A 44,292-nucleotide genomic window follows, 5' to 3' on the forward strand; every position below is an offset into this window, starting at 1 on the left:
CGCCACTTCGATAACTCTCAGCGTTTATTTTTGTGATCAAAGCATCCAGGTCTTTTAGTTCGTTAATTTTAATATTATCGAATGTAAATTCAACGGATTCCCCATCAGTGCCATCAGCCCTGGTTCCCTGGAGTGTAAGTTTTCCATTAATTGTTACTGTTCCATCCACATTAATTTCATTTGTCCACGCCGAAGTAATATTTCTGGCCTCCCCCACCAGCCGGTAGCCGCTGGAGTTGACCACATAACCGTTCTGGTCGATGTAGAAGACTCCGTCGCGGGTGTAGTATTCCTTGCCGCTGCCCGGGTCAATTACCTTGAAAAAGCCGTCGCCGTTGATGGCCAGGTCCAGGGTGCGGCCGGTGGACTGCAGGCCGCCGGGGTTCATGTTGTTGCTGATGCCGGCCAGGGATACGCCCAGGCCCACCTGGGCCGGGTTGGTGGATGTGCCGGCGCTTTTCAGCGTCTGGTATAGCACGTCTTGAAAGTTGGCCCGGCCGCTTTTAAAGCCCACGGTGTTCACGTTGGATATATTGTTGGCGATGACGTCCATGCGGATCTGGTGGTTTTTCATGCCGGCCACGCCGGCAAAAAGGGACCGGATCATTGATTATCCCTCCATAATTATGGTTATAGGCGGGAAAAATGTTTACGCATAATGCCCCCGTGACTTTATGTTTGCTCCCGCTGAAATCCCAGGCCTTTTGGGGAAGGCACCCGTCTTCCCGCTTCAGGGACCCGGTGCCGGTTAACCCGGCGCGCTCCGGTTTAACGCTTCAGCTCAATGGTATCCCGCAGCACTTCGTCGGAAGTGGTGAAGGTCTTGGCGTTGGCTTCGTAGCCCCGCTGGGTGATGATCAGGTTGCCCAGCTCCGTGGCCAGGTCCACGTTGGAGCCCTCCAGGTAGCCGGACTCGATGGTGCCCATGCCGTTTTCCCCGGGCTTGCCGTCAATCCGCGTGCCCGCCGGGTTGTCCCCGCCGCCGGCCTGGGCCGCGTTGTTGTCGCTGTACAGGTTGCTGCCGATCCTGGTCAGCCCGTTGGGATTGGGGAAGTCATACAGGCCGATCCTGGGCTTGTCGGTGGAAGTGGTGCCGTCGCCGTAGGTGATGATCACTTCCCCCAGCTGGGAAACGTTGATGGAGTTGATGGGCTTGTCGCTTTCCGGCTGGAGCTGGATGGCGCTGCCGCTGTCGTCCACCAGCCTCATGCCGTTTGCATTCACCAGGTAACCATCCTTATCCATATAAAAGGAGCCTTCCCGGGTATAGTAAAGCACCTCCCCCGCGTCGGTTTCCTTCAACACTCCGAAGAAACCGCTGCCGTTGACGGCCAGGTCCAGGGGCCGCGTGGTATTCTGCAGGGGGCCCTGGCCGAAGTTGGTGATGACGCTGGCCAGGGTGACGCCCGTTCCCACCTGGGCGGGGTTGGTCTGGGGGGTGCTCCCCCGCATGGTCTGGTAAAGGGCGTCCTGGAAATTGGCCTGGGTGGCCTTGTATCCCGTGGTGTTGATGTTGGCTATGTTGTTGCTCAGCACGTCCATGCGCGTCCGGTGGCTGAGCATGCCGGAGAGGCTGGTATAGATGGACTGGATCATTGGTATTTCGCCCCCGTTTTTGGAAATCTGATTTACAATCCCAAAAGAAAATCTTATGCCTCATACATCAAGGATTTCATATATTTTCAGGATGCTTATGCATATGGTGCCGTTACCGGTGTCGTCGGTACAGGGCATTTACCTATTCTCGCTGCACGCAACCCGCTTCCCATCCCGCCGCCTCGGTCGTTCAGCGGCGGCACGGCCTCCTTAAGCGGTCCGGCCGTTATTTAATCACTACGGCGCCGTCGATGTTGGTGAAAACGCGCCCGGTACTGTCGGCGGCGTCCAGGGCGGTCACCACCGTACGGTTTTTTACACTGGCCACCAGGGTCAGGTCGCCGTAGATAATCAGCGAATCCTTCACCCCTTTGGCGGCGGCCTGGTGCAAAGCCCGGCCGATTTTCTGCATGTCGGCATCGTTCAGGGTGATCCGGCGCTCCTGCAGGCGTCTGGCGGCGTGGGCCGACAGTTTTACCGCCTCCCCCGCCATTTCCCGGCGCAGTGTTTCCTGGAATGATGCTCCGGGCGTGGCCTGTCCCCGGCCGGCGGCGCCGGGCGGGCGGGAGGATGTGAGGGGTACCGCTTCCGGGAGAAATCCGCTTATTTTAACGTTCATCTGCCCAGGATCTCCTTTACCCGGTCGTAATCGTAGGCAATGCCGTCAATCACCACTTTGATGCCCTTTTCGTCAATGCTGATCTTTTCCACCCTGCCGGTTACGTCCTGGCCTTCCCCGTTCACCACCGTCACCTGCTGGCCCACCAAGCTGGCGGAAAGGGACAGTTCCTGGGTGCGCAGGAGCAGTTCCATGTTTTTGCTCAGGTTGACCATCTGCTCCATGGTGGTCATCTGGGCCATCTGGGCCATGAACTGGTTGCCGTCCATGGGGCTCAAGGGGTTCTGGTAGCGCATCTGGGCCACCAGGATCTGCAAAAAAGCGTCCTTGTCCAGTTCCTGCTTTGGCGGCTGGTATTTTGCCTTCGGGTCGTAATAGATGCTGTTCGTGGCGTTGTCGGCCGCACTGACTGCCATAAGCATATCCCACCTTACACGAAAAGGTTGAGACCGTAAGACAGATACAGCGTAAGTTCATTTCATGGACCCCGACAACAGGAGCATCGGCCCCGTCTTACGGTGGCTGATAGAGGTGATAAATTTGCATGTTAATTTAAAGTTACGCTGTAGCACTAAACAAAATAGTTAATTCCCCTTTGCGCCGGCTGCCCACCCGCCTCCCCGGCGGGGGCGGCCTCTTCCTGCGGTATTATATAGTGATAGCCGCCATACTGGCCGTTGCCGGAGCCCTCCTGCCGGTAGTAGCCGCCGGGCGGCTGGCCGCCTTCATACCCCACGGACACGGAGGCGTTTTGCAGGTGCAGGTTCTGGCCGGCCAGGGTGTCCCGCAGCTGGGGCAGGGCGCTTTCGATGGCCTCCCTGGCCGGGGCGTTGCTGACCTGGAACCGGGCGATGACGTCACCCTGCAGGTAGATCAGGCGCACCGCCACGTGCCCCAGTTCCGGCGGATCCAGCTTGAACCACAGGTATGTGCGCCCCTGGCTGTGCCGGGCCACGGCCCGCTGCAGCACTTCCGCCACCTGGACGGGCAACTGGGCCACGGGTACGCTGCCCTGTTGATTTGCCGGCCCGGTCTGGTTAAAAGGCGGGGCTATTCCCGCGCCTGCCGGGACCGGCGGGTGATTGGCCGGCTGGACGGCCCCCGGTTCCGCAAGCAGGTGTCCCGGCTGGCCGGCTGTGGCCGCCGGGGCCGTTGACGCCTGATTCCGGCCCGTGAGGGCCGGGAACGCGTCCTGCAACGCCTGCCGGGCGAACAGGCCGCCGGCGGCTTCCGGCACGGGGACGTTTTCAGGGCCGGTTGAAAGGGCCGCTGTAGCCTCCCGGAGGCCCGTCCCCCCCTGCGCCGGCGATCCGGCGGTGTGCAAAGGGACGGCTGTTTTTAAAGCAGCCCCGTCCTCCGGGCGGGGTGGTCCGCCGGAACCGTCCTGTCTTACCCCGGTCAGCGCCTGGAGCAAAAGAGTCCTCAAGCGGTCCAGTACGGCCGCCGTGCCTCCCCCGGTGGCGTTTGCGGCAATCCCCTGTTCAGGGGAAAGATCTCCTGCCTGGTTTAACACAGCCGCCGTAATGCCGCCGGAGCCGCCCGGGGCGGACACCGGTGCCGCTGCCGGGACCGCCGGTTCTCCGGCCGGCAGTTGTCCTGATCCTGTGGGCAGTAATGGCCCGGCACTCCCCCGGCCGTTTGTTTCCGGCTGGATAAGCTGCAGCAGTGCCCGCAGTTGCTGGAGGTCAGGATCCTGCAGCCCGGGAAGGCCCGGCCCGGCCTGCATGGCTGTGCCGGGGGCGTTTTCCGGCACGCCGGCGGGGAAAAGGCCATTCAACTTTGCGGCCCGGGGTATTGAGACCCCGGCCGGATTACCCTGCCCGTTGAACAGCAGGGCGTAGAGCAGTTCTGCCGCCTGCCGGGCGGTTCCTGCCGGGAGGCCGGCGGGTATTCCCGTTCCGGCAACGCTGCCCGCGTCATTGCCGCCCGACTGGCCGGTCAGGAAAAGCTGGATATCACCGGCCGGGATGCCGGTGAGGGCGGTGATGGCCGCCAGCAGGGCCGTCCACCCCGCCGGGTCAACGGCAGCCCATTGTTCTTTTCCGGCGTTAATGCCAGCCGGCGGATCTCCTCCCGCCTCTTCCCCGGTCACTGCGCCCCCGTCCGCATGCAGGTACGGGAGCTGTGGGAAGAGCGGAGATAAGGAGCTCGCGCCGGCAAAGGGAGACATGTCGGGGGAGCTGCCGCCTGTGCCGGGACTGGAGTCCGCGGCCGGGGTGATGCCGTCGACGCCGGCATCGGAAACCGCGGCCGGAAAGCTGTCATTGTTGCCTCCGCTGCCGGCCGCTCCCAGCAATTTGGCCAGAAAGGACAAAAACGTGTCTTCTGCGGCGGGTGCGGCGCTGCCGGTTCCCGTGCGGGAAGGCGGTATTCCCCCGGATGGGGTTAGCAGATTGATTTCCACGTTTCATTTCACCTCCTTTCGCAAAACTGCTTGGAAACTATCCGGTTGCACCGGTGAGTGCCGGGTCCGCGTTCACACCAGTGCCACGGCTACTCCCGGTGGAACAGCACCGTCAGCAGCCCCATCTCGTCCGTTTCCCTTTGTTCCGCCCGGTTTTCCATCAGAGTGTGGGCGTGCAGTTGCCTTTCCCGCAGCTTTTGTAAAATCATCCTGTCACGGCGGGCGTGCAAGGCCTCCGCCCGGCATTCGTCCAGCTTTTGACCGGCCCGGTGCACCTCCTCCCGCCGGCGGTCCCGATCCTGAATGAGCAATTCCCTCCAGAGCAGCAGGTGCAGTTCCTCTTCCGGCTGGAGAGTTCCCATGCAGCATTGTTCGAAGCTTTTTTCCAGCAGGGAGCTGGTCCTGTTCAGTTCCTCCAGCCGGTTCAGGTATTCCTGCCGCGCCCTGGAATGGGCCAGCAGGGCCTGTTCCTCCCGCTGTTCCCGGAGCTGCAGCACGGGCTGCAGCCGGAAGTTGAACCTGCGCATATGAACACCCCTCGCAAAGTCCGGTTTATTGGAGGTATTGGGATAACAAATATGACGGTTGTTCATAAGGCTTATAAGGCATACCGGGTTGCGGTTTTGCTAAGCATCTGGCAAAAGCATGGTTTCCATATTTACCCAACTGGTGAGTGCCCCGGAAACGGCATGGCCGTCTTACGCATGGTCACTCTGTTTCCGGCAGTACCCGCATGGTTTCCTCAAAGCTGCTGTTTTCGTGCATATCCTGGCGCAGGAAGCGGATTATCTCCGGGTAGGCCTTTACCGCCGCGTCAATGCGGGGGTTGGACCCGGCCACATAGGCGCCTATGTTGATCAAATCCTCCGACTGGCGGTAGGTGGCCAGCAGGTCCCGCAGGCGGCCGGCCCGGGCAAAGTGTTCGCGGTCCACTATTTCCGGCATCACCCGGCTGACACTCTGCAGGATGTCGATGGCCGGGTAGTGGTTCCGGGCGGCCAGTTCCCGGGACAGGACGATGTGCCCGTCCAGGGTACCCCGCACCGCGTCGGTGATGGGCTCGTTCAGGTCGTCCCCTTCCACCAGCACGGTGTAAAAGGCGGTGATGGAGCCCACGGCCCCCATGCCGGAGCGTTCCAGCAGCTTCGGCAGGAGGGCGAAGACCGACGGGGTGTAGCCCCGGGTGGCCGGCGGCTCCCCGATGGCCAGGCCCACCTCCCGCTGGGCCATGGCAAAGCGGGTGACCGAATCCATCAAAAGGAGCACGTTCTTGCCCCGGTCCCGGAAGTATTCGGCGATGGCGCTGGCCACAAAGGCGGCCTTGATCCGCTCCAGGGCCGGCCGGTCCGAGGTGGCGGCCACCACCACCGACCGGGCCAGACCCTCTTTCCCCAGGTCCCCTTCGATGAAGTCCCGCACTTCCCGGCCCCGCTCCCCCACCAGGGCGATGACGTTCACGTCGGCGCTGCTGAAGCGGGCCACCATGCCCAGAAGCGTACTCTTGCCCACCCCGCTGCCGGAGAAAATGCCCAGGCGCTGCCCCCGGCCGCAGGTGAGGAAGGCGTCGATGGCCCTTACGCCCGTGGAAAGAATTTCCGTGATGCGCTGCCTGGCCAGCGGATTGGGGGGAGGGTTGTCCACCGGCACGAAACACTGGTCCGGGGCGGCAAGCTCCCGGCCGTCCATGGGCTGCCCCAGGCCGTCCAGCACCCGGCCCAGCAGGTGTTCCCCCACGGCCACCGTCAGGCCCCGCCCCCGGGGCACCACGCTGCAGCCGGGGGAGATGCCCCGCAGTTCCCCCAGGGGCATGAGCAGGGTGGCATTGTCCCGGAAGCCCAGCACTTCGGCCACCACCGGCGGTTCCCCGGGCACGTGGATGTGGCAGATCTCGCCGATGCGGGCGGTGATGCCCCGCACCTCCACGGTGAGGCCGATGACCCGCACCACCTGCCCGGTGGGGCGCAGCAGGCGGGCTTCCCGCACCCGGCGGCGCCAGGGCTCCAGATCAATTTGTGGTACCGGGTTGGGCATTGCTTCTACCTCCGGTCCGTCCCCTTTTTACTGCAGGGCTTCCTGCAGGGCCTGCCAGCGGGCCTTTAAACTGGCGTCCACCCTGCCGTCGGCCGTTTCCACCCGGCAGCCGCCCGGCTCAACGGCCGGGTCGCCGATGATCTGCAGCACGGTGCCCGGGGGCAGGGCCGGCTCCAGTTCCTGCCGTCTTTCTTCTACCATGGCCATTTGCTCCGGGTTTACATAAAGCACCGCCTGCTCCCGGGCCCGGGCCGTTTCCAGGGCCTCATGCACAATGTTCAACACCACCGCCGGGTCCAGGGTCAGCTGGGCGGCCACTATTTTTTCCGCCATCTCCCGGGCCAGGACCACCACTTCCCCTTCCAGTCCCGCCAGGGTGGCCCGGCGGATTTCCTCCGCCTGCCGCAGTACCTGCCGGGCTTCCTCCCGCAGGGCCCCGGCCTCGGCGGCCGCCTCTTCCAGGGCCTTCCGGTAGCCCTCCCGGTAGCCTTCCTCCCGCCCGGCCGCCAGCCCTTCCTCCCGGCCCCGGGCGGCCGCTTCCCCGGCCAGCCTGCCGGCTTCCTCCCGGGCCTTTTCCAAAATGGCGGCGGCTTCCCGGCGGGCGGCGGCCAGAATTTCCTCCGCCCTGGCCCCGGCCTCTTCCAGCGGGCCCGGCTGCGCCCGACCATTTCCTCCACTGCCGGTCGCCCTATCTTCAAATCCGTGGCTGCCGGCACGGCCGGCACCGTTCCCGTGTCCGTTTCCGCCGGCATATTCCTCCCGGGGGTCATCCCCGGAAAGGGGCAATGGCGGGAATTCGTAGCGCAGGGCCAGAAAAACGGGCTCTTCCGCCGAGGTGTCACAATCCAGGATAATTTTAGATGACAATAGCATCTTCCCCACCCCGGGCGATGATAATTTCGCCGGTTTCGTCCAGCCGGCGGATGATCTGCACTATGCGCTGCTGCGCCTCTTCCACGTCCCGCAGGCGCACCGGGCCCATGTACTGGATTTCCTCCCGCAGCATATCGCCGGCCCGGCGGGACATGTTCTTGAAGATACGCTCGTTCACTTCTTCGTTGGCGCCCCGCATGGCCTTGGCCAGGTCCTTGGTGTCCACTTCCCGCAGCACCCGCTGGATGGCCGAGTCGTGCAGCTTGATGATATCTTCAAAGACAAACATCATCTTGCGCACTTCGTCGGCCAGGTCGGGGTCGGAAACCTCCAGTTCTTCCAGGATGGTTTTTTCCGTGCTGCGGTCCACCCGGTTCAAAATGTTGACCAGGGTTTTGATGCCGCCCACGGCCTGGTCCTGCTGCACCACCATGGACATTTTGCGCTCCAGCACCCGTTCCACCTCTTTGACCACCTCCGGGGAAATGCGGTCGATGACCGCCACCCGCCGGGCGATGTCGGCCTGCTTCTCCGGGGGCAGGGCGGACAGGATCAACGCCGCCTGCTCGGGAACCAGGTGGGTGATGATCAGGGCGATGGTCTGGGGATGCTCGTCCCGGATGAAATTGAGCAGGTGCCGGGCATCGGTGCGGCGCAGGCCGCTGAAGGGCACGTTCTGGATGGCCACCGACACCTTGTTTAAAATTTCTTCCGCCCGCTGGGGCCCCACGGCCTTTTCCAGCACCTCCCGGGCGTACTTGTAGCCGCCATGGAGCAGGTAGTCCCGGGCCTGGGACAGTTCCAGGAACTCTTCCAGCACGGACTGCTGCACCTCTTTGGGTACGCTTTCCAGCATGGAAATATGCTGGGTGAGCATTTCTATCTCATCTTCGGGAAAATGCTTCAACACTTTGGCCGATAAATCGGCTCCCAGGGCGATGAGAACGATGGCCGCCTTTTGCACGCCGGTTAACTTGCCAGCCATGGTGAAATTACTCCTTCATCCATAGTTTTAAAATTTCGGCCACCTGGGAAGGTTTCTCCCGGGCCATTTCCCGGACCTGCTGCCTGGCGCCGGGCGGCTGCGGAGCGCCTTCCGGCAGGGGCTGCAGGCCCGTCACTTCCGCGGGCGGGGCCTCCTCTTCCGCTTCCAGTGCGGCCATCCGGCGGCGGCGACGGATGAAGAAGAAGAGCAACAGGAGCAATCCCAGCAGTAAAACTGCCGCCCCGACCGCCACCGGCCAGTATTTTTTCAGGTCGGCCAGGGTCAGGCCCGGCCTGGCCATCTCCTGCTGCACCTGGTCCAGGTAACTGGTATCAAAGGGCATGGCCGTTACGTTGATCTGGTCCCCCCGGTTCTGCTGGAAACCCACCGCCGCCATAACCATGTCCTGGACCTGCTGGACCTGCGGGGCGCCGTAATTGCCGTTTAACACCACGGCCACCGAAAGCCGGCGCAGGTTTCCCGGGGCGGGCACCAGGGTCTGCTGCTGGCTGCCCAGCTGGTAGTTGGTGGTGGTCTGCTGCTTCTGGTACTGGGAGTTTCCCCCCGTCAGGGCCGGTACCGTTTGCCCGGGCAGGCCGGTGGGCGTTCCCGGCGCACCGCCGATCCCCGTGCCCGAGCCGCTTTCCGTCACCGTCTGCTGGCTTAAGGTCTGCCCCGGCTGGACGGTGGTGGTGGTGGTCTGGCGCTGGTCGAAATCCAGGTCCGCCGTGACCATGGCCACCGCCTTGTTCGGCCCCAGGATGCGGGCCAGCATCTGCTGGATGCGGGTCTCCAGTTCCTTTTCATACTGCCGGCGGACCTGGTATTGATCCATGGAGAGCTTCATTAACCTGGCCCGCTCGTCCGCCAGGGCCAGGTTGTCGCTGAGGACGTTGCCCTCCGTGTCTATGATATGTACGTTTTCCGGCTTCATCCCCTGGACGCTGCCCACCACCAGGTCCATGATGCCCTTTACCTGTTCGGGTTTGAGATCGCTTTTCAGCTTCAGAAGTATGGACGCCGAGGGTTCCACCCGGTTATCCAGAAAGAGGCTTTCCTTTGGCAGCACCAGGTGCACCCGGGCCTGTTCCACTTCACTCAGGCCGGCTATGGTACGGCCCAGTTCCCCCTCCAGTGCCCGCTGGTAGTTTACCTGCTGCTCAAAGTCGGTGACGCCGAATTTCTGCTGGTCGAAAAGTTCAAAACCGGTGCCGGAGTTTGCCAGCACCCCCTTGCTGGCCAGCTGGATTCTGGTGCTGTACACCTGTTTTTCCGGAACGGTGATGGTTTTGCCCTGATCTTCCAGCCGGTAGGGCACCTTCATGTTTTTCAGCTCTTCGGCAATCTTTCCCGCCTCTTTGGGCTGCAGGCCCGTAAACAGGGGGGCATAGCGGGGTTGGGCGATAACCAGCCCCAGGTACACCACCGTGGCCAGCAGCCCCGCCGCAGCAGCGGTAAAGAGGATTTGCCGGGACCGGGGAAGAGCCTGCCACCGCTCTTTAAAAGCGGTCAGCATCTGTTTAGGGTTCATCTATGGCGACAGCTCCTTAAACCTGCATGCGCGATATTTCCTGATAGGCTTCCACCATTTTGTTACGCACCTCCACGGCCAGGGTCATCATGATGCGCGCCTCTTCCATGGCAATGGTCACCTGGTGCAGGTCCTGCACCCGGCCGGTGAGGAACTGCAGGCCCACCCGGTCGGCCTGCGCCTGGGCGTTGTTCACCTCTTCCAGGGCCTGCTTGAGCATCTGGCTGAAGCCGGTAGAGGCCGGGACATTGTCCTTTGCCGCGGGAGATTCCGCGGGAATTATGCTTAAAGGGGAAACAGGAAGGATTGGCAAGGGAAGTACCCCCTTTCCGGTAGATGTTCAATAAATCCGTTTTGGTGCGGCGTTGTCCAAACTCATTCTGCACGTCCCTATTTTCCCCCAAAGGGGTCTGGCCACCTGACATTATTTCCCGGAAACTCCCGGCGGTGCGCTTATTGCTTTCCGACTTCTTTACGCACCGGGGGCCGGGGGAAGCCATTAACCCCTGCCGATCTCCAGCGCCCTCAAGGCCATGTCCTTGGCCGCGTTCAACGCCGTGACGTTGGCCTCGTAGGCCCGGCTGGCGGAGATCATATTAACCATCTCATTGGCGATGTTGATGTTGGGATAGGCCACATAACCCGTAGCGGGGTCGGCCAGGGGATGGGATGGTTCATAGGCCATACGGGGCGGGGACGGGTCGTCCACCACCGCCGCCACGCTCACCCCGGCGGCATTGAAGGAGGGCTGGCCGGGCAGGGCGTCCATGGCCTGCTGCAGCCTTTCGGCAAAAACCGGAACCTTGCGGCGGTATGGCTGGTTCAACGGGTCGTTGGGCCGGCCGGCGGTGTGCAGGTTGGCAATATTGTTGGCCGTAATATCCAACCAAAGTCTCTGGGCCGTTAAGCCCGAAGCACTAATGCCGAATACATTAAGTAGAGGCATCGTCTGTTACCTCCCGCGAATGACATAGGCCAGTAGTGACAGGCGATCGCCCAGTGCCCGGGCGGCAGCCTGGTAAACCAGCGTGTTGGCGGCCAGGTTTACCATCTCCTGATCAATGTCCACGTTATTGCCGTTGTAACCCATGGTGGTGCCCTCCTCCTTCACCACCGTGGGTTCCACCCGGGCCAGAGGGACCGGAGCCCCAATGTGCCGCGGGTTGCTGGTGGCCAGCGGCAGGTCGCCCTCCCCCAGCGCCCGCCGCAATTCCTCCGTAAAGCTGACGGAGGACTTTTTAAAACCCGGCGTATTCACATTGGCCACGTTGTTGGCGATCACCCGCTGGGTGAGCGCCGATGCATCCAGCTGCTTCTGCAGCGCCACCAGTATGGGGCTGGCGAAAAGATCCATGGTACCACTCCCGATATGAATGCTTATGAACGGCTAAGTAAAAATAATTTCGTCCTTTCCCTTTTTTCATGTTGAACAAAAAACCGACCCAACGGTCGGGGGAAACATTGTCGCAACCCGGCTGCCATAGCGGGGAACCGCTGTAGGCCCGTGGCTTTGCGCCCCTCCCTTTCGGTGAAGTTTGCCCCTGGACAATGGTGCATGATCTTCCTTATGAATAATTTTACAGTCCCTGCGCCGACAGTGGGTTTTTGGTTGGAATTTGCCGCTTTTCGCCTCACCCCCGTAACGGGCTGCCCGCCCCGCCCTGAAATATTCCCTTTTTACCCGGCTTGGATGAACCGGCTTACTCCTTTTGAATGACTTTACTCATAAGAATAATTTGCCGGTGTTGCTAAAATTCCTCCTGCATCGCCATAAAAAAACAAAAAATTAACCTGAATTTTATAAAGGTACCTATAAAAAGAAGATGTCCGTTACGTATTAAGATTCGGTTGAGGGGATCACAGGGAGATGGAAGAGAGGGTTTGCCGTCATCATGGTCCCAGGACATAATTCCCGGCGAAGGGGTCTATCGCCCTGCAGCAAGGCGGGCCGGTACTGAGCGGCAGATTCCAGGGGGCGCTGTTGCCGGGCATTATGTCCCATAATGCCGGGAAAATGGTTGCCTGGAGGATAAGCAGCGCCTGCGGATCAGCCGGAAGAAGAAGCAGCTCCGGAGAAGGACTTATAACTCCTCCAGGGGGGGACCCCCTCTGGGGGGCAGACACCTTTTGGCACTTAGTGTCTGTTTTTCCCTGTTATATATTCAGTCAAACCGGTGCAGGCACGGCGTTGTCCCCGCTCACTCCCTGGCTTTCGCGCCGACAGCACCACAGCTCGCCGGGTGCTGTTACCGGCGCTTCGCAATGTCTTATCGCTTAAGGACAACGCCGCGCCTTTGTATTAACCACCGATTTCAGTGAACACTTACATCCCCCGAATACCAGAGAATCACCTTTTTTACCGCCGCAATCACATCCCGCACGTCCCGGTCGGTCATGGCCGGAAAAAGGGGCAGGGTGATGATGCGCTGGTACAGGTCCTCGGCGTTGGGGCAGTAAAATCCCGACAGGCTGCAGCTGTCCGGGTCGCCCAGCCAGCGGTAGTAGGGGTGGCGGTAAACGGGGATGTAGTGCACGTTCACCCCGATATTCTCCGCCCGCAGGGCTTCGAAGATGCGGCGGCGGCTGGCTTTCAGCCGGTCCGGGTTCAACGCCAGCACGTACAGGTGCCAGGCCGACCGGGCATGGGGCGCCTGGTAGGGAATGGTCACTTCGGGGAGATGGGCAAAGGCTTCGTTATACATTTGGGCGATTTCCCGCCGCCGCTCCAGGAAACGGTCCAGCCTGGCCAGCTGGCTTAAACCCAGAGCGGCCTGGATGTCCGTCAGGCGGTAATTGTAGCCCAGATCCTGCATTTCGTAATACCATGGCCCCTGGTCGTCCACCAGCAGGTCGGGGTCCCGGACGATGCCGTGGTTGCGGAAAAGGAGCAGCCACTGGCGATACTCTTCCGAATTGGTGGTGACCATGCCCCCCTCCCCGGTGGTGATGTGTTTTACCGGGTGGAAGCTGAAAATGGTCATGTCGCTTAAACCCCCGATGGGGCGGCCCCTGTATTCCGCTCCCAGGGCGTGGGCGGCGTCTTCGATGACGGTCAGGTTGTGTTTGGCGGCCAGGGCGTGGATGGGGTCCAGGTCGCAGGGCTGGCCGGTGAAATGAACGGGAAGGATCACCCTGGTGGCGGGGGTGATCTTTTTTTCTATTTCAGCCGGGTCTATGTTGTATGTATGGGGGTCTATGTCGGCGAACACCGGTTTCGCCCCCAGGTACAGGGCGCAGTTGGCGCTGGCGGCAAAGGTGATGGGGCTGGTGATCACCTCGTCCCCCCGCCCCACCCCGGCGGCAAAGCAGGCCCCGTGCAGGGCGGCGGTGCCGCTGGAAAAGGCTACGGCGTAGCGCGCCCCCACCCGGGCGGCGAACTGCCGCTCGAACTCGGCCAGGGTGGGCCCGGTGGTCAGCCAGTCGCTACGCAGCACCCGGGTGACCGCCCGGATGTCGTCCTCCTCGATCCACTGCCGGGCGTAGGGAAGATACGTCTCCCGCACCGGCCGGCCGCCGGCAATGGCTGGAAGGTGGCGGCCGGGACCATTATGGCGCCCCTTTTGCCGGTACTGATCATCCATTAATTTTTCGCATCCCCTTTCTAACTGGCACACTATATCCATTATAGGCAAATGGGTGGGCTGTGGCAACGGCGGGATAGTCACCGGCTTATCCCGGGGTATATTGCCAGGTGCCGGCAGGCGGGGTATGTGATTTTTAAGGGGTTTTCTAAAATCGGTTCAGGAAGAGGAGCTGAAAAATGCCAAAAGAAAAGCGCCTTCTGACGGACGCTCAAAAGAGGAAAATTAAAAGCATATTGAGGCGGGAATTATCCCGTCGCCGGGAAATTGTTTTTGCCTACCTGCACGGCTCCTTGTTAATGCTTCCATATTTTCATCGCTTTGGAGATTTCTTTGTTTTTATGTCAATTAATTGGATGAATAGCGAATGAGTTTATTATATAAGCTATATGCTTCCAGGTCAAACCAATAATAGGCAATTAGCTTTCAATTTGCGCATTTATCCGCGTTTTGCTTGTGCTATTTTAACGTATCTTTTATTTGCTGATTGTTTCCTGCGCAACCGGCCGGATATACTAAAAAAGAACCTGCACAATGCCTGTTCACAAAGAGGGATATTTATGAAATGGCCGGAAAGGTTGCGCCAGGTGCGTCTGCAAAGAAGTTTGAAGCAAAGGGAACTGGCCGAAATGGTTCATGTGTCATCGCAGACCATTTATGACATAGAAACGGGGCGCCGGCGCGCCCACGCGGAACTGGTGGCCCAGCTGGCACAGGCTTTACATGTTTCCGCGGATTACCTGCTGGGCCTCAGTGATGATCCCAACCCCCATGGATTGGAGGACGAACCGGCCGGGCTAAAAAAAGTCTTCTGGGGTTTAAAGGCTGATCACCTGCTGACGGCGCTGGTGGCACGATGCCTGGACCTGCCCCGGGAGGCCCGGCTTTCCGTTTTAGAGCACTGGGAGATGGATTTATTCATCGAGGAAAAGAAGGTATCCGGCGGGTCCGGTAATAAACCGGGGGAATTTCTTTTTCCGGCAGCCGTACATGAAGCAGCAAATGTTTTTGGCACAAATGATAAAAGCACCCTCCAGGGTGCGGCCGCCCCTGAAAAGGGGCAGCGGGAGGATACCGGCTCCGGTGTTTTCCCCCCCGGCCCCGGCCGGGCGGAATCGCAGGGTGGATCCGGGCCGCAAGAACTTCCGGAACCGGAAGGGCAGGATTCCCGCGAAAACCGGGATGGAAAAGCGGGAGTTAACCACCAGGAGCAGTGAACCGTAAAACCGTTTTCGGCCGCCAACGGTTTTCAACCATAAACCATCTGCATGAATCCGGGATATAAGTTTGACTGTTCTTGCTGTAATGTTGGGCAAGGAAGATTGACCGGGCCATTGCCAGAACCTGGTGATCCGGCGTATAATTCAAGCATCGTGGATATCCCGGTTTCAAGGGACGTGGGACTATGAATTACCGGAATTAAAAGAGATCGTCAGAGAACTGGGTCGATCTGATTTTCGTTCATCGGCCAGCTCCTTTGTTTCTTTTGAATAATAGTTTACCTGATGGAGGGGACAGTTTCAAGAGATTTACAGCTCCACCCGGTCCCGGCGGCAGAATCACATGGGGACTGTTCTTGATGTGAATTCACATCAAGAACAGTCCCTGATGTTTCCCTGATTTTCCCTCTGCCCGGGCTCAGGTTTCCTTTATGATGGACCTTGCTTCCTGCAAGCTGGCTGCCTTGAAAATGCGGTTAATGATCCGGTTTAAAACTTCCAGGCTGTCTATGTGGCGCACTGCCTGCTGCAAATCCCGAGCATCATTTCCGAAGCGGACCTCTAAAAATTGACAAATGGCATCTTGAGCCATCGCTATTTTCCCTTCTGCTCTTCCTTCTGCTCTTCCTTCTGCTCTTCCTTCTGCTCTGCCCTCCGCCCTGGCCCCGGCCAGCATGGAAATCTCGTCCCGTGCCGCCTTCTCCCGCAGTTCGTACAGGCGGCGCTCAAGGCGGTTTTTATAAAACATCTCCTCTATGGTCATGGCTTTGCGTATGCCGGGATTTTTCATGGCTATCGCCTCCATCTCTTCCCCCTGCAGGTTATTAAGGTACATCAGCCATTCTTCCAGTGTGTTCTGCGGGCGCCTCTTCAGCCGCTTGGCTTTCTCCAGTTCCAGGAAATGTATTTCCAGGTCGTCCGTTAGTTTTTCGCCGCTCCGGTCTTCGCGAATGTGGAAAGTGTGGTGGTAGCGCTCGTCTTCTCTAAACCAGTCGAAGCCCAGGATGTTGATGGCGATGGTTTTGTGCAGCTGGCTGAATTCCTGCCCGCTTTGCAGCTGGCCGTGATAAAGTCCGGCCCAGTAAAACAGTGTGCGCTTGTCGATGTTGTACTTATTGGCTATCTGCACTTCAATATTGATGATGGTACCGTCCTGTGTACGGGCCAATATGTCCAGGCGGGCCGCTCTGTCCAGAAGGTATTTGGGGTCGAGTTCCCGGTCCAGTAGTTCTACTTCGGCAAGCAATTTTTCGGGTGGTGGGTCCAGCACGGCGTTGAGCAGCCCCAGCAGGGCTTCCTTGCCTTCTTCCGAGCCGAATATGCGCTTGAATGCGTAGTCGTTGGTACGGTTGATGGGCGGTTTGGTTACCAAAAACTCACCTCCTGCGGGCAGGTGCTTGTTTTTATTATACCAGGCTATTCCCTATGATATCCAGAGCCTCTTCCATTGTATTGGCAGCAAACAACTGCTCCAATATCCTGTCCAGTATTTCCAGGTCGGTCAACTGCTGTATTCTTTCCTGTATATCGGCGGAATCCAAACCAAATCTCCGGGCCAGGTATTTGCGTATGATTTCCTGTGACCGTTCTACTTTGCCTTCTGTACGTCCTTCCGCCCGTCCTTCCGCTCGTCCTTCCGCCCGTCCTTCCGCCCGTCCTTCTGCCCTAACACGCTCGCCCCACTCACGTGAGGCAGGGTACCTGGTCAAGAGTTCATAAATTTTTTTCTTTTCTTCGGCAGTCATTTTCAAGGTCATGCGCATCACCTCTTCCAGATCCTCTATTTGAACCAGTTCATTCTCAAACACAAAATCCACCAGCTGCGCCACTTCCCCGTCGGAGCGGTCTTTCACATACTTTTCCACCAGTATTGCCGATGATTCCGCCTTTAATCTTCCCCGCCGGGTAAAAAAGGCTGCAAACATATAGTTTGTCTGCGGGTCTCCCAGTTCGTTTAAAACGACCACCTGGATGGGAAAGGCCCACCCTTCTACCGCATAAATGCCCGGTGCCGGGGTATTTTTCTTAACCTCGAAACCCCTTTTCTTCAGCATGCCCAGCATGGCCCTGGGACGGCCGCTGCTGACAAAGCTGAGGGTAAAGTTGTCCAGGGTGAGCAATTCCGGGTGTTTTAACGCTTTGTAAAGAAAGGCGATGGCCATACCTTTATCAAAATCGTTGGCTGAGAGGTGGTCAGGCGGGGATTTATATTCAAACAAATTGTATCTGCTGAAAAATTTAGCTATGGGGTGCAATAGCCCGGCCTCGCCAAACTTCTTGATCACCAGTATATCCACATCCAGGGGCCTGGAGGAAAGGGCCACTTCCGCCTCGACTTCTATCTGGCCCGGTGGTGCTCCTTTTAAAGCCTCCTTAATAGCCGCTACGAAGGCCGGGTGCCATTGTTTTCTGGGCAAGGCATCACATCCTTTACGACTGCCATGGCAATATTATACCATTCCCTGATTCGGAGGGGAAAACAATGCGTGTCACCCACATGCTGGTTGCCCGGCGCACCCAGAACTACATCCAGGATGCCATGGATAGGCTGGCCCGTACCCAGGAGCAAATGTCCACCGGCCGCAAGGTTTTGCGCTTGAGCGACGACCCACCGGCCCTGAGCCAGCTCCTCAACGTGCGAACGGCGGTGGAGCGGAACAAGCAGTACACGCGCAACATCACCGACGGCCTGAGCTACCTGGACGGGGCCGACACCGCCCTGGGCACGGCGAGCGAACTGTTGCAAAAGGCCATCGAATACGCCATCCAGGGCGCCAACGGCACTCTAGAGCCGGATGACATGGCCGCCATCGGCGAGCAGATCGATTACCTTTGCCGGCAAAAGGCAGGTATGTTGCATCGTGGATATCCCGATTTCAAGAGACGTGGGACGATAAACAATTACCGGAAATACATGATTACCTGATGTTACTCACCAACGCCGTCATTGATGATGGTCCGGGCTTCCTCCAGGGTATTGGCGGCGAATAATTCTTCCAGGACATAGTCCAGTAATTCCAGATTGGATATATGCTGAACTTTTTGCTGAAGATCTTTCGTTTTTTCACCAAACCTGCGGTCCAGATATTTACAGATGACTTCCCGGGCTTTTTCCACCTTACCCTTTATTTCCCCTTCCGCCCGGCCTTCCGCCCGGCCCTCTGCCCGTCCTTTCTCATGCCAGCTGGTGGTTATTTGCATGATCACCTCGACCTCCTTACGATCTAGTTTTCCCAGTTCCCGGTAATATTGTTCTTCTTCCTCCTGGTTCAGTTTCAAGTAAGTCTCGAAAAAACCGGCCAGCAATTCCATCCGGGCCGGGTCCAGCTTCATTCTGACCAGCTGGGGACGGTTCTTAATGTGAATTCACATCAAGAACCGTCCCTGATGTTTCCCTGATTTTCCCTCTGTACGGGCTCAGGTTTCTTTTATGATAGACCTTGCTTCCTGCAAGCTGGCTGCCTTGAAAATGCGGTTAATGATCCGGTTTAAAACTTCCAGGCTGTCTATGTGGCGCACTGCCTGCTGCAAATCCCGAGCATCATGTCCGAAGCGGACCTCTAAAAATTGACAAATGGCATCTTGAGCCATCGCTATTTTCCCTTCTGCTCTGCCCTCCGCCCTGGCCCCGGCCAGCATGGAAATCTCGTCCCGTGCCGCCTTCTCCCGCAGTTCGTACAGGCGGCGCTCAAGGCGGTTTTTATAAAACATCTCCTCTATGGTCATGGCTTTGCGTATGCCGGGATTTTTCATGGCTATCGCCTCCATCTCTTCCCCCTGCAGGTTATTAAGGTACATCAGCCATTCTTCCAGTGTGTTCTGCGGGCGCCTCTTCAGCCGCTTGGCTTTCTCCAGTTCCAGGAAATGTATTTCCAGGTCGTCCGTTAGTTTTTCGCCGCTCCGGTCTTCGCGAATGTGGAAAGTGTGGTGGTAGCGCTCGTCTTCTCTAAACCAGTCGAAGCCCAGGATGTTGATGGCGATGGTTTTGTGCAGCTGGCTGAATTCCTGCCCGCTTTGCAGCTGGCCGTGATAAAGTCCGGCCCAGTAAAACAGTGTGCGCTTGTCGATGTTGTACTTATTGGCTATCTGCACTTCAATGTTGATGATGGTACCGTCCTGTGTACGGGCCAATATGTCCAGGCGGGCCGCTCTGTCCAGAAGGTATTTGGGGTCGAGTTCCCGGTCCAGTAGTTCTACTTCGGCAAGCAATTTTTCGGGTGGTGGGTCCAGCACGGCGTTGAGCAGCCCCAGCAGGGCTTCCTTGCCTTCTTCCGAGCCGAATATGCGCTTGAATGCGTAGTCGTTGGTACGGTTGATGGGCGGTTTGGTTACCAAAAACTCACCTCCTGCGGGCAGGTGCTTGTTTTTATTATACCAGGCTGTTCCCTATGATATCCAGAGCCTCTTCCATTGTATTGGCAGCAAACAACTGCTCCAATATCCTGTCCAGTATTTCCAGATCGGTCAACTGCTGTATTCTTTCCTGTATATCGGCGGAATCCAAACCAAATCTTCGGGCCAGGTATTTACGTATGATTTCCTGTGACCGTTCTACTTTGCCTTCTGTACGTCCTTCCGCCCGTCCTTCCGCTCGTCCTTCCGCCCGTCCTTCCGCCCTAACACGCTCGCCCCACTCACGTGAGGCAGGGTACCTGGTCAAGAGTTCATAAATTTTTTTCTTTTCTTCGGCAGTCATTTTCAAGGTCATGCGCATCACCTCTTCCAGATCCTCTATTTGAACCAGTTCATTCTCAAACACAAAATCCACCAGCTGCGCCACTTCCCCGTCGGAGCGGTCTTTCACATACTTTTCCACCAGTATTGCCGATGATTCCGCCTTTAATCTTCCCCGTAGGGTAAAAAAGGCTGCAAACATATAGTTTGTCTGCGGGTCTCCCAGTTCGTTTATTATACCGTATCCGTCTGCTCCGGGGATAGCACTGCTTGTCGCCGGGGGGGTGACGAGAAGGGAGACACAAAGGGACGGTTCGTGCGCCAAGCAAAGCAAAGCAAAGTCACAAAGGGACGGTTCTGGTGTGAGTGTTAGAACACAAAAATCCATCCGGCAGATTTTCGTCTAACGTTAAAATTTAATACAAGTGTTCGATGCCCGTTGACCCTTCACAGCAATCTCCGCAGTTCCTCCACCCCCAGCCACTGCTCGTTCTTGTCGCTGGCGTATTCCCAACCCTCCGGCACCGGCCGGCCCGTGCTCCAGCTGCCGGTGGTCCAATAGGGAAAGGCGGGTTTGATTACGTAGAATTTCCCCACATCCAGGGTATTACGGGCTTCGTCCCTGGAAATAAGCACCTCGTGGATCTTTTCCCCCGGCCTGATGCCTATGTATTTAATCTCACACGTGGGACAAATGGCCCGGGCCAGGTCGATGATCCGCATGCTGGGGATTTTGGGGACGAACACTTCCCCCCCGTGCATGTTTTCCAGGCAATGCAGGACCAGGCTTACTCCCTGCTCCAGGGTGATCCAGAAGCGGGTCATGCGCTCATCGGTGATGGTGAGCACACCCGTTTCTTTTTGCTTTAAAAACAGGGGAATGACACTGCCCCGACTGCCCACCACGTTGCCGTAGCGGACCACGCTGAACAGGGTGCGCCCGCCGGCATAGGCGTTGCCCGCCACCACCAGTTTCTCCAGGCAGAGCTTGGTGGCGCCGTAGAGGTTCACCGGGCTTACGGCCTTGTCCGTGCTCAGGGCAATTACCCGTTGCACACCGCTGTCGATGGCGGCGTCAATGACATTCTGGGTGCCGATGATGTTGGTCTTGACCGCCTCAAAGGGGTTGTATTCCGCTGCCGGCACCTGCTTGAGGGCGGCGGCGTGCACTACATAATCCACTCCATAAAAGGCCCGGTAAAGGCGCTCCTTGTCCCGCACGTCGCCGATGAAATACCTTAAGCAGGGATATTTATCCTGGCTGAAGGTTTGCTGCATCTCAAATTGTTTCAGTTCGTCGCGGCTGAAAATGATCAACCTTTTGGGTTTAAAATGATTAAGGACAATTTCCACAAACTTTCTGCCGAAAGAACCGGTTCCCCCGGTAACCAGAATGGTTTTTCCATCGAGCATTGGTTTACCTTCCTTCCAAATGACTGGTATTGTAGTCTAGTTAACTGATCGTAAAGCAAGGCACTTTACTTAACCTCTCCCGACCCAAGTAATTCCTGGATAGCATCGGCACAGCGCACAGGTCCATAACCGTCAAATAGGGCACGGCCGGTTTCACTCATCGTGGTGCGCCGCTCCACATCCCGGGCCAGGGCAAGGATTTCTGCGGCCATAGCTTCCACAGGCGTTGCCCCACCCCAGCCCAAATTTACGGCAATACCCTGCCTGTCCATTTCTTTCGCATTGGGCTGCTGGTTTTCGGCCAGGATGAGAATGAGGGCGGGCGTGCCGGTGGCGGCGGCTTCAATGGCTGTAACCCCCCCGGCGCAGATGACCAGGTCGCTTTCCGCCAACAGCGGCAGGAGCGTGCCGGGTGCATAGTGAAAGTTAACCCGCCGGTCGCTGGCTGCCAGGTCCTTGAGAATCTCTCTTTTGGCAAAGCCGGGTCCCGCCACCACGTTCCATACCGTGCCAACCCAGGACAGTTGCAGTGCCTTTACTACCTTCAGGGTCAGGCCGGGTGGATCGCTGCCCCCCAGGGAGACGAGAATATTTTTCACCTCAGGTCGGATTTCCTTTTTGCGGGCAGTGCGGATAGCAGCGGGCAAAAGGGCATACCGGGGGCCGAGCAGGAGTTTCGTTTCCGGAAACACCGGCCGGTAGGCCAGATGGGGGGCAAAAATATTGTGGTTGATCAGGATATCTGCCGCCGGTGGGGCGACATTCAGGTCGTCGATCATGACCACCAGGGGAAAAAGTTCCCGGGCCTCAAGGTGATAATCGGCAGGAAGGGTATAGCAATCTGTAACCAGAACCCGGGCTCCGGTGACTTCGGCTGCCTTATGTAATAATGCCAGTTCCCGGGGTGGTTCAAGTGTTGTATCGTATTCTTCAGGCCAGTTCCTTAATATCTCTCCCCCTGCTGTTGCAATGCGGGTTCTGGCGTTATGGTCAAAGCTTCCGGCAAAGTAAGCGGCCCAACCACGGTTCATGCATTCTTCAGCCAGATTCAAGCAGCGGGAAAGGTGACCCAGACCCGTTTTCCGGTTGGCATCCAGACGGAAAAGAACAGCAACCTTTTTTTTATCGCCAGGGATTTTTATTTTCCGACCCATAAATAACTCATACCACTTTCTGCCGGACGTGGGCGTTAATCTGGAGCAACCGGGGCTCATTTTCCAGCAAATGGACCACGTCACGGAAATCTATCGGTGAACCGGGACGGTACAGCCTGTTATATATTTCCTCAATCAAACGAAAGTCGTCTTCCTCATCCACACACAGCCGCCAGTCCGGGTGGCGCAACTCCGGCGGGGCCGGGTAGCTGGCCAGGCGGAAGATTTCCGGATGCCGGTGTAGGTACAGGGTGACGTGCTCCCGGGAAGGCGCATCTTCCGCCAAGCGGTGTGCCTTCATCAGAGCCTCCCGGGTGCAGACTTCGGTGTCCAGGCCGCGGTGGAAACCGCTGCCCACCCAGGCGGCCACATAATCGTAATCATGGGCTAAAAAGTACCGCACCACGTTATCAACTGTGACCGGGTCAATCAACGGGCAGTCGCTGGTAATCCGGACCACCACACCTGCCCCGACCATTTCCGCCGCACCGGCGTAGCGGGCCAGCACATCCTCCTGGGGGCCCCGGTACCAGGCCACCCCGTGCTGTTCTGCCAGGTCAACAATAGGATCGTCCTGGGGCAAATACGTAGTGCCAATGACTATGGTGTCCAGCGTAACAGCCTCTTTCAGCCGTTCTATCAGGTGGGAGAGCATGGGCCGACCCGCCAGTGGCTTTAACACCTTCCCCGGCAGGCGAGTGGAGCCGGTGCGGGCCTGGACGATGCAGGCAATTGTAACCAATGTTGATTTGACCTCCATGTCTATTTACAATTAAGGAAATTTAAAGGCACATAAATTATTCCAGCAGATCCCAGGTGGCAGGTGTGCCTTTTGGCACGTCCCTTTTCACTTTTTTACCCAGTAAAATATCGTAATACTTTGGTGGAAGGCCAAACCCAGGTCTGATGGCCCTTAGATTTTTCTTTGTAAAAACTTCTCCTGACTGCATATCCTTTACAACATAAAGTGACCGCCTGAACTGTAGAGATTTTTTCTCAGCTTGGGTTGGTCCATAGGCAATCTTGCCAAGGGCCTGCCACGCCCGGGTACATTCTTCCACCAACTGCCTCATTTCATCCGGCTCCAGGGAAAAAGCGGCATCAACCCCTCCCTCGGATCGGCTAAGGGTAAAATGTTTCTCGATTACCGTTGCCCCCAATGCTACACCTGCTACAGCTACACCTATTCCGGGCGTATGATCGGAAAGGCCAACCTGGCAGTCGAAAAGCTTTCTCATATGAGGAATAGTTAAAAGATTGGAGTCCACCGGGTCGGCCGGATACGTGCTGGTGCATTTAAGCAATATAAGATCCTTGCAGCCGGCATCACGTGCTGCGCGAATGGTTTCGTCCAGTTCGGCCAGGGTTGCCATGCCGGTGGATATGATCATAGGCTTGCCGGTAGTGGCAACTCTACGTATAAGTGGAAGGTCGATATTCTCAAACGAAGCAATTTTATAACAAGGAACATCCAGGCTTTCCAGAAAATCAACTGCAGTTTCATCAAAAGGAGTGCTGAAGCCTACTAGCCCAAGCTCTTTACAGCGTTTAAAGATTGGCTCATGCCATTCCCAAGGGGTATAAGCTTCTTGATAAAGCTTATACAAGGACTTGCCTTTCCACAGACTTTCAGAATCATTAACTGTAAATTCGTCATGATCTACATCTAAAGTCATGGTGTTTGCCGTATACGTTTGTAGCTTTATAGCATGAACGCCGGCTTTGGCTGCTGCATCAACAATCTGAAGAGCCTGATCTAGGGAATGGTTATGATTCCCAGACATTTCAGCGATGATAAATGGAGGAAATTTAACTCCAATAAAATTTTTTGAAATACTAATGCTTCTGTGATCCATATTACAACCTCTAACTATTTCTAGATATGTTTATATTTTATCTCTCTGTCATTCTGATTAATATATAAACTTTAATAAAATCCATTAATATATTATCACTTAGCTATCAACTTTAGCATTCTACCCCGATGAATATTTAGCCAATCCTCTTTTAACATTGCAAGCCTAATTACATCGAAGTACTTGTTATCCCTGAAAATATGTTTTTTAAAATATCCCTCTTCCTCAAAGCCAAATTTTTTGTGTAAATTTAATGCTACTTCATTAAAACTAAGAACCTCACAATTAAGCTTATTTAGATCCATTACTAAAAAAACATGATCAAGGATTGTAAATTCAACTCTTGAACCGATACCTTTACCTTTTGTTTGCAAATCGCCTACATAAAAACCCCAAAATGCCGATTTGTTTTTAGCGTCTATATTATATAAGCATACTAACCCATTTTTCATTTTTCCATCATTGGAGAAAATCCAATACTTTACTGATGGATCATTAGATATTTTTTCATACCATTTTCTATGCTCTTCCGGTGAGATGATATGATTGGTATACATGAAATTTCTGATTTCATCCTGATTGCGCCACTTGCGTATAAGCTCTAGATCGTTTTCAGTAATTGTTTGGAGTCTGACAAGGCTTAGGGGCTTATTATTGTTATTATTCACAATGTCATTCATTGTTTCTTTCTCCTTTATTTCATATTCCGGCAGGAATAAGTCAAAATAACCATAATTAAATAATTTAATAAGTTAAGTACCTGGCATCCGGATTACACTTTCCATTCCTGAAGGGCAAATTCCACCAGGCGGTCGGTGCGGGCACTGATGAATTTTTCCGCGTCGTCAAGCATCCACCGGGTTCGGTAAGTGCCAAATGAAGTGTAGGTGGCAAGTTTTTGGAAACCTTCATCATTGGCCAGTTCTCTGGCCATGGCCAGGTTCGAGCCAATTTTTTCGCGATTTAAATATTCGTTCCTCTTCTGGAAAGGCAGACGGTTGGAAAGGGAAGCGTTCCACGATTGGTCAAGCAGGATCAAATTACCCAGCAGGTCCACAATTTTAGTGTGCTTCTCCTTAAGCTCGGGGCGCCAGTTCCCGTAATCGCTGTCCGGCGGAATCTGCGGCCAGACGTGTTCAATTTGCATATCTCTTGCCTGTTCCCAGCTTAAAAGGGAACTCTGCCCGCTTTGCTGCGCCAGATGCAGTTCCCACCTATATAAGAAATAACGTCTTTCCGGACCGGAAAGGGTGTTCCGCTGCAGGTTGTCTTTAAAAATGTTATCGCCGCCGTAGTATTCAATCAACTGTTTGAGACTGGCGGTAACCTCCTCGAGCCCGACCTGGCCGTGCCAGAGCCGGTAGGCCAGGGAAGAAAGGGTGCCGATGCCCGCATCGCTGCGCCGGTTGCACACCCGGTAGGCCCGCCAGGAAAACAGGTAGCAAAGCCGGAGAACTTCGCAAACATCCCCTGGGGAACCAGGCATGAACCTTTTGAAGACGGCCATCAGCAGGGGGGCGAAGTTGGCCATGGTGCCGGCAGCCGGGTCGTTAAGCAATTCGAAGTACTGTCCGGCAGCGCCACGGACGGCGCCAAAGCGGGATGAATCAGGCTTTCTCAGCCCTGCGTATAAATCAGCGGCCTCCACCAGACTTTCCACGTAATCCCTGGCGTGGCGCAAAACCTCATCGGAGTTCGGTGTACGGTTTTTCTCATCCAGGTGCTTGTCCTTCAACGCCCGATAAACATCGTAAATATTATAGATACCTGTCAATACTATCCAGTGATATCTGGCCAGGCTGTTCTCAAGGTCTACCGTGTCCTCGGCGTACCCCTCAATACGGCAAAGGTTCCGCAGGATTTTCTCCCAGGCCGCACCAACGGCTGCTTCCAAATCCCTTGCCGCCACCGCGTCAGGAGTTCTGGCCGCCAGATAGAGGAGATAGTTCTTGATTTTATCCAGTTCGGAAAGGGGCTTGCCGCGGTCGTTGGTGGTTTCGAACACCATCCCCGCCGTTTTGTTATCTTCCACCTGATAGGTAAGAAAAACAATTTTTTCGGCGATGTCTTCAAGAAAGGTCCGGAGCGATTGGCTCTCGTTACCGTAAACCTGGAAAATTTTCTGATCAAAATAGGCGCGGGCTTTCTGTAAACGGACTTGCCCCGGCGTTTCGGGGTCCCTTGTTTGCGGCTCCGGGGAAAGCACGCAATGCCAGAAGAAGTCGTCGTCGGTGGGGGGCGCAAGCTGTAACCTTCTCAAGCCGTAGCTGGGTCTCCGATCGTGGCAACCACAGACGTATTTCTCAAAGAATTGCCAGCTGTCGTCCTCAAAACCGGCCTGCTTGCGCAGAAGCCGGCATGCACAGGCAAAAAGAATCACCAGTGTGGTCAGGCGCTGCTGACCATCCACTATTTCAAAGCTGCCTGGCTCAGAAGAAGGCTTAAAGATAAGGGTACCCGTAAAATGGGAGGGCACTTCGCGGAGATTCTGCATGTCCTGCCAGATATCTTCAAGCTGCTTCTCGGTCCAGGCATAGGACCTCTGATAGGGTGGAACCAGGAACTTCACTTCATCACCATTATCACCATTAAATAGAGCAGAAAAGGTTAACGGCTGTGAAGAAATGCTTTTCATTTTTTCGCCTCCCGGGATAACTATATCAAGGAACTGCAGGGTTTCGTAATGGGCATCGCTCTGGGAAAACAGAGCCAGCCGGAGCTATTTCAAGATATAGTTCAGGTAGTTAGCCGGCCAGTCTACCCAACCCCGGAGGATTCCATAAGGTTTACCAATTGAATTTTCAATTGAACACAGGACAGTTTTATGGTGGACATCAAAGTGCTTGCTCCAACCTCTCTCCCGCCCTTTCCAATAGGTCCACGCAGATTCTGGCCAGGCCGCCGGTGGTGGTGAACCAGTCGCGGTGGTGCAATAGAATTTCCGCCCGGGTCGCTTCAGGGGAATCGTGCTTTTCCGGGACCGCACACATTTCCATCTCGAACTTGATCATATAAAACTGAAAAATATGCGCGAAAAACAGCTGGAAAGACGGGTGCCCGTTGATGCAGTTGTCCTTGTGGGCCATAATCTCCCGGTCTATTTCCGCCAGCAGATCGGCATTTGCCATGCTTCCACCGGATAGGTTTTCCGCCGCAGTAGCTGTTGGCCTTGCTTCTGTCGTTGTTGAACTATCCGTTTTCCCGCCCGAATGATTTTCCGCGGGCGTAGCGTTTTGATCCGCCATAGCGCCCGGCTACTTTTCTGCTACGATACCGTCTGCCTGATCATCCGCCAGTGGTCCTTTTTTTTCCACCTCTTTCCCCACCAGGATCTTCCTGCAGGAAAGGTTCGTGTTCGGCAAGCTTTTGCAGCCCCTGCTGGCATTCTTCCAAATTCCATTAGCTAATCCTTTAACCACTGCTCACGTGAGATGCCTGCTCTTTTTAGGATTCGCAACAGAAGATCCGCACTTATTTCTTTTCTATGCGGATTGGGTATTACTAACACTAAATTTTCTTTAATCATATATGGATGCTTTCCGCCAGAATATGGTCCACTAAAGCCAAAATTTTTCAGGCGCCGGACAAGTTCCTGCCAGGAAATAGAAGTTATCTTAGCCACCAAACTCAACCTTCTTTATTTCCTCAATGCTTCGTCCCCCTACCGGGGGTATCGGTAAGCCTTTCCTCAGCCTAATTATGATCCAGCCATCAATTGCTTCTGCCAGGTTCTGGCGGCATTCTTCCAGCGTTTTGCCGGTAGCCCAAACACCTTCTAATGAGGGGACTTCCCCGTAATACGGTTCTTCATCTTTGATGATTTCATACCTTGCCTCACGAAGGGCGGCATTGATATATTCAACTATCATAAATTTCCCTCCTGTTTGCCGGATTCAGTTCCTGCTCGGATTCAAAACACAGGTTAATCCACAAAAAGGCAGCCTTACGATTATTAACATATTTGCAAGAACTCGGGGCACCGGTTTCCTCGTGTCTCAGGACATGCTTGGTTTATACTTCACGGTAGTGTTATACAGTGTTAATTAATAATGTACACAAAGAGATGACAAAAATCAAGCCAGGTCGAGTTTCGTATGTTAAAATGTTCTGCTTAACCCCACGGCAACGTCAAAGTCAAAAATAACTCAAAAGCAACCCAATTTACAGAATTTATCCGGTTTTTTCCCCTGAAAAACAATTTAATTGCATGTATGGGTAGAAACTGGACTAAACCAGACGACCTTTACTCCCTGATGGTGCGGCCCATCTTCCGGGAGGAAGAGGATGCCTGGAGCAAATTGATGAACACCCATCACTACCCTGGTTTTAACCACCTTCCCGGGAAAAGCCTCAAATAATTGGCCTTGCTCAATGGACAATGGGTGGCCCTGGTGGGTTGGGGCGCCGCCGCCTTGAAGAATGGCCCCCGCGAAAAGTGGCTGGGCAGGTCTTCGGAGCAAAAAAAGCAGCGGTTAAATTACGTTGTAAACAACCAGCGTTTTTTAATCCTCCCCAACGTCCGGATCAAGAACCTGGCTTCGAAGGTGCTGGCCCTGAAAACTAAGCGACTCGCCGCCGACTGGCTGGCGGCTTTTGGCTACCCGGTATTGCTGGCCGAAACTTTTGTTGGCCACAGACGCTTTGCCGGTACCTGCTGCTCTTGAAATTTTTTGATACCAGGCCAAGTGTTCCTCAGGAGAAATAATGTGGTTGGCATACATATCGTTTTTTATTTCATCCTGGTTTCGCCAGGCACGGATAAATTCAATGTCAGCCTCATTAATTGGAAGGAATATTATAAAGCTATCCCTTTTTATCTTTTCATAGCCCCTTAAACTAAAATATCATAAAACGGTTTATAAGCATCTTTTTTATCTTCTGTAGCTATTGCACCAGCAATTGTTTCTCTTTGAATAAGGAAATATAGCTTCTTTTCAATCGGATAATACTTCGTCAATATTTTGTCAATGTGATTTACAAAAACTCTCCAGTATTCATTTAAGGAAGAGAAGTTAATAGAGTTCCACATATCTGCATAACTTTTTAAGTCTATGTTACTATCCTTATGAGCAGCAACTTTGTTCCTTATGTATCGGAAATTAAACTTATTTTCAAGTTTTGTTATTTCCGATAATAACTCTTTGTGCTCTAGGCTTTTATATTTGGTATTGTATTCTGTAAGTTTGCTCAACAAGTTAAACAAACTGTTTAACTCAACAATAAAATATTTTCCGATCAGTTTTTGTGAATAATCGTTAATAAAGGCTAAAATTTGTAAAATGCCATTCAAGACCTCAATATCTTCAAGTGTCAGTGCTAATTTGGATTATTTTCTGCTCATTTACTTCGCTACCCCAGGCATTTGCTTGAGCGCTAAATAAAATGTTTCTTTCTGCAAATCTCAATGGATTACCACTAAATCTAGGCTTAAAATTTGGCGATAGTTGCTCAGGTAAATCATTCAGTATCAATTTAACACAATCTTTTTTCCAGACATCATTTGCCACTTTATAAGAATATTGCTCAGCCTCAGCCTCAGCCTCAGCCTCAGCCTCAAGCCGAAAATACTTTCCATGTGGAATTCTACAACGTTTGCCGTTCTTAAACTCAACCTTAATTTCTTTTCTATATATGGAAATAACCTTACATGACAAAACTTTATTGTTTTTTTTTTTTTTTTTTTTGGATTTTTGGGGCCTCCAATGTTTTTAGCACTCCCCTCATAATAAACAACGTATACTTCATCCCCGAGTTTTAACTCATTCATTTATTCCCCCCTCCCCCAATAAACAACAGTGTGCTCTTTGCCTAACTGCAGGATAAATGAGCGATGCAGGTTCGATTGTCCGCAAAGCACGAGTATTGTCCCATGCTTCCTAGTTTATCCTAAAATCCAGATGAGCCACCCTCTCATTCTCTTTTCGCTTCATATTCATTCGCTACTTTCGCTAACAGCTCCAGAGTTTCTAGTGACTTTCGGTTCCGTCCCGGGTCCTTCCTGCTCACGCCGTTTAAGGTTATTTGCAACACGCAAGAGATGCAACGCGACTTCCTGATTCAATGTCGCCGTAGTTTCCTCTTTCCTGCAGGCTTGGTACTTTGGCCACAACCCGGTTTTATGAACTTAGTGCTAATTATAAACTGATGTAAAATAACCAGTAAGGTTTTAGAGTGAATATCAAAGCGCCTGCTCCAACCTCTCCCCCGCCCTTTCCAGAAGCCCTACACATATCCCGGCCAGGCCGCCGGTGGTGGTGAACCAGTCGCGGTGGTACAGTAGAATTTCCGCCCGGGCCGCTTCAGGAGAATCGTGTTTTTCTGGGACGGCGCACATTTCCATCTCGAACTTGATCATATAAGACTGAAAAATGTGCGCGAAAAACAGCTGGAAAGACGGGTGCCCGTTGATGCAGTTGTTCTTGTGGGCCATAATCTCCCGGTCTATTTCCGCCAACCGGTCTTTGTAATCTATTCTATCGCCCGATTGTTTCTCCGTTGAAGGCCTTTTTTTCACAACCTCTTCCCCCGCCAGAATTTCCTGCAGGAAAGGCTCGTGTTCGGCAAGTTTTTGCAGCCCCTGCAGGCATTCTTCCACCACCCTTTGCATGGCCCGACGGGTATCTTCGATAATGGTCGCCACCCTGTCCGCGTCCCGCTGGCTGTCCCTGGCGGAAAAGCCGGCGATGGCGCTGTGGATAATTTCCAGCGGGTGGAATTCAGCGGTCATGTACCGGTCAATGGCTTCCTGGAAGGTCATTACTTTCGTTCCAGTTATATAAGCGCCACCTTCGGTGCAGTTGACACAGGTTCCATTGTAAGCGGCCACGTCCAGTTCATAATGCTTGAGAAACTGGTACCATATACGCGATGTGCGGATGGGCCGGCCATCGTTGCCGGGAACCTCCAGGGTATTTTCTTCGCCGTAGAAGGCCTGTTGTTTTTCCCCGTAGGGTGTGCCCCGGGCGTGGGTATCGCCTTCCCGGCTGAAAGCCAGGTCCTGGCCGATGAGGATGATGGGGTTGCAGCCCAGGGCTTCGGCCACCTTAAAGGCCATGTTTCCCGCCGACGGGCCGATGTTCAATATTCCCTTGTCCACGTCCAGCCAGCGGAAGTGATCGAAGTTCCGGTAAACGATGATCCTGGGGCCGGGGTAGGCCTGGTAGACTTCCCGCCGCACCACCGGGCAGGCGGCCAGGTAGACATCCCGCACTTCCTCCGGACTGAAGCCGTCGATCAGTTTTACCACTTCCGGCACCCGCTCCAGGGAGGTGACCAGGTGGGGTTTGACCCCCATGTTCATGAGGATTTTCAGTGAGGCATCCACACTGATGATTAAAGCCCGGTTTTCCAGCCCCTTGAGCAGGTGCTTGTTTTTATTCAGGGAAGGACCGGTGGCCACCACCACGGCCGGACGGTTTTTAAACCGGTTGTAGAGCAGGTTTATCCCAGGGTTGGAGAGAATTTCCGGCAGGTTTTCCAGCATATTCTCAATGCCGATCAGGGAATCCTTCGGGTCGTTGCCGAAGTGGATTACCTGGTGGGCGGCCGCCTCCCGAAGAGTCCGCAACGCCTGCAGGTAATAGTCCCGGTGCAGGGACAGGGCGCTGGCATGGTAAACCGGCTTCATGGCCCGTAATAGGATAAATTTTTGTTCCTCTTCCAGGAAGCGGCGCAGGGCTACATAGAGTTCTTCCCCCTCAAGACCCACGAAGAAGGAGATGCGCTGATTTTCAAAAAGGGGCGCCAGGTTGTTGCAGAAAAGGGCGGTTTTGAACATTTCCAGGTCCCGCTCGATGACGGCCACATAGCGGGTTCCCAGAACGGCGGCGAAGTGCTGCAGGTAGATCAAGAGTTCATAGCCCAGGCCAAAGCCCAAAAAGACGGCCAGAAGGTTGTTTTTTAACTTTAAGGCAGCAATTTGTTTATGTACGTCGGCAAGGGGGTCTGCCGGGTGGTAATACACGCCCCCTGCCGTCATTTCCAGATTGAAAACCATGGCCTCCCCGCTGCCGGAAGCAATTACCCGGTAACGTCCCGTGAGGGGCGTTTTTTCCAGCCGCCCGGCCAGACCGGGGTGGTGGCGGGACAGGGCCTTTAGATTGGCCCGGTACAGCTCCTGGGGCCATCCGTCCCGGTGGGGTTTTCTCTTAGCTTTCATTGCCGTATCATTCTTCCTTCTTCTTTAAAATATAGTACCGGCAAGCCTTTATAATTGTTGTGCTGCGGAAAAATACGAAATATGTAAAACCGGCAACCGGACCAACCCGGCCGGTATACTTATAAACAACCTCTTCCGGGATGATGAAGTGTTCCGCCGCCCGATCTTTTCGATTCGATTAAAAATAAGGCAAACCTTCTTTCCACTTTTAAGTTTCGGTTAAATGTGGGCAGAAATTAATGCCGCCGCCCGGCAAACCCCTAAAGAAAATATATCCAGCGGACGAATGAGTAAGTGAGGGTGGACCGGTGCGCTCCTGTCCGGCGGCCGACGGTGGGGATGGAGCGTTCGGGTGAGCCTGTCCCTGGGGCGGAAGTGCCCGCCTTAATCGCCCCGGGGCAAATGCAGCCCGCCTTTCACCGCCCCGGGGCAAGGGCGGGTTATCTTACATCCCTGCAATATTAATAAGTGTGTTAAAAGGAGGCAAGAAAGCAGTGATCATCAACCACAACATCAGCGCTTTAAACGCCTGGCGGAGCCTGAACCAGACCAACAGCGCCCTGGCCAAGTCCCTGGAAAAGCTGTCCTCCGGAATGCGGATCAATCGGGCGGCCGACGACGCCGCCGGGCTGGCCATCTCTGAAAAAATGCGCGGCCAGATCAACGGTTTGAACCAGGCGGTGCGTAACGCCCAGGACGGCATTTCCCTGATCCAGACCGCTGAGGGTGCCTTGAACGAAACCCACAGCATCCTGCAGCGCATGCGGCAACTGGCGGTACAGGCGGCGAACGACACTTCCACCAACGACGACCGGCAGAAGATCCAGGACGAAATGAACCAGCTCGCAGCGGAACTTTCCCGGATCTCCAACACCACCGAGTTCAACACCAAGAACCTGCTGGCCGGCGGGTTTACCAGTCAGTTGTTCCACATCGGGGCCAACCAGAACCAGAACATCCAGTTGAACATCAATCCCATGGATGCCTATTCCCTGGGCGTAACGGCGGATTACGGCCAGGTAACCGGAGTAGGATCAAATTCTGCCGGAATTACCGTACAGGTAATTGGCAAGGGTTTGTCGGGGACATATAAAGTTAATCTTAAAGCAGCTACTGCGGCTACCACAAGTACGACTGCAAACTATGATTCAACTTCTGCAACATTAACGGTAACTTTAGCTGCAACAAGTACAGGTGGTGTAACCGCTACCCTTAATGATGTCATTAACGCCATTAATAACGCTAATGGTCTAAGCGGTAAAAGCTTCTCCTTCCTGGCCACCCTTGAAGGCGGTGTAATCGGGACTAACAAAGCTTCTGCTGAAAATGTTACAATTAGTGCATTCACAACGTCTAAAAATGCCGGTGTAACTATCAACGGCGTGGTGACATCCGATGCGGTGGCGGCCAAGGGTATTCTGGTCCTCCGCCAGGACGCCGCCAACAACGCCATTACCGTCATTAACAATGCCATAAACACCGTTTCCATCGAGCGCTCCAAGCTGGGTGCCGTGCAGAACCGCCTTGAGCACACCATCGCCAACCTGGGTGTCTCCTCGGAGAACCTCTCCGCAGCCGAGTCCCGCATCCGCGACGTGGATATGGCCCAGGAGATGATGAACTTTACCCGCAACCAGATCCTGCAGCAGGCCGGCACGGCCATGCTGGCCCAGGCCAATATGGCGCCTCAAGCGGTGCTCAAGCTCCTCGGCTAATTTTTCCGGCACATTTAGGCCGGCCGGTTTTCCCATGCCGGCCGGCTCTTTACATAACTTTATAAAGCCGATTCGGTCTTTGACATGACGGAACCGGTGGGAAGCGGCGGCTGCGGGGAGGTGGGTCGGCCTATGAAGATATTTGTAAACGGTATGGAAGTAACGGAGGAATTTTTTTCGCCTCCCCTGCCCGGCACGCTGGCCGGGGCGGTGGAAGGGGTTTCTTTGCATTTATGGCAAAGGGGCCTGGTTATCGAAAACATCCATGTGGACCGCGAGGATTGCCGGGAGGCCCCGGGCGGTGAAGACGCCGCCGGTGATGGTCTTTATCTGGAAATAAGGGCGGGGAGAATGCCCGGGGCACTGGCGGACATTGCCCTGGCCCTGGCGGAACTGCTGCCCACCGTGGCCATTGCCGCCCGTGAGATTTGCCAGTTGCTGGAGGCGAAGCAGGTGGAGCGGGCCATGACCGGACTTGGTGATCTGGCGGACGCCCTGGAGAGCATAAGGCATGCTTTCGTGGTGGCCAGCGAGTTGCTGCCCAACCGGGAGTATTTCCCCTTCTCCCGGGCGCTGTCGGAGATGGAGGGCGTATATCCCTTAATGGTCCAGGCCCTGGATGAGGGCGACCTGACGGCGCTTTGCAACATCATGCAGGGTAATTTGATACCATTGTTGCAGGGCTCCTTTACCCGGCTAAGGCCGGAGCCAGCGCAGGAACTGCACTGACACCGCAGAGCATTTGATAACCCGTACCCGGGAAAGGAATGTGAAACAAAATGGGCGTTACGGCGGTAGAGGGCAAGAAGGCCCTTGAATTAATGCCGGACGGTACTTTCTTGAATTCCGGGCAGACCAGCGGGGATACCGAACGGCTCCCGGCTGCCCCGGAAAAAGCGCAGGAAGATCGTTTCCTCACCCCCGCCCTGGAAAAGCTGAGCAAAACGGCCCGCATTTATGATTACCGCTTTCATTTTAAAATCCACGAGGCCACCGGGCGGATAATGGTGCAGATAATCGACCAGGAGACGGGAGAGGTTTTAAACGAAATCCCGCCGGAGAAAATCCTGGATCTGGTGGCGCATATCCAGAAGCTTATGGGACTTTTGGTGGATGAAAAGGTATAAGAAAATCAGGATGCCCAGCAATCAAAGGGTTTAAGGGGGATATTCATTCATGAGCTCTTATTTCAACCCGGTCAACCGCATGACCGGCCTGGCTTCCGGATTGGACACCAAAAGCATGGTGGAAGATTTGATGAAGGCGGCCCGCATGCCTCTGGACCGGATGCTGCAGAACCAGCAGTTGCTGAAGTGGCAGCAGGAGGACTACCGGGCAATCAATACAACCCTCACAAACCTGCGCACCAATTACGGTTTACCCATGGAGCTGCAGGCCACCTTTACGGTAAAAAAGGCCACTTCCAGTGATGAAACGGCGGTGACGGCCGCTGTGGGGGCAAACGCGCCCACCGGCACCTACCAGGTGGCAGTTTCCCAACTGGCCCAGGTGGGTAGCCTTGTCAGCACTCAAAGCCTGGGAGCCGGTTTCGACCCGGACGCAAAAATGTCCGATACGACGAAATCCTTTGGTCTCACGGCGCCCACGTCCTTTACCATCAGCACCTACAAGGCCGATGGTACTGTAGATCAGAACATCACCATCAATGTCAGTCCCGACCAGACCCTCAACCAGCTCCTGGCGGACATCGGGACGAAGACAGGCGGCCGGCTGACCGCTTTTTACGAAGCCAGCACCCAGAAGGTGGTGATTTCCACCACCAAAACGGGATATTATTACGAAAACAAGTTTACTTTCACCGGTAGCTTTTTAAGCGACAAGTTGAAAATAACAACTCCCGCTGATCTGACCGGCCAGGATGCCGTATTAACCTTGAACGGGTTATCCATTACACAGCATGAAAACACTTTTACGCTGAACGGGGTAACATTTACGCTGAAAAAGACCATTCCATCTACATCACCGGTACTGATTACTGTACAGACGGACACCGATGCCATTGTGCAGAAAATTAAAGATTTCATCCAGCAGTACAACGACGCCCTGAACCAGATAAACAGCAAGCTAAAGGAAGAACGCTACCGGGACTACCTCCCCCTGACGGAAGACCAGAAGAAGGATATGTCCGAAGAGGAAATTAAAAATTGGGAGCAAAAGGCCAGGAGCGGGCTGCTGCAGAACGACCCCCTGCTCCAGAATATGGTTTATGACCTGCGCACGGCCATCACCGGCGTGGTGGACGGCCTGAACGCGAGCATGAACGCCCTGGCGGACATAGGTATTACGGAGGGATACATGCTGGACGACCAGGGGAAGATCATCCTGGGGGCCTACACGGATGGCGGCAAGCTGTACCTGAACGAAAATATTCTAAGAGAGGCCGTGAACCGGGACCCGGAGGGCGTGATGAATCTTTTCACCCGCACCGGAGCCACCGACAAGGAAAAGGGCATCGGCGTGCGCTTTTACGAAGCACTGGGCCGGGCCGTGAACCGGCTGACCGATGAAGCCGGCGCTCCCAGCAGCTTTTCCCTGGTGGACAACAGTTTCCTTTCCACCTCCATACGGGAGATGCAGGATAGAATCGACCGGGAGAACGAGCGGCTGGCCCGCCTGGAGTCCCGGTACTGGGAGCAGTTTACCCTGATGGAACAGTACATCGCCCAGATGAACAGTCAGAGCACCTGGCTGGCCCAGCAGTTCAATATGTACGGGGGAAGATAATAGATGGACAAGGACGATTGTTTAAAGAGGTGAATGCGGATTGGCTTTGAACAACCCCTACCAGCAGTACCGCCAGAACGCCGTCCTGACCGCCGACCCGGGGCGGCTGGCCTTGATGCTTTTTAACGGCGCGGCCAAATTCACCAGCCAGGCCCGGTCCGCATTGGAGGCCGGCGACCTGCCGGGGGCCCACCAGAAAATAATCCGGGCGCAGGATATTATGGTTTACCTGCTGGCCACCGTCAACGACGAGACAGATGTGGGCCGGAATCTGGCTGCCCTTTACGATTACATGTACCGCCGGCTGGTGGAGGCCAATATAAAAAAGGACGCCGGCATACTGAATGAAGTGGCACGGATGCTGGAGGACCTGGGGGCCACCTGGCAGGAGGCGCTGCAAAAGGGCGGCGGACCGTCCGGTGAAATGTCCGGTGCAGCAACAGCCCGGGAGGGGGCCGTGGAATGAAGGAGCATGGGCAGTTGGGTTACCCGAACAGTGCCGGGGTGATCGGCGGTGGATTTGTTATGGGCAGGAACGCTGGCGAGGGAAATCACCAGCCGGAGCGCCAGGATTTGCACCAGCCGGGCTGTTTTACCACGGATAGTGCCGCTGATGACGCGGGCCACCGGCCGGAGTGCCTGGCATTGCACCGGTCGGTCTGCTGTACCACGGAAATCGCCTCCGGTGAAGGGGGCCGACCGGTTGCCCGTAAACTGGCCCTGCTGCGGGAGTACCGGGCCATGACCGAAAGGCTCCTGGCGGCTTTGCATACATCCCGGGGACGGGAAACAGGTGCCTCCCCTACCGTTCCCGCCGGCGCGACCATGGAACGGCAGAACACGGCCGCTGAAAATAGCCCGACCTGTATAGTGAGGGAAACGGTCCCGGGCCGCCATAACAATCCGGCGTTCATCAGGGACAACCCGGAATCCGCCGGAGGGGATAAGATGGATCATTCCCTGACCGTCCTGACTGGAGGCAGCGAGAACAACCCGGAATCCCCGGAGACGAGAGGCGAAGTCGAACGCAGGACGGCGGCTTCTTGTGGAGATAAGAACCCGGAATCCCTGGAGCAGGAGCTTTTAACCAGTGTGGGTCAACTGCTGGCCGCCCGGCAGGAAATCATCCGGCAGATAGATGAGCTGGACCGGCAACTGACGGCATCCGCGGCACCTCTTTTGGGTGCGGTGGAAACCCGGTCGGCGTTGCAGGAGATCCGGGCGCTGGAAGAGCAAAGCAGGCATTTGATGGATTGCCACCTGCAGGAGCTGAGAAATAAAATAGTCCGCCTGCAGGCGGGGAGACGGGCCCTGGAGTATATGAAGGTCATGGCCGCCGGCGCCGGGAAGCTGGATGCCAGCCGGTAGACAGCCGCCAGACAGATGCTGGATAGACGGTAGATTGGTCGCAAGGTAATGGTCTGCGGAACCGGTTGTGCCGGTAGGCGGCATCGGGTGCTGAAATTAAACATGCACATGCCACTAATAAGCACCTGCCCGGTTGTTTCCCACATCTCTGCGACAGCGCTTCATGAATTGTCCTGCAAATTCACGGCTTCTACCATTTTATAGACCATCACCGGCCGCTGCAGCGGGTTCTGATACAGCCGTGGCCCGGCAGTAACATTAAAGTTTGCTCCTGGGCAGGATCTATTTCGTGGTTTCTAAAGATACCGGTCCAGCAGTAAACCGATGGTTTTGTACGGCTTCCGGGCTGCTGCCAGCACATCGGCCAGGGGTATTTCCCCCTTTACCTCCCCCGACTGCCTGTCGGCCACTTCCACCTTCAACCTTTCCCCTTCATCCCGCACCAGGAATTCCAGGGGCTGGTTCTGGGCTTCGGCGGCCTGGTTCAACCGGCCCACGGCGGCCAGCACTTCTTCCCGTCCGATGCCCCCTTCCTCGGGTGGCGGCGCCCCCTGGGGAAAAACGTCATCCCTCTTTACGGCCGCCGGGGGTTCGATGCGCCGGACAGGTACCACTTCCTGGGCGGCCATGGACTGCAGTCCACCGGCACCGACTTTCATGCTTGTGCGCCTCCTTTAAAAAGCGTTCCCCTGGGTAAAAATCCATCAAAATTAAGCTACCAACCATCGGTTTTTCACCGCAGGAAGTCCAGGAGTGACGTCTGCAGCAGGCGCGCCCCGGCGGAGAGGGCCGCCTGATAGGACAGCTGCTTTTGCTGGAATTCGATGGTGGCCCGGGCGATGTCGCTGTCCTGCAGGCTGGACTGGACTCCGGTGAGCCGTACTTCCTGGTCCTGCAGCTGGCTCTGCAGGGACTCCAGGTGGGCGGTGCGGGAGCCCATGGACACCCGGTGCTCCATAAGCCAGTTCATGGCATTGTCCATATTGCCCAGGGATTCGTCCACCTTATCGTACATGCCCGTGTAAAGGGCGTCCCGCAGCAGGTAGAGCTTTTCGAAGATGTTCGGTTTGGTCTGGTCTTCCTTATCATCTGCCGGCTGATATAGGAAAACCTCTTTACCGTTGGAATTTACATCTACCACCGAACCGGCGGAAATCTCCCGCTGGATGGGCTTTTCGTCCCCTTTGAAGATGGTGAGGTCGATGGAAGTAATTGTTTTATTACCGGAGGAGTCTTCTTCTATTGATATGGAGCCGGCCAGGGGTATTTTGTCGTCAGCTGTTGTTCCCGGCAGATCCAGTGTGCCGGAAAAGGAGTAGCAGGTAATAATAGTTTTGCTGGGATCGTTTTTGTCTTCAATGGTGGTTGTGTTTGCCTCCCTGGTGAGTGTGATTGTTATAACAGAAGGAGATGTGTCTGTTGTTTGCATTGTAATTGTCTTTGAAGTATTATCATACCAAAAAAAAGATTTATCGATCTTGTATGGACTACCATCAATAACTATCTGTAAATTGCCGCTGCTAACAAAACTTTTTACCCTCTCAAAGGGCGGGTAGTTGTTGTTTGTGCCGGCGTAGATGTACTTGCCCCCCAGAGAGGCGTTGCCCACGTTGACCATGGAATCGATAATGCCGTCCACTTGCTGTGCCAGCAGGGCCATGTCGTCCCTGGTCAAAGTACCGTTGGCCCCCTGGACGGCCAGGGTGCGGGCCTGGTGCAGCAGGCCGGTGGCGTCGCCCATGGTGGCGTCGCCCTGGTTCAGCCAGGACAGGCCGTCCTGGATGTTGCGCAGGTACTGCCGGGTGGTGCTGAGATCGGTCATGACGGCCATGATCTGGCTGGTGCCGCTGGGGTCGTCGCTGGGGCGGTTCACTTTCTTGCCGGTGGACATGCGCTCCTGGCTTTTGACCAGGCCCTCCAGGTTCAGCTGGATGGCGCTGACCAGGTGGCCGGCAATCATGCCGTGGGTTATACGCATGGTTTTCTACCTCTCTTTGCCGCGGTATAGCGTCAGGCGACGCCGGTGCTCCTGAAGCAACCGTACAATTTGAGCTCCCCTTCCAGTTACCCGGTCGGGTAACCGGCGGTACTCTCAAGGTACCGGGAACGGAAAATAGCGTCTATTGTATCCCGGGTGATGAACCCCGGCTGCAACTATGCCCTACACGGCCATCCGGTTGATCAGGGTGTCCAGCATGTCATCCAGCACGGTAACCATGCGGGCGGAGGCCTGGAAGGCGTACTGGAACTGGGTGAGACGGGTTAATTCCTCATCAAGAGAGACGCCGGAAACAGACTGGCGCAGGTTTTCCAGTTGCTGCAGAACCGCCCGGGTGGTACCCACCTGATGGTCGGCCCCCTGGGCATCGGCGCCAACGCCGGCAACCAGGCCCCGGTAAAAGGCTTCAAAGGTGGCTGTGGGGTTACCTGCAGCATCCGGCGACATGGTCAGTTCGGTGCGCAGCCGGGCAATGTTCAGGGCCTGGTCGCCGTTGACGTTATTTACGTCGCTTTTGATTTTGTCGGAAAGGTCGATCTTTCCGGCATAGCCTTTGACATAACTATCACGTTCACCAGTTGTTAATTCGTCATATTTTTTATAGTCACTGCTATCGTTTAACGGATCACTATCCGTGTTGTTATTTGTATCATTATATGTTGGGGCAGTCAATGCAAAAAAATCCACGCCCTTATCTGGATTATTTACATCTATAATTAAATTACCATTGCCGTCGTATTTATCATGATGCAAATTATTCACATACGCCGCCACGCTGTAGGCCAGCTGGTCCAGCTGGTCCATGTAGTCCTGCACCCGCCGGCGGGCGTTTTCCACCCCGGCCAGGGATCCGGGTAGCTGGAAGGATTCGGAGCCGGCAGTCCAGGGGACAGTGACGGCCTGGTTGCCATTTTGATCCAGGACATTCAGGCTCAGTTCATCACTGCTGGCGTCTATGGACGCTTTCAGCTGGTAATAACTTCCGTCGTAGACCACCAGGCTCTGCTGCTTTTCCGTGTTACCATCGTAATATTTCAACGAAACGTTTATGGTTTCGTCTTTATTAACCACAACCTGCACCGGCACCAGGCCGTTCAGCTCGTCCAGGAGCAGGTCCCGCCGGTCCAGCAGGTCGTTGGGCTGGTTGCCGTTGGCCACAATGCGGGCGATTTCCCTGTTCAGGCCCGCCAGCTCCCGGGCGATGGCGTTGATCTGGTCCACTTTCAGATCGATGGATTCCTGCAGGCTGCCCTTTATGTCTTTGAGCTGGGTGTATGTTTGGCGGATGTTGACCGCCAGCTCCTGCCCTGTTTCTCTCACAGTCGCCTTCAGCCCCGGGTCGGTGGGGCTGTTGTTCAGCTCGTGCCAGGCGTTGAAGAATCGGCCGATGACATCCCCCAGCCCCACATCCGAGGGCTCGGGAAACACCGCCTCCACCCGCTGCAGGGCGTCCTGGCGCTCGCTCCAGAAGCCGTCTTCCCCCAGGGCGCCGCGCACCTGCTGGTCCAGGATGCTGTCCCGGACGCGGCGGATCTGGGACACCTCAACCCCGCTGCCGATCTGGCCGGGCAGCAGCTTCTGCCAGGCGCCGGGCATGGTGTAGGGGTCGGTGGTGGTGAAAACCGGGTCCTGGCGGGTGTAGCCTTTGGTGCTGGCGTTGGCCAGGTTGTGGGCTGTCACATCCATGGCGGCGCGGCTGGACAAAAGGCCGCGGCGGGCTATTTCCATGCCGAAAAAGGTAGAAAGCAAAGGGTGATACCACCTTTCAATGTCGCCGGTAGTGAGTTGCGCTATGCAGGAAGCCCGGCGTTATCCCAGACGGATTGTTCTGCTGTGACGTCTGTTGATGCCCGGAAATTAACCGGGCACGCGCTGGTCCACCATCCTGCCGGGCTGTTTTGCCGTGGCTTTTCGCGGATGATACCGGCACGGCCCCAACAGTGATTATCGCAACTAAAAGGACCGGTCCAGGCGGCCCTCCGGCGGGGCGCCCAGGGTTTTCACGGTGCCTTCCGGGCCGTATGCCTGCCCCCCGGATTTTATGAATAGCTGTAAAACCTGCCGCGTGACCGCCAGGCCCCGGGTGGCCAGGATGCGGCAGGTGGCGTTCAACTGCTTTAACTCCGCCAGCCCTTCCTTCAGCTGCCGCCGCAGGTCCGCCAGCTGTTCCCTGGTTTCCGGGGGGGCCAGGGGGAGCAGTTCCTTTAAAGCCCTGCCCGCTGGCAGGCCCAGGGACCGTTCCAGTTCCTGCCGGCACTGCTGCCGCTCTTCTTCCAGGGCGGCCAACTTCATCCCCAGGGCTTCCTGCTGCCGGGCGGCGGCCATTATCTGCTCCGTGTCGTCTTTCTCCAGGGCGTTCCTTTGGTTGGCGGCGGCTGCCCGCAGATCCTGCACCAGGGATAATTCCTGCTGCAGCAGCCGGATCAGGGCGGTGAAATATTCCCCCTCGGGGTGGGGTGCGGTTAATTTATCTCCCATGGACCGTCATACCCGCCTGTCCAGCCGCCGCTCTTCAATGATGCCGCCGGCTATGCGCCGGGCGTCGGCCCGGTAGGTGCCTTCCGCCAGCTGCCGCTTTATTTCCGCCACCCGCTCCTGCCGCACGTCGCTCATTTCCTTTAAGCGCGCCCGGTAGAACTGCAGTTCGCGGCCGGCACCGGATATTTCCACCGTATCGGCGGCTTCCTTTGGACCGGCGGAACCGGGCTGTGCGGCGCAAGAAGCCGCTTTTTTGGCTTCCTGCCGCCGGGTGTAGATGTCGCTGACCAGGCGGGGGTCGATATGGTTTATTTTCACGGTCTGGTCACCCCCTGTTGGATCTGATGGCCGGTGATTTCCCTGTTGTCTACCTTTAATTTCGTCAGGGGAGGGAAATTCTTGAGCGGGTAATGGCCCCGGTTTGGCAGGAGTTTTGAGTGTTTTTGCCGGTTAGGGTTGATTTGCCGGAGATCGTTTGTTGAACTTACGCTATAATAAAAAAAAGTCGCTTTCAAAGGGATTAATAAAGCTCACCCCTTCCACGGTACTGTTGGAAGGAAAATCTTCGCTGAGAACCACCGGTACCTGGTTCAACCTGGCTGTAGCCCAGATCTGGGCGTCCCAATATGAAAATTTATGTTCCCGAACACCACGAATAGCCTCCAGAACAATCAGCCCGGTGAGATCGAAGACGGTCCACGAATGCAGGTAATTTTCCACACTCACCCGCACATGATCATAATCCAGGGGTTCAGCTATCTTGCGGGTAACCGTGACGATAAACTCCGCCAGGATCTGTACGCTTAAAGCACCCGAACGGGTGATGGCCAGCCGATCAAGAAGCTCGATGGACTTCTGCTGTTTGCCGGAATTTGCCGGGTCGTACGCATAAACCAGGATGTTGGTGTCCACCAGCACCTTAGCGTTCATAAAGTTCTTCCCGCCGCCATTGGCGTCTCTGTTCCCGGTTACCCGGTTTAATCCGGCTCAAAATAAATTGTTTTTCCCGCTCCCAGGCCATCATGTCTTTCTGGACAACTGTTCCGGCGGTCAGATGAGTCTCCAGGGCTCGCCGTATTAATTCCGCTTCCGTTACCCCCAATTCCCCGGCCTTTTTTTTAAGCAAGGCGTCCTGATGCGGCTTTATATAAACCTGCTTGCGGATCAATCCAGATCACCCTTTTTTCTATCCATGTGTTATATACATTATTATATACATCAACCGGCATCAAATCAAGATCAGCTCAAGATATGCCGGTTTGCTGGATCATCCGCACCATTTCCCCCGCCACCCTGTCCAGGGGCACCACCCTTTCCGCCGCCCCCAGTTCGATGGCCGCTTTGGGCATGCCGAAGACCACACAGGATGCTTCGTCCTGGGCGATGGTGGGGCCGCCCTTTTCCCGGATGGCGGCCATGCCCCTGGCCCCGTCCCGGCCCATGCCCGTGAGCAGCACGCCCATGGCCCGCGCACCGAATATTTCCGCCGCCGAGAGCATGACCCCGTCCACCGACGGGCGAAAACCCCCGGGGGGAACGGGCCCGCGGCCCGCATCCAGGTGAACGGTCACGTGCCCCGGCTGCCCGCGGAAGGTGAGCTCGAAGCCGGCCGGGGCCACCAGCACCCGCCCGGGAATGACGGGGTCCCCCTCCACGGCGTGTTTTACCGGCAGGCGGCTGCGGCGGTTTAAGTGCTCGGCCAGGGAGGCGGAGAAGCCCCGGGGGATGTGCTGCACCAGCACCAGGGCGGCGGGAAAGTCCTGCGGCAGGGCGGGGATGATCACCTGCAGGGCGGCCGGGCCGCCGGTGGAGGAGCCCACCACCACCAGATCCACCCGGGCGGCGGCCCGTTTGGGTACCACCACCAGGGGGGGCGCGAAAGGGGCGGCCGG

General features: G+C 55.7%; 49 protein-coding genes and 1 riboswitch (1 of these 50 cut by a window edge). Of the genes, 10 read left to right on the plus strand and 39 right to left on the minus strand.

The genetic code is table 11. The features are described 5' to 3' along the window. The 14 genes from GFC01_RS04020 to pseC all read right to left on the minus strand — a co-directional run. On the minus strand, positions 1–607 hold the 5' end (the start) of the coding sequence (locus GFC01_RS04020; RefSeq protein WP_152945354.1) for a flagellar hook protein FlgE. 638 nt of this gene lie to the left of the window's left edge; only the first 607 of its 1,245 coding nucleotides appear in the window; the start codon lies at positions 605–607; its stop codon lies off the left edge, out of view. A 161-nt stretch (positions 608–768) separates the two neighbouring features. Then, entirely contained in the window at positions 769–1,596 is an 828-nt protein-coding gene (locus GFC01_RS04025) for a flagellar hook-basal body protein (RefSeq protein ID WP_152945355.1), read from the minus strand. A 226-nt stretch (positions 1,597–1,822) separates the two neighbouring features. Then, positions 1,823–2,215 (minus strand): TIGR02530 family flagellar biosynthesis protein, encoded by a 393-nt coding sequence (locus tag GFC01_RS04030; RefSeq protein WP_152945356.1) that lies wholly within the window; start codon positions 2,213–2,215, stop codon positions 1,823–1,825. After that, positions 2,212–2,631, minus strand: a complete 420-nt coding sequence (locus GFC01_RS04035; RefSeq protein ID WP_194174804.1) for a flagellar hook assembly protein FlgD — start codon at positions 2,629–2,631, stop codon at positions 2,212–2,214. Before GFC01_RS04035 ends, GFC01_RS04030 begins: the two co-directional genes overlap by 4 nt. A 155-nt stretch (positions 2,632–2,786) precedes the next feature. Beyond that, positions 2,787–4,619 (minus strand): flagellar hook-length control protein FliK, encoded by a 1,833-nt coding sequence (locus tag GFC01_RS19935; protein ID WP_152945358.1) that lies wholly within the window; start codon positions 4,617–4,619, stop codon positions 2,787–2,789. Positions 4,620–4,708: 89 nt separating this feature from the next. Next, positions 4,709–5,146, minus strand: a complete 438-nt coding sequence (gene fliJ / locus GFC01_RS04045; RefSeq protein WP_194174805.1) for a flagellar export protein FliJ — start codon at positions 5,144–5,146, stop codon at positions 4,709–4,711. Between the two features lie 181 nt (positions 5,147–5,327). Further along, positions 5,328–6,650, minus strand: coding sequence for a flagellar protein export ATPase FliI (fliI, locus tag GFC01_RS04050; RefSeq protein ID WP_152945360.1), 1,323 nt, complete (start codon positions 6,648–6,650; stop codon positions 5,328–5,330). A gap of 27 nt (positions 6,651–6,677) precedes the next feature. Beyond that, a complete protein-coding gene (locus tag GFC01_RS04055) occupies positions 6,678–7,517 on the minus strand; it encodes a FliH/SctL family protein (RefSeq protein ID WP_194174806.1) in 840 nt (279 codons plus the stop codon). Continuing rightward, positions 7,507–8,508, minus strand: coding sequence for a flagellar motor switch protein FliG (gene fliG, locus GFC01_RS04060; protein WP_152945362.1), 1,002 nt, complete (start codon positions 8,506–8,508; stop codon positions 7,507–7,509). The genes GFC01_RS04055 and fliG overlap by 11 nt, the downstream gene beginning before the upstream one ends. A gap of 7 nt (positions 8,509–8,515) precedes the next feature. Then, on the minus strand, positions 8,516–10,039 hold the full coding sequence (gene fliF / locus GFC01_RS04065; RefSeq protein ID WP_152945363.1) for a flagellar basal-body MS-ring/collar protein FliF: 1,524 nt from the start codon (positions 10,037–10,039) through the stop codon (positions 8,516–8,518). Positions 10,040–10,055: 16 nt separating this feature from the next. Beyond that, positions 10,056–10,352, minus strand: a complete 297-nt coding sequence (gene fliE / locus GFC01_RS04070) for a flagellar hook-basal body complex protein FliE (protein WP_152945364.1) — start codon at positions 10,350–10,352, stop codon at positions 10,056–10,058. A 186-nt stretch (positions 10,353–10,538) separates the two neighbouring features. Further along, the gene (flgC, locus tag GFC01_RS04075; protein WP_152945365.1) at positions 10,539–10,985 is read right to left on the minus strand and encodes a flagellar basal body rod protein FlgC; all 447 of its coding nucleotides are present in this window, start codon (positions 10,983–10,985) and stop codon (positions 10,539–10,541) included. A gap of 6 nt (positions 10,986–10,991) precedes the next feature. Continuing rightward, positions 10,992–11,393, minus strand: a complete 402-nt coding sequence (gene flgB, locus GFC01_RS04080) for a flagellar basal body rod protein FlgB (protein WP_152945366.1) — start codon at positions 11,391–11,393, stop codon at positions 10,992–10,994. 108 nt (positions 11,394–11,501) lie between these two features. Further along, a riboswitch (cyclic di-GMP riboswitch) is annotated at positions 11,502–11,589 on the minus strand. 762 nt (positions 11,590–12,351) lie between these two features. Beyond that, entirely contained in the window at positions 12,352–13,620 is a 1,269-nt protein-coding gene (gene pseC / locus GFC01_RS04085; protein ID WP_152945367.1) for a UDP-4-amino-4,6-dideoxy-N-acetyl-beta-L-altrosamine transaminase, read from the minus strand. Between the two features lie 179 nt (positions 13,621–13,799). Here pseC and GFC01_RS04090 point away from each other — a divergent pair, with 179 nt between their 5' ends. Further along, on the plus strand, positions 13,800–13,991 hold the full coding sequence (locus tag GFC01_RS04090) for a hypothetical protein (RefSeq protein WP_152945368.1): 192 nt from the start codon (positions 13,800–13,802) through the stop codon (positions 13,989–13,991). A gap of 189 nt (positions 13,992–14,180) precedes the next feature. Continuing rightward, positions 14,181–14,837, plus strand: a complete 657-nt coding sequence (locus GFC01_RS04095) for a helix-turn-helix domain-containing protein (protein ID WP_194174807.1) — start codon at positions 14,181–14,183, stop codon at positions 14,835–14,837. 421 nt (positions 14,838–15,258) lie between these two features. Here GFC01_RS04095 and GFC01_RS04100 read toward each other — a convergent pair whose 3' ends face one another. After that, positions 15,259–16,212: an Rpn family recombination-promoting nuclease/putative transposase gene (locus GFC01_RS04100; protein ID WP_152945370.1), complete on the minus strand. Its 954-nt coding sequence runs from the start codon at positions 16,210–16,212 to the stop codon at positions 15,259–15,261. Between the two features lie 34 nt (positions 16,213–16,246). Then, on the minus strand, positions 16,247–17,257 hold the full coding sequence (locus GFC01_RS04105) for an RpnC/YadD family protein (protein WP_152945371.1): 1,011 nt from the start codon (positions 17,255–17,257) through the stop codon (positions 16,247–16,249). Between the two features lie 65 nt (positions 17,258–17,322). Here GFC01_RS04105 and GFC01_RS04110 point away from each other — a divergent pair, with 65 nt between their 5' ends. After that, the gene (locus GFC01_RS04110) at positions 17,323–17,766 is read left to right on the plus strand and encodes a flagellin N-terminal helical domain-containing protein (protein WP_152945372.1); all 444 of its coding nucleotides are present in this window, start codon (positions 17,323–17,325) and stop codon (positions 17,764–17,766) included. A 2-nt stretch (positions 17,767–17,768) separates the two neighbouring features. On the opposite strand, the gene GFC01_RS04115 is transcribed toward GFC01_RS04110, so the two are convergent. The 12 genes from GFC01_RS04115 to GFC01_RS04170 form a co-directional block, all read right to left on the minus strand. Further along, complete coding sequence (locus GFC01_RS04115; RefSeq protein ID WP_243137215.1) at positions 17,769–18,173, minus strand: RpnC/YadD family protein; 405 nt, start codon at positions 18,171–18,173, stop codon at positions 17,769–17,771. An 84-nt stretch (positions 18,174–18,257) separates the two neighbouring features. Further along, the gene (locus GFC01_RS04120) at positions 18,258–19,175 is read right to left on the minus strand and encodes an Rpn family recombination-promoting nuclease/putative transposase (RefSeq protein WP_152945373.1); all 918 of its coding nucleotides are present in this window, start codon (positions 19,173–19,175) and stop codon (positions 18,258–18,260) included. A gap of 34 nt (positions 19,176–19,209) precedes the next feature. Continuing rightward, positions 19,210–19,716, minus strand: a complete 507-nt coding sequence (locus GFC01_RS04125; RefSeq protein WP_152945374.1) for an RpnC/YadD family protein — start codon at positions 19,714–19,716, stop codon at positions 19,210–19,212. Between the two features lie 245 nt (positions 19,717–19,961). Continuing rightward, entirely contained in the window at positions 19,962–20,927 is a 966-nt protein-coding gene (pseB, locus tag GFC01_RS04130; protein WP_152945375.1) for a UDP-N-acetylglucosamine 4,6-dehydratase (inverting), read from the minus strand. A 65-nt stretch (positions 20,928–20,992) separates the two neighbouring features. Then, positions 20,993–22,081, minus strand: coding sequence for a UDP-2,4-diacetamido-2,4,6-trideoxy-beta-L-altropyranose hydrolase (gene pseG, locus GFC01_RS04135; RefSeq protein ID WP_194174808.1), 1,089 nt, complete (start codon positions 22,079–22,081; stop codon positions 20,993–20,995). 7 nt (positions 22,082–22,088) lie between these two features. Next, positions 22,089–22,823, minus strand: coding sequence for a cytidylyltransferase domain-containing protein (locus GFC01_RS04140; protein WP_194174809.1), 735 nt, complete (start codon positions 22,821–22,823; stop codon positions 22,089–22,091). A gap of 55 nt (positions 22,824–22,878) precedes the next feature. After that, positions 22,879–23,937 carry a pseudaminic acid synthase gene (gene pseI, locus GFC01_RS04145; RefSeq protein WP_152945378.1) on the minus strand — a complete coding sequence of 353 codons (1,059 nt, stop codon included), beginning with the start codon at positions 23,935–23,937 and terminating at the stop codon, positions 22,879–22,881. Between the two features lie 95 nt (positions 23,938–24,032). Continuing rightward, the gene (gene pseH / locus GFC01_RS04150; RefSeq protein ID WP_152945379.1) at positions 24,033–24,617 is read right to left on the minus strand and encodes a UDP-4-amino-4,6-dideoxy-N-acetyl-beta-L-altrosamine N-acetyltransferase; all 585 of its coding nucleotides are present in this window, start codon (positions 24,615–24,617) and stop codon (positions 24,033–24,035) included. Positions 24,618–24,709: 92 nt separating this feature from the next. Next, the gene (locus tag GFC01_RS04155; RefSeq protein ID WP_152945380.1) at positions 24,710–26,572 is read right to left on the minus strand and encodes a DUF262 domain-containing protein; all 1,863 of its coding nucleotides are present in this window, start codon (positions 26,570–26,572) and stop codon (positions 24,710–24,712) included. A 199-nt stretch (positions 26,573–26,771) separates the two neighbouring features. Beyond that, the gene (locus GFC01_RS04160) at positions 26,772–27,065 is read right to left on the minus strand and encodes a hypothetical protein (RefSeq protein WP_152945381.1); all 294 of its coding nucleotides are present in this window, start codon (positions 27,063–27,065) and stop codon (positions 26,772–26,774) included. 275 nt (positions 27,066–27,340) lie between these two features. Beyond that, on the minus strand, positions 27,341–27,559 hold the full coding sequence (locus tag GFC01_RS04165) for a type II toxin-antitoxin system HicA family toxin (protein WP_341473745.1): 219 nt from the start codon (positions 27,557–27,559) through the stop codon (positions 27,341–27,343). Beyond that, positions 27,552–27,806: a type II toxin-antitoxin system HicB family antitoxin gene (locus tag GFC01_RS04170; RefSeq protein ID WP_152945383.1), complete on the minus strand. Its 255-nt coding sequence runs from the start codon at positions 27,804–27,806 to the stop codon at positions 27,552–27,554. Before GFC01_RS04170 ends, GFC01_RS04165 begins: the two co-directional genes overlap by 8 nt. Before the next feature lie 489 nt (positions 27,807–28,295). On the opposite strand from GFC01_RS04170, the gene GFC01_RS04175 reads away from it, so the two are divergent. Then, entirely contained in the window at positions 28,296–28,601 is a 306-nt protein-coding gene (locus GFC01_RS04175) for a Druantia anti-phage system protein DruA (protein ID WP_152945384.1), read from the plus strand. A gap of 167 nt (positions 28,602–28,768) precedes the next feature. Here the strand turns inward: GFC01_RS04175 and GFC01_RS04180 are convergent, their stop codons facing one another. The 3 genes from GFC01_RS04180 to GFC01_RS04190 form a co-directional block, all read right to left on the minus strand. Beyond that, entirely contained in the window at positions 28,769–29,227 is a 459-nt protein-coding gene (locus GFC01_RS04180) for a hypothetical protein (protein ID WP_152945385.1), read from the minus strand. A 177-nt stretch (positions 29,228–29,404) separates the two neighbouring features. Then, positions 29,405–29,704 carry a hypothetical protein gene (locus tag GFC01_RS04185; RefSeq protein ID WP_152945386.1) on the minus strand — a complete coding sequence of 100 codons (300 nt, stop codon included), beginning with the start codon at positions 29,702–29,704 and terminating at the stop codon, positions 29,405–29,407. Positions 29,705–30,115: 411 nt separating this feature from the next. Next, positions 30,116–32,095 carry a motility associated factor glycosyltransferase family protein gene (locus GFC01_RS04190; RefSeq protein WP_152945387.1) on the minus strand — a complete coding sequence of 660 codons (1,980 nt, stop codon included), beginning with the start codon at positions 32,093–32,095 and terminating at the stop codon, positions 30,116–30,118. A 494-nt stretch (positions 32,096–32,589) separates the two neighbouring features. Here GFC01_RS04190 and GFC01_RS04195 point away from each other — a divergent pair, with 494 nt between their 5' ends. The 6 genes from GFC01_RS04195 (at position 32,590) to GFC01_RS04220 (ending at position 37,923) form a co-directional block, all read left to right on the plus strand. After that, positions 32,590–33,810 carry a flagellin N-terminal helical domain-containing protein gene (locus GFC01_RS04195; RefSeq protein ID WP_341473746.1) on the plus strand — a complete coding sequence of 407 codons (1,221 nt, stop codon included), beginning with the start codon at positions 32,590–32,592 and terminating at the stop codon, positions 33,808–33,810. 132 nt (positions 33,811–33,942) lie between these two features. Further along, positions 33,943–34,539 carry a DUF8042 domain-containing protein gene (locus GFC01_RS04200; RefSeq protein WP_152945388.1) on the plus strand — a complete coding sequence of 199 codons (597 nt, stop codon included), beginning with the start codon at positions 33,943–33,945 and terminating at the stop codon, positions 34,537–34,539. Positions 34,540–34,589: 50 nt separating this feature from the next. Continuing rightward, positions 34,590–34,937, plus strand: coding sequence for a flagellar protein FlaG (locus GFC01_RS04205; RefSeq protein WP_152945389.1), 348 nt, complete (start codon positions 34,590–34,592; stop codon positions 34,935–34,937). Positions 34,938–34,986: 49 nt separating this feature from the next. Beyond that, positions 34,987–36,555 carry a flagellar filament capping protein FliD gene (gene fliD, locus GFC01_RS04210; RefSeq protein ID WP_152945390.1) on the plus strand — a complete coding sequence of 523 codons (1,569 nt, stop codon included), beginning with the start codon at positions 34,987–34,989 and terminating at the stop codon, positions 36,553–36,555. A gap of 40 nt (positions 36,556–36,595) precedes the next feature. Continuing rightward, positions 36,596–37,021, plus strand: coding sequence for a flagellar export chaperone FliS (gene fliS / locus GFC01_RS04215; protein ID WP_152945391.1), 426 nt, complete (start codon positions 36,596–36,598; stop codon positions 37,019–37,021). Beyond that, entirely contained in the window at positions 37,018–37,923 is a 906-nt protein-coding gene (locus tag GFC01_RS04220) for a flagellar protein FliT (protein ID WP_152945392.1), read from the plus strand. The genes fliS and GFC01_RS04220 overlap by 4 nt, the downstream gene beginning before the upstream one ends. Positions 37,924–38,219: 296 nt before the next feature. On the opposite strand, the gene GFC01_RS04225 is transcribed toward GFC01_RS04220, so the two are convergent. From GFC01_RS04225 to GFC01_RS04260, 8 genes are all read right to left on the minus strand, one after another. After that, entirely contained in the window at positions 38,220–38,582 is a 363-nt protein-coding gene (locus tag GFC01_RS04225) for a flagellar protein FlaG (protein WP_152945393.1), read from the minus strand. 74 nt (positions 38,583–38,656) lie between these two features. After that, entirely contained in the window at positions 38,657–39,901 is a 1,245-nt protein-coding gene (flgL, locus tag GFC01_RS04230; RefSeq protein WP_152945394.1) for a flagellar hook-associated protein FlgL, read from the minus strand. 183 nt (positions 39,902–40,084) lie between these two features. Then, on the minus strand, positions 40,085–41,671 hold the full coding sequence (gene flgK / locus GFC01_RS04235) for a flagellar hook-associated protein FlgK (RefSeq protein WP_152945395.1): 1,587 nt from the start codon (positions 41,669–41,671) through the stop codon (positions 40,085–40,087). Positions 41,672–41,875: 204 nt separating this feature from the next. Next, positions 41,876–42,400 carry a flagellar protein FlgN gene (locus tag GFC01_RS04240; protein ID WP_152945396.1) on the minus strand — a complete coding sequence of 175 codons (525 nt, stop codon included), beginning with the start codon at positions 42,398–42,400 and terminating at the stop codon, positions 41,876–41,878. Positions 42,401–42,406: 6 nt separating this feature from the next. Then, positions 42,407–42,718 carry a flagellar biosynthesis anti-sigma factor FlgM gene (gene flgM, locus GFC01_RS04245; protein WP_152945397.1) on the minus strand — a complete coding sequence of 104 codons (312 nt, stop codon included), beginning with the start codon at positions 42,716–42,718 and terminating at the stop codon, positions 42,407–42,409. Positions 42,719–42,889: 171 nt separating this feature from the next. Next, positions 42,890–43,330 (minus strand): PIN domain-containing protein, encoded by a 441-nt coding sequence (locus tag GFC01_RS04250; protein ID WP_152945398.1) that lies wholly within the window; start codon positions 43,328–43,330, stop codon positions 42,890–42,892. Next, positions 43,320–43,568 carry a ribbon-helix-helix domain-containing protein gene (locus GFC01_RS04255; protein ID WP_152945399.1) on the minus strand — a complete coding sequence of 83 codons (249 nt, stop codon included), beginning with the start codon at positions 43,566–43,568 and terminating at the stop codon, positions 43,320–43,322. Before GFC01_RS04255 ends, GFC01_RS04250 begins: the two co-directional genes overlap by 11 nt. Positions 43,569–43,644: 76 nt before the next feature. Next, positions 43,645–44,292 (minus strand): CheB methylesterase domain-containing protein (locus GFC01_RS04260; protein ID WP_194174810.1); only part of this gene is annotated, 648 nt, incomplete at its 5' end.

Origin of the sequence: Desulfofundulus thermobenzoicus (assembly GCF_009428905.1) — a bacterium.
GTDB classification, from domain to species: Bacteria; Bacillota; Desulfotomaculia; order Desulfotomaculales; family Desulfovirgulaceae; genus Desulfofundulus_A; species Desulfofundulus_A thermobenzoicus.

What these genes read in the sequence shown, in the direction of transcription:
- flgC (WP_152945365.1), bottom strand. Translation starts at nt 10,985, where the DNA reads ATGCCTCTACTTAATGTATTCGGCATTAGTGCTTCGGGCTTAACGGCC.
- GFC01_RS04160 (WP_152945381.1), bottom strand. Translation starts at nt 27,065, where the DNA reads ATGGCAAATGCCGATCTGCTGGCGGAAATAGACCGGGAGATTATGGCC.
- GFC01_RS04250 (WP_152945398.1), bottom strand. Translation starts at nt 43,330, where the DNA reads ATGAACGCTAAGGTGCTGGTGGACACCAACATCCTGGTTTATGCGTAC.
- fliI (WP_152945360.1), bottom strand. Translation starts at nt 6,650, where the DNA reads ATGCCCAACCCGGTACCACAAATTGATCTGGAGCCCTGGCGCCGCCGG.
- GFC01_RS04095 (WP_194174807.1), top strand. Translation starts at nt 14,181, where the DNA reads ATGAAATGGCCGGAAAGGTTGCGCCAGGTGCGTCTGCAAAGAAGTTTG.
- pseB (WP_152945375.1), bottom strand. Translation starts at nt 20,927, where the DNA reads ATGCTCGATGGAAAAACCATTCTGGTTACCGGGGGAACCGGTTCTTTC.
- fliF (WP_152945363.1), bottom strand. Translation starts at nt 10,039, where the DNA reads ATGAACCCTAAACAGATGCTGACCGCTTTTAAAGAGCGGTGGCAGGCT.
- GFC01_RS04090 (WP_152945368.1), top strand. Translation starts at nt 13,800, where the DNA reads ATGCCAAAAGAAAAGCGCCTTCTGACGGACGCTCAAAAGAGGAAAATT.
- flgL (WP_152945394.1), bottom strand. Translation starts at nt 39,901, where the DNA reads ATGCGTATAACCCACGGCATGATTGCCGGCCACCTGGTCAGCGCCATC.
- flgB (WP_152945366.1), bottom strand. Translation starts at nt 11,393, where the DNA reads ATGGATCTTTTCGCCAGCCCCATACTGGTGGCGCTGCAGAAGCAGCTG.
- pseH (WP_152945379.1), bottom strand. Translation starts at nt 24,617, where the DNA reads ATGAATGACATTGTGAATAATAACAATAATAAGCCCCTAAGCCTTGTC.
- fliJ (WP_194174805.1), bottom strand. Translation starts at nt 5,146, where the DNA reads ATGCGCAGGTTCAACTTCCGGCTGCAGCCCGTGCTGCAGCTCCGGGAA.
- GFC01_RS04155 (WP_152945380.1), bottom strand. Translation starts at nt 26,572, where the DNA reads ATGAAAAGCATTTCTTCACAGCCGTTAACCTTTTCTGCTCTATTTAAT.
- GFC01_RS04125 (WP_152945374.1), bottom strand. Translation starts at nt 19,716, where the DNA reads ATGTTTGCAGCCTTTTTTACCCTACGGGGAAGATTAAAGGCGGAATCA.
- GFC01_RS04035 (WP_194174804.1), bottom strand. Translation starts at nt 2,631, where the DNA reads ATGGCAGTCAGTGCGGCCGACAACGCCACGAACAGCATCTATTACGAC.
- GFC01_RS04025 (WP_152945355.1), bottom strand. Translation starts at nt 1,596, where the DNA reads ATGATCCAGTCCATCTATACCAGCCTCTCCGGCATGCTCAGCCACCGG.
- GFC01_RS04110 (WP_152945372.1), top strand. Translation starts at nt 17,323, where the DNA reads ATGCGTGTCACCCACATGCTGGTTGCCCGGCGCACCCAGAACTACATC.
- GFC01_RS04220 (WP_152945392.1), top strand. Translation starts at nt 37,018, where the DNA reads ATGAAGGAGCATGGGCAGTTGGGTTACCCGAACAGTGCCGGGGTGATC.
- fliD (WP_152945390.1), top strand. Translation starts at nt 34,987, where the DNA reads ATGAGCTCTTATTTCAACCCGGTCAACCGCATGACCGGCCTGGCTTCC.
- GFC01_RS04030 (WP_152945356.1), bottom strand. Translation starts at nt 2,215, where the DNA reads ATGAACGTTAAAATAAGCGGATTTCTCCCGGAAGCGGTACCCCTCACA.
- GFC01_RS04225 (WP_152945393.1), bottom strand. Translation starts at nt 38,582, where the DNA reads ATGAAAGTCGGTGCCGGTGGACTGCAGTCCATGGCCGCCCAGGAAGTG.
- pseI (WP_152945378.1), bottom strand. Translation starts at nt 23,937, where the DNA reads ATGGATCACAGAAGCATTAGTATTTCAAAAAATTTTATTGGAGTTAAA.
- GFC01_RS04240 (WP_152945396.1), bottom strand. Translation starts at nt 42,400, where the DNA reads ATGGGAGATAAATTAACCGCACCCCACCCCGAGGGGGAATATTTCACC.
- fliG (WP_152945362.1), bottom strand. Translation starts at nt 8,508, where the DNA reads ATGGCTGGCAAGTTAACCGGCGTGCAAAAGGCGGCCATCGTTCTCATC.
- GFC01_RS04170 (WP_152945383.1), bottom strand. Translation starts at nt 27,806, where the DNA reads ATGATAGTTGAATATATCAATGCCGCCCTTCGTGAGGCAAGGTATGAA.
- pseC (WP_152945367.1), bottom strand. Translation starts at nt 13,620, where the DNA reads ATGGATGATCAGTACCGGCAAAAGGGGCGCCATAATGGTCCCGGCCGC.
- GFC01_RS04185 (WP_152945386.1), bottom strand. Translation starts at nt 29,704, where the DNA reads ATGAATGAGTTAAAACTCGGGGATGAAGTATACGTTGTTTATTATGAG.
- GFC01_RS04205 (WP_152945389.1), top strand. Translation starts at nt 34,590, where the DNA reads ATGGGCGTTACGGCGGTAGAGGGCAAGAAGGCCCTTGAATTAATGCCG.
- pseG (WP_194174808.1), bottom strand. Translation starts at nt 22,081, where the DNA reads ATGGGTCGGAAAATAAAAATCCCTGGCGATAAAAAAAAGGTTGCTGTT.
- GFC01_RS04115 (WP_243137215.1), bottom strand. Translation starts at nt 18,173, where the DNA reads ATGAAGCTGGACCCGGCCCGGATGGAATTGCTGGCCGGTTTTTTCGAG.
- GFC01_RS04190 (WP_152945387.1), bottom strand. Translation starts at nt 32,095, where the DNA reads ATGAAAGCTAAGAGAAAACCCCACCGGGACGGATGGCCCCAGGAGCTG.
- GFC01_RS04200 (WP_152945388.1), top strand. Translation starts at nt 33,943, where the DNA reads ATGAAGATATTTGTAAACGGTATGGAAGTAACGGAGGAATTTTTTTCG.